At 72.2% G+C, this 57671-nt stretch carries 43 protein-coding genes (2 of these 43 cut by a window edge); 23 read left to right on the forward strand and 20 right to left on the reverse strand.

The features are described 5' to 3' along the window. On the forward strand, nt 1–524 hold the 3' portion of the coding sequence (locus tag FXO23_RS02685) for a dihydropteroate synthase (RefSeq protein ID WP_158880373.1). 187 nt of this gene lie to the left of the window's left edge; the window shows 524 of its 711 coding nt (coding positions 188–711); its start codon lies off the left edge, out of view; the stop codon is at nt 522–524. Between the two features lie 20 nt (nt 525–544). Then, a complete protein-coding gene (gene folP, locus FXO23_RS02690) occupies nt 545–1402 on the forward strand; it encodes a dihydropteroate synthase (protein ID WP_218951890.1) in 858 nt (285 codons plus the stop codon). On the opposite strand, the gene FXO23_RS02695 is transcribed toward folP, so the two are convergent. From FXO23_RS02695 to FXO23_RS02725, 7 genes are all read right to left on the reverse strand, one after another. Further along, on the reverse strand, nt 1403–5323 hold the full coding sequence (locus FXO23_RS02695) for an nSTAND1 domain-containing NTPase (protein ID WP_158880378.1): 3921 nt from the start codon (nt 5321–5323) through the stop codon (nt 1403–1405). Between the two features lie 237 nt (nt 5324–5560). Next, the gene (gene melC2 / locus FXO23_RS02700; protein WP_158880380.1) at nt 5561–6382 is read right to left on the reverse strand and encodes a tyrosinase MelC2; all 822 of its coding nucleotides are present in this window, start codon (nt 6380–6382) and stop codon (nt 5561–5563) included. Between the two features lie 44 nt (nt 6383–6426). Next, a complete protein-coding gene (locus FXO23_RS02705; RefSeq protein ID WP_158880382.1) occupies nt 6427–6762 on the reverse strand; it encodes a tyrosinase family oxidase copper chaperone in 336 nt (111 codons plus the stop codon). Nucleotides 6763–7021: 259 nt separating this feature from the next. After that, a complete protein-coding gene (locus FXO23_RS02710) occupies nt 7022–7540 on the reverse strand; it encodes a lytic polysaccharide monooxygenase auxiliary activity family 9 protein (RefSeq protein ID WP_158880384.1) in 519 nt (172 codons plus the stop codon). A 257-nt stretch (nt 7541–7797) separates the two neighbouring features. Beyond that, nucleotides 7798–11619, reverse strand: a complete 3822-nt coding sequence (locus FXO23_RS02715; protein ID WP_246256845.1) for an nSTAND1 domain-containing NTPase — start codon at nt 11617–11619, stop codon at nt 7798–7800. Nucleotides 11620–11830: 211 nt separating this feature from the next. Then, nucleotides 11831–12994, reverse strand: coding sequence for an epoxide hydrolase family protein (locus FXO23_RS02720; RefSeq protein WP_158880386.1), 1164 nt, complete (start codon nt 12992–12994; stop codon nt 11831–11833). Nucleotides 12995–13056: 62 nt separating this feature from the next. After that, nucleotides 13057–13677 carry an L-threonylcarbamoyladenylate synthase gene (locus FXO23_RS02725; RefSeq protein ID WP_158880388.1) on the reverse strand — a complete coding sequence of 207 codons (621 nt, stop codon included), beginning with the start codon at nt 13675–13677 and terminating at the stop codon, nt 13057–13059. A 118-nt stretch (nt 13678–13795) separates the two neighbouring features. Between FXO23_RS02725 and FXO23_RS02730 the strand changes: the two genes are divergently transcribed. The 6 genes from FXO23_RS02730 (at nt 13796) to FXO23_RS02755 (ending at nt 18270) form a co-directional block, all read left to right on the forward strand. After that, nucleotides 13796–14587, forward strand: coding sequence for an MBL fold metallo-hydrolase (locus tag FXO23_RS02730; protein WP_246256847.1), 792 nt, complete (start codon nt 13796–13798; stop codon nt 14585–14587). Nucleotides 14588–14660: 73 nt separating this feature from the next. Next, entirely contained in the window at nt 14661–15254 is a 594-nt protein-coding gene (locus FXO23_RS02735) for a DedA family protein (protein ID WP_158880390.1), read from the forward strand. Between the two features lie 38 nt (nt 15255–15292). Further along, nucleotides 15293–17356 carry a phage holin family protein gene (locus tag FXO23_RS02740; RefSeq protein WP_158880874.1) on the forward strand — a complete coding sequence of 688 codons (2064 nt, stop codon included), beginning with the start codon at nt 15293–15295 and terminating at the stop codon, nt 17354–17356. Beyond that, a complete protein-coding gene (locus FXO23_RS50695) occupies nt 17357–17644 on the forward strand; it encodes a hypothetical protein (protein ID WP_179956664.1) in 288 nt (95 codons plus the stop codon). Between the two features lie 36 nt (nt 17645–17680). Further along, the gene (locus FXO23_RS02750; RefSeq protein ID WP_158880392.1) at nt 17681–18049 is read left to right on the forward strand and encodes a hypothetical protein; all 369 of its coding nucleotides are present in this window, start codon (nt 17681–17683) and stop codon (nt 18047–18049) included. Beyond that, nucleotides 18049–18270, forward strand: coding sequence for a hypothetical protein (locus tag FXO23_RS02755; RefSeq protein WP_158880394.1), 222 nt, complete (start codon nt 18049–18051; stop codon nt 18268–18270). Before FXO23_RS02750 ends, FXO23_RS02755 begins: the two co-directional genes overlap by 1 nt. Before the next feature lie 164 nt (nt 18271–18434). On the opposite strand, the gene FXO23_RS02760 is transcribed toward FXO23_RS02755, so the two are convergent. Together FXO23_RS02760 and FXO23_RS02765 are read right to left on the reverse strand one after the other, a co-directional pair. Continuing rightward, nucleotides 18435–18662 (reverse strand): putative acetyltransferase, encoded by a 228-nt coding sequence (locus FXO23_RS02760; protein ID WP_425484833.1) that lies wholly within the window; start codon nt 18660–18662, stop codon nt 18435–18437. Nucleotides 18663–18687: 25 nt separating this feature from the next. Further along, nucleotides 18688–21930 (reverse strand): GH92 family glycosyl hydrolase, encoded by a 3243-nt coding sequence (locus tag FXO23_RS02765; protein WP_158880396.1) that lies wholly within the window; start codon nt 21928–21930, stop codon nt 18688–18690. A gap of 254 nt (nt 21931–22184) precedes the next feature. On the opposite strand from FXO23_RS02765, the gene FXO23_RS02770 reads away from it, so the two are divergent. The 4 genes from FXO23_RS02770 (at nt 22185) to FXO23_RS02785 (ending at nt 27404) form a co-directional block, all read left to right on the forward strand. Further along, nucleotides 22185–25052 (forward strand): AfsR/SARP family transcriptional regulator, encoded by a 2868-nt coding sequence (locus FXO23_RS02770; protein ID WP_158880398.1) that lies wholly within the window; start codon nt 22185–22187, stop codon nt 25050–25052. 71 nt (nt 25053–25123) lie between these two features. Further along, nucleotides 25124–26011, forward strand: a complete 888-nt coding sequence (locus FXO23_RS02775) for an alpha/beta fold hydrolase (protein ID WP_179956665.1) — start codon at nt 25124–25126, stop codon at nt 26009–26011. A gap of 143 nt (nt 26012–26154) precedes the next feature. Then, nucleotides 26155–26706 (forward strand): sigma-70 family RNA polymerase sigma factor, encoded by a 552-nt coding sequence (locus FXO23_RS02780; RefSeq protein ID WP_158880402.1) that lies wholly within the window; start codon nt 26155–26157, stop codon nt 26704–26706. Next, nucleotides 26703–27404, forward strand: a complete 702-nt coding sequence (locus FXO23_RS02785) for an anti-sigma factor family protein (protein ID WP_158880404.1) — start codon at nt 26703–26705, stop codon at nt 27402–27404. The genes FXO23_RS02780 and FXO23_RS02785 overlap by 4 nt, the downstream gene beginning before the upstream one ends. A 45-nt stretch (nt 27405–27449) precedes the next feature. Here the strand turns inward: FXO23_RS02785 and FXO23_RS02790 are convergent, their stop codons facing one another. Next, a complete protein-coding gene (locus FXO23_RS02790; RefSeq protein WP_158880406.1) occupies nt 27450–28451 on the reverse strand; it encodes a GlxA family transcriptional regulator in 1002 nt (333 codons plus the stop codon). Nucleotides 28452–28559: 108 nt separating this feature from the next. Here FXO23_RS02790 and FXO23_RS02795 point away from each other — a divergent pair, with 108 nt between their 5' ends. Both FXO23_RS02795 and FXO23_RS02800 read left to right on the forward strand, forming a co-directional pair. Next, entirely contained in the window at nt 28560–29336 is a 777-nt protein-coding gene (locus tag FXO23_RS02795) for an NAD(P)H-dependent oxidoreductase (RefSeq protein WP_158880408.1), read from the forward strand. Nucleotides 29337–29413: 77 nt separating this feature from the next. After that, nucleotides 29414–30250 carry a maleylpyruvate isomerase N-terminal domain-containing protein gene (locus FXO23_RS02800; protein WP_158880410.1) on the forward strand — a complete coding sequence of 279 codons (837 nt, stop codon included), beginning with the start codon at nt 29414–29416 and terminating at the stop codon, nt 30248–30250. 40 nt (nt 30251–30290) lie between these two features. Here FXO23_RS02800 and FXO23_RS02805 read toward each other — a convergent pair whose 3' ends face one another. After that, nucleotides 30291–32030: a hypothetical protein gene (locus FXO23_RS02805; RefSeq protein WP_158880412.1), complete on the reverse strand. Its 1740-nt coding sequence runs from the start codon at nt 32028–32030 to the stop codon at nt 30291–30293. Nucleotides 32031–32144: 114 nt separating this feature from the next. After that, nucleotides 32145–32717, reverse strand: a complete 573-nt coding sequence (locus tag FXO23_RS02810; protein ID WP_246256849.1) for a TetR/AcrR family transcriptional regulator — start codon at nt 32715–32717, stop codon at nt 32145–32147. A 142-nt stretch (nt 32718–32859) separates the two neighbouring features. On the opposite strand from FXO23_RS02810, the gene FXO23_RS02815 reads away from it, so the two are divergent. After that, on the forward strand, nt 32860–33243 hold the full coding sequence (locus tag FXO23_RS02815) for a DUF6640 family protein (RefSeq protein ID WP_158880414.1): 384 nt from the start codon (nt 32860–32862) through the stop codon (nt 33241–33243). 88 nt (nt 33244–33331) lie between these two features. On the opposite strand, the gene FXO23_RS02820 is transcribed toward FXO23_RS02815, so the two are convergent. Together FXO23_RS02820 and FXO23_RS02825 are read right to left on the reverse strand one after the other, a co-directional pair. Beyond that, entirely contained in the window at nt 33332–34510 is a 1179-nt protein-coding gene (locus tag FXO23_RS02820; RefSeq protein WP_158880416.1) for an SGNH/GDSL hydrolase family protein, read from the reverse strand. A gap of 50 nt (nt 34511–34560) precedes the next feature. After that, entirely contained in the window at nt 34561–37665 is a 3105-nt protein-coding gene (locus tag FXO23_RS02825) for an AfsR/SARP family transcriptional regulator (protein ID WP_158880418.1), read from the reverse strand. 205 nt (nt 37666–37870) lie between these two features. Here FXO23_RS02825 and FXO23_RS02830 point away from each other — a divergent pair, with 205 nt between their 5' ends. Genes FXO23_RS02830 through FXO23_RS02840 form a run of 3 tightly spaced genes read left to right on the forward strand, consistent with a single transcriptional unit; the run spans nt 37871 to nt 41305 of the window. Next, entirely contained in the window at nt 37871–38077 is a 207-nt protein-coding gene (locus FXO23_RS02830) for a heavy-metal-associated domain-containing protein (RefSeq protein ID WP_158880420.1), read from the forward strand. Nucleotides 38078–38079: 2 nt separating this feature from the next. Continuing rightward, a complete protein-coding gene (locus FXO23_RS02835; RefSeq protein WP_158880422.1) occupies nt 38080–39024 on the forward strand; it encodes a hypothetical protein in 945 nt (314 codons plus the stop codon). A 19-nt stretch (nt 39025–39043) separates the two neighbouring features. Next, nucleotides 39044–41305 carry a heavy metal translocating P-type ATPase gene (locus tag FXO23_RS02840; RefSeq protein WP_158880424.1) on the forward strand — a complete coding sequence of 754 codons (2262 nt, stop codon included), beginning with the start codon at nt 39044–39046 and terminating at the stop codon, nt 41303–41305. 69 nt (nt 41306–41374) lie between these two features. Here FXO23_RS02840 and FXO23_RS02845 read toward each other — a convergent pair whose 3' ends face one another. Continuing rightward, on the reverse strand, nt 41375–42214 hold the full coding sequence (locus FXO23_RS02845; RefSeq protein WP_158880426.1) for an NAD(P)H-binding protein: 840 nt from the start codon (nt 42212–42214) through the stop codon (nt 41375–41377). A gap of 99 nt (nt 42215–42313) precedes the next feature. Here FXO23_RS02845 and FXO23_RS02850 point away from each other — a divergent pair, with 99 nt between their 5' ends. From FXO23_RS02850 to FXO23_RS02865, 4 genes are all read left to right on the forward strand, one after another. Continuing rightward, the gene (locus FXO23_RS02850; protein ID WP_158880428.1) at nt 42314–43087 is read left to right on the forward strand and encodes a TetR/AcrR family transcriptional regulator C-terminal domain-containing protein; all 774 of its coding nucleotides are present in this window, start codon (nt 42314–42316) and stop codon (nt 43085–43087) included. Between the two features lie 95 nt (nt 43088–43182). Further along, nucleotides 43183–45210, forward strand: a complete 2028-nt coding sequence (locus FXO23_RS02855; RefSeq protein ID WP_158880430.1) for a hydantoinase/oxoprolinase family protein — start codon at nt 43183–43185, stop codon at nt 45208–45210. A gap of 38 nt (nt 45211–45248) precedes the next feature. After that, a complete protein-coding gene (locus FXO23_RS02860) occupies nt 45249–46886 on the forward strand; it encodes a hydantoinase B/oxoprolinase family protein (RefSeq protein WP_158880432.1) in 1638 nt (545 codons plus the stop codon). Continuing rightward, complete coding sequence (locus FXO23_RS02865; protein WP_158880434.1) at nt 46883–47212, forward strand: hypothetical protein; 330 nt, start codon at nt 46883–46885, stop codon at nt 47210–47212. The genes FXO23_RS02860 and FXO23_RS02865 overlap by 4 nt, the downstream gene beginning before the upstream one ends. Before the next feature lie 275 nt (nt 47213–47487). On the opposite strand, the gene FXO23_RS02870 is transcribed toward FXO23_RS02865, so the two are convergent. From FXO23_RS02870 to FXO23_RS02885, 4 genes are read right to left on the reverse strand one after another with little or no spacing between them, the layout of a single operon-like run. Further along, nucleotides 47488–48843 carry a PucR family transcriptional regulator gene (locus FXO23_RS02870; RefSeq protein WP_158880436.1) on the reverse strand — a complete coding sequence of 452 codons (1356 nt, stop codon included), beginning with the start codon at nt 48841–48843 and terminating at the stop codon, nt 47488–47490. Further along, entirely contained in the window at nt 48840–49841 is a 1002-nt protein-coding gene (locus FXO23_RS02875) for a DUF917 domain-containing protein (RefSeq protein WP_158880438.1), read from the reverse strand. The genes FXO23_RS02870 and FXO23_RS02875 overlap by 4 nt, the downstream gene beginning before the upstream one ends. Next, nucleotides 49838–51025: a hydantoinase/oxoprolinase N-terminal domain-containing protein gene (locus tag FXO23_RS02880; protein ID WP_158880440.1), complete on the reverse strand. Its 1188-nt coding sequence runs from the start codon at nt 51023–51025 to the stop codon at nt 49838–49840. Before FXO23_RS02880 ends, FXO23_RS02875 begins: the two co-directional genes overlap by 4 nt. A 35-nt stretch (nt 51026–51060) precedes the next feature. Continuing rightward, on the reverse strand, nt 51061–52380 hold the full coding sequence (locus FXO23_RS02885) for an MFS transporter (RefSeq protein ID WP_246256851.1): 1320 nt from the start codon (nt 52378–52380) through the stop codon (nt 51061–51063). Between the two features lie 380 nt (nt 52381–52760). On the opposite strand from FXO23_RS02885, the gene FXO23_RS02890 reads away from it, so the two are divergent. Further along, the gene (locus FXO23_RS02890; RefSeq protein ID WP_158880442.1) at nt 52761–57149 is read left to right on the forward strand and encodes a S8 family serine peptidase; all 4389 of its coding nucleotides are present in this window, start codon (nt 52761–52763) and stop codon (nt 57147–57149) included. A gap of 47 nt (nt 57150–57196) precedes the next feature. On the opposite strand, the gene FXO23_RS02895 is transcribed toward FXO23_RS02890, so the two are convergent. Further along, a protein-coding gene (locus FXO23_RS02895; RefSeq protein ID WP_179956666.1) for a M14 family zinc carboxypeptidase crosses the window boundary here: on the reverse strand, nt 57197–57671 show its final stretch. Its footprint extends 539 nt past the window's final position; only the last 475 of its 1014 coding nucleotides appear in the window; the start codon falls outside the window, past its right edge; it ends in the stop codon at nt 57197–57199.

The raw sequence follows: 57671 nt of genomic DNA on the forward strand, positions 1-57671 counted from the left end.
TCGATCGGGTCGTCCCCGCCGTCGAATGGGTCCGCGAAACCCATCCCGGCCTGGTCATCGGCGTGACCACCGCCCGGCCCGAAGTGGCCGGGCGCGCCTGCCGGGCCGGAGCCCACCTGCTCTCCGACCGTCCGGACGCGGCACTGCTCGAAGTCGCGGCCGAATTCGGCACCGGCTACGTCTGCGCGCCCGGCGAACCGGCGGAACGGGCGGCGGCCCGGGGAGTCCCGCGTGCGGGGATCCTCGTGGCCCCGGCGTTCGACCCCGGCCCCGAGCTGTTGGGCCAGGTGCGCGCGCTCGCCGACAGCGACTGGCCGGTGCTCGGCACGCTCTCCGGCGAGGCGTCGGACGCCGGCGTCGACGACCGCCTGGCCGGCACCCTCGCGGTCGCCGCGCTCGCCGCGCGGGCGGGCGCGGCGGCGTTCCGCACCCATCGGGTGCGCGAGGTCCGGCACGTCCTGGAAATGGTCGCCAGCATCGCGGGGGACCGGCCTCCGTCCCGCGCGGAACGCTGGTTGGCATGATGATCCGCATGACTCCGCGTATGCCGCAACTGGTGTTCCGCGGTCGCCGCATGCGCACGGATCGGGCCCTGGTGATGGCGATCATCAACCGCACGCCCGATTCCTTCTACGACAAGGGCGCGACCTTCGGCGACGACGCGGCCAAGGCGGCGGTCGACCGGGCCGTGGCCGAAGGCGCGGACATCGTGGACATCGGCGGGGTGAAGGCGGGCGAGGGCCGCGAGGTCGGCGTCGAGGAGGAGATCGACCGGGTGGTGCCGTTCGTCGTGGAGGTCCGGCGGCAGTACCCCGAACTCGTCATCAGCGTGGACACCTGGCGGCACGAGGTCGGCCGCGCGGCGTGCGCGGCGGGCGCCGATCTGCTCAACGACACCTGGGCGGGGGCCGATCCCGCGCTCGTCGGCGTCGCCGCGGAATTCGGGGCCGGGTACGTGTGCTCCCACACCGGCGGGCTGCCGCCGCGGACCGATCCCTACCCGCGCGGTGCGGGGGCCTTCTGGCCCGACTACGCCGACGTGGTGGAGTCGGTGATCAAGGAGGCCGGGCGGGCCGCGGAGAAGGCGGTGCTCAAGGGCGTTCCCCGGGAAAGCGTGCTCATCGATCCGACCTTTGACTTCGGCAAGAACACCCTGCACGGCCTCGAGCTGCTGCGGAACCTGGACCGCCTGGTCGCGACCGGCTGGCCGGTGCTGGTGGCGTTGTCGAACAAGGACCTGATCGGCGAGACGCTCGGCGTCGAGGTGCGGGACCGCCTCGCGGGCACGGTGGCCGCGACCAGTGTGGCCGCGCACGCCGGGGCGGCGGTGTTCCGCGCGCACAACATCGAGGCGACCCGGCAGGCGCTGGAGACGGTCGCGCGGTTCCGGGCGACGGCCTGATCAGTCGCAGGGTGGCCGGTAGGCGAGCTGGGGAAGGTGCTGTCCCCAGCGCTCGCGGGTGAGGATTCCGCGCGTGGCGGCGCAGATCCGCCGGATGGCGGCGCGCTCGTCGAGGTTCCACAGGCGCACGGTTCCGTCCTGCCCGGCGGACGCCAGGAACCGCCCGTCGGGATTGAACACGGTGATCGAATCGGAATCGGCGTGCGCGGTGAGCGGGCGGCCGAGTGGTTTCGGATCCGCCGGATCGGTGAGATCCCACAGCCGGATCGTCGTGTCGTCGCTGCCGCTGGCGACGGTCCGGCCGTCCGGGCCGAACGCCACGGAACTCACCCCGGTGGTGTGGCCGGGGAGGGGCCGGCCGAGTGGTTTCGGATCGGCGGGGTCGGCCAGGTCCCAGAACCGGATCGTCTTGTCGTCGCTGCCCGTGACGAGCGTCCGGCCGTCCGGGCTGAACGCCGCCGAGCGAACGGGCGCGGTGTGCTCGGCGCGCGGGTTGCCGAGCGGTGCCGGGTGCGCCGGATCGCTGACGTTCCACAGCTGGAACGTCTGATCGGCGCCGTTGGCGGTCACCAGGATCCGCCCGTCCGGGCTGAACACCGTCGAGTTCGGGTAGGAGGGGTGGCCGCTCAGCGGCGGGCCGACGGCCACCGGGTGGGCCGGATCGGTGACGTTCCACAGGCGCACCGACTGGTCGTCTTCGCCGGTGACGAGCAGCCGGCCGTCCGGGCTGAAGACCACCGGGCTGCCGTACCGGGTGCGCAGGGCCAGCGCCGGGCCGAGTGCGCGCGGCCGCGCCGGATCGGCCACATCCCACAGCACCACGGCGTCGTCCCCGCTGGTGGCGGCGAGGGTCCGGCCGTCGGGGGCGAACGCCGCGGAGTTGACGTAACCGGGGCGTCCGGGCAAAGGCGGGCCGAGCGGGACGGGATCGTCCGGGGTGGTGACGTTCCACAGCCGGACGCGGTCGTCCCGGGCCGCGGTCACCAGCGCCCGGCCGTCGGGGCTGAACCGCGCGGACGTCACGGCGGCGGAATGACCGAGCAGGAGCGCCGATGGGAGCGACCAGAGCCGCACCGTGCCGTCGTCGCTGCCGGCGGCGAGGGAGCGGCCGTCGGGGCTGAACATCACGCTGAACACCGAGCCGGTGGCCGCGGCGAGCGGCGGGCCGAGCGCGGTGGCCTTGGCCGGATCGGCCAGGTTCCACAGCCGGACCGTGTTGTCGCCCGCGGAGGCGAGCATGCGGCCGTCCGGGCTGAAGGCCACCTGCCAGACGTCCCCGGTGTGCCCGATGAGCGGCGCGCCCAGCGGGGTGGCCGCGGCCGGATCGCGCACGTCCCAGAGCCGCACGGTCTTGTCGTCGCTCGCCGAGGCCAGGGTGCGCCCGTCCGGGCTGAACGCCACCGAGTGCACGGTGTTGGCGTGCCCGGTCCGGGGCCCGCCCAGCGGCGCCGGGTGCGCGGGGTCGGTGATGTTCCAGAGCCGGACGGTCTGATCGTTCCCGCCGGAGGCCAGCGTGCGGCCGTCCGGGCTGAACGCGACCGTGCGCACACGTTCGCCGTGACCGGTCAGCGGTGGCCCCAGCGGCGCCGGGTTCGCCGGGTCGCTGAAGTTCCAGAGCCGGACGGTCCTGTCGTCGTTCGCGGTGGCCAGGAGGTGACCGCCGGGGCTGGCGGTGGCCGTGTAGATGGTGCCGTTCTCGCTGGTGAGCGGTGTCCGGAGGGGCGCCGGGTGTGCGGGGTCGGTGATGTTCCAGAGCCGGATGGTGTGATCGTCGCCCGCAGTGATCAGGGTGCGGCCGTCCGGGCTGAACACCGCGGAGGAGACCCAGCCGGTGTGCCCGGTCAGCGGTGGGCCGAGCGGTCGCGGGTGCGCGCGGTCGCGCACGTCCCAGAGCCGGACGGTGTGGTCGTTTCCCGCGCTGGCGAGCAGGTTCCCGTCGGGGCTGAAGGACGTCCAGTACACCGAGCCGGTGTGCCCGGACAGCGGGGTCGCGAGCGGCGCCTGCTGGGTGGACAGCAGCCGGGCGGACACCTCCCGGTCATCCGGGCGCAGGCGGTGCGCCACCAGGTTGAGCTGCGCGGACAGCGAGGGATCGGACTCCTCCAACCGGTCCGCTTCGCTCACCACCTGCCGGAACCGGGCGTCGTCCCGCTGCCGGAAGGCGACCACCGCGGCCGAGGCGGCGATCAGCGCGAAGGCCACCACGAGGGCGACGGCCGCGCGGCGGGCCCAGCCGGTGCGGCGGCGCTGGCGCCGCGACGCGGCGAGGAACTCGCGTGCCACCCCGGTCACCCCGGCCGTGTCCGCCCACTGCTGGGCCGACTCGAGCCGGGCGCCCCGGTACAGCAGGGAAGCGTCGCGGCCGTGCCGGCGCCACGCCGCCGCGTCCTCCTCCAGCCGTTGGCGCACCAGGATTCCGGCCCGGTCCCGGTCGATCCAGTCCCGCAGCCGCGGCCAGGCCTGCAGCAGGGCTTCGTGGGTGATCTCGACCGACTCCGCGTCCAGGGTCACCAGCCGCGCCGCGGTGAGCACCTCCAGCGCCTCCTCGGTGGCCATCGGGAGATCCGCGTGGTCCACCAGTTCCCGCCGGGTCGACCTCCTGCGGGTGTCGCGCATGTCCTCGCCGATCCGCACCAGCCGCAGCAGCATCGAACGAGCCACGGCCTGCCCGGCCGGGTTCAGTTCGGCCCAGGCGCGTTCGGCGGTGGCCGCGACCGCGCCCTGGATCCCGCCCGCCGCCCGGTAACCGGCGATGGTCAGCCGCCCGGCCTGCCGCCGCTGCCAGGTCGCGAGCAACGCGTGCGAGAGCAGCGGCAGCGACCCCGCGTCGTGGACGTCCTCGGCGGCGCCGGTCCGGCCCAGTCCCAGATCGCGCAGGATCAGGTCCACCAGGCCGGTTTCCAGGTGCAGGCCGACCGATTTCGCCGGGCCCGTCACCGCTTCCCGCAGTTCGGCGGTCGTCATCGGCCCGAGCACGAACTGCCGATCCTGCAGCGCCCTGGTGAGTTCCGGGTGATCGAGGCACTGGCCGTAGAAGTCCGCGCGCAGCCCGAGCAACACGGTCGCCGGAATGGGTTCGCCGGGGGCCGCGGGGGTGGCGGCCGCGTGCAGCGTCTGGATGAAGGTCCGCCGCTGCTCCTCGTCCGCGCAGAGCGTGAAGATCTCCTCGAACTGGTCCACCACGAGCACCGGACGGGTTTCGCCCAGCGCCGCCCGGATGTTCGCCGCGAATCCGGGATCCGTCCGGGCCCCGGTCATCGGTTCCGCGAGTTCGTGCAGCCGGCCAGCGAGTTCGCGCACCGGTTCGTCGCGCGGGGTCATCGTGATCACCGGCGTTCCCCGGGAGCGCAGCGCGGGGACCACACCGGCTTCGAGCAACGAGGACTTCCCCGCACCGGAGGCGCCGACCAGGACCACGATGCCGCCGGTTTCGGCCGCGTCGGACAGTTGCGCCAGGAGGTCGGCGGTGCTGCGGTCCCGGCCGAAGAACCGGGCGGCGTCCTCCGGCCGGAACGCCGCGAGCCCGCGATAGGGGCACACCGCCGCGGCGTCCTCGGCCGGGGTTTCGGCGGCCGGGGCGGTCGGACTGGTCAGCGCGTGTTCCCACAGTTCGCGCCACCGGTCCAGGTCGTACAGTTCCGGGACGACCGGGTGGGGCCGCAGCTGGCGCGCCTGTTCGATGAGCACCCACAGCACGGCGGCGAGCGCGGTGAACCGCGCCGGAACATTCCGCCCCCGCCGCCAGTCGCTCACCCGCTGGGCGGTCACCCGGACCGGCTGTCCCCGCTCGTCCACCCGGCGGGCGCGAGCGACCGATTCGGTCACCCGCTTCAGCGGCGGAGCCCCCGCTTCGGCGTAGAGCAACGCGAACCGTTCCGCGAAAACCCCACGCGGGCCCAGTTCAGGCCCCGAATCGCCCACTCGCGCACCTCCACCGGAATTCCGCAGTGACGCACCCGCAACGGTCACAGGTTGCCATGCGGCACCGACGGTCCCGCGGTGTGGTACGACCGTGCCTGTCGTGCGACGAGTGGGGTTTTCCCAGTGTGTGGCTTTTCGCCGTGCTCGTGGGTGCCCGGATGCCGAGCCGACCTACCGAAATGGGGAACTCGGTAGTCCGAAACGGAGGACTCGCGCCGGTGCTCGGCGCGCTGAGCACTATGCGTAGGTGTAATACCTGGTGTGGTCGAGCAGATCGGCCGGGGTCACCGTGTTCCACGGGCGCATCGGCTCGTTGAGCGCCACCACGTCCCGGGTGCTCCGGGCCGGGGCGTAACCGGACGCGGGATGCCTGGCCTGCCAGTCCGCCCACAGCTTGTCGATGAAGCAGTGGTGCAGCCAGAAGACCGGATCGTTCGGCGAGGCGCCACCGCCCATGTCACCGCCGATCCACCGGTGCACCTGGTTGTGCAGCCCCGGACCGACCCAGCCCTCCAGGGTGTTCCGGAAACCGCCGGCGGACGCCGAGTTCCACGGCGTCTGGTCGTACACCTCGATCGCCAGCGCGCGATCCACCTGCGCCCTGGTCGGCAGCTGCTCCCCGGACCGGCCGCCGAACCGGCGTTTGAGGAACGGCTGGCTGCTGGTCCGCGCCGTCAGCGGCCACCGGTCCTCCCCGGCGAAGGGGCCGGTCAGCACCCGCAGATCCTGGCTCCGGCCGTCGCCGCCGAGGAAATCCGCCGCGAACAGCGACGACGTGGTGGTCCGGTCCGCCGTCCAGTCCCAGTACGGCAGCGAGACCGACGGGTCGATCGCCTGCAGTTCCCGTTCGAATTCCAGGAGAAACTGCCGGTGCCAGGGCAGAAAGGACGGCGCCCGATGGCCGACCCGGGACGCGTTGTCGGCGTCGCTGGTGACGAACCGCAGATGGGTGGTGACGAACGGGTCGTACCGGCCGTTGCGTTTCATCGCCAGCATCGCCTGGACGAAATTCTGCTTTTCGGCCGCGGTCAGGTTCGCCTGGTTCTTGCGCACTCCCATGAAAAGAATCCCCTGCTCTCGATTTCGGCAAAAGAAATGACGAATCAGGCGTGGTGATGACCGACCAGCTCAAGCTCGGCGCCGCCGAGCGAGTCGACCGCCGCGCGGGCGGTGTCGATCAGCGTGGGGAATTTCTCGTGGTGGTCGATGACGCTGCAGTAGGAGTCGTCGGCGTTCCGCATGACGTGCAACGGCATGCCGTCGATGTAGACGTTGCCGGCGGCCGTGACGTGGATGCTCCGCCCCCGGTAGGTCTCGTCCAGCCCGCCCGAGGCGCCGGAAAGCCCGGCGCCGGTCAGTACGCCCGCAGTGGCGAGCCCGGCCATGGCGGTACCGGTGGCGAATCTCTTGAGAAATCTTCTTCGGTCCATGTTATTCATTCGTTCGGAGTATTCCTGTCTGCTGGGGCGGCATCGTGGGCCGCCCGGAACTTGTGGCCAGATCGGTGGCCGAAAGGGATTAGAGCAGACCGGGATCTCCACTGACAACCCCGCGAATAGCGTTACATTTCTCGATTGATTCACAGGGTGACAAAGCCCACGCGAATTCAACGGTTTTTAATGCGAGATGGATCTTTTTGAACAGATAGCGGTGGGCCCGCACTCCGGGCGGAGTGCGGGCCCACCGGACCGCGGGTCGCTAGCTGACCTGCAGATCGACGCAGGCGTAGAAGGCGTTCGCCGTGTCGGCGATGTTCCAGATCGCGAGCACCTTCTGCCGGCCGGTCGCGTTGCCCAGGTTGACCTGGTGCGAAACGTTGGCCGGTGGCTGGGCGTTGCCGCCGTCGAACACGGCGATCCGCTGGCCGCCGAGGAAGTACTCGTAGTTGCTGGTGCGGTGCCGGGCGGTGAACGTCCAGTTGAAGGTCACCGTGCGGCCGACGGCCGTGGGCTTCCACGGCTTGCTGTCATCGCTCAGTTCCGCGAAAGCCGCGTTGTTGCCGTGGCAGTTGCGCAGCCCCTTGGGGCCTTCGACGCTCTGCGGCTCGTACTTGATCGCGCCGCAGGGCACGGTTCCCTTCGCGCACTGGGCCTGGCGGCTCGGCGGCGAATTGACGTACCCGTGCGCGCTGGCGGTCGCGGACGGCAGCGCCACCAGGACGACGGGGGAGATCGCGGCGCCGACCGCGGCGGCGATGACCTTGCGTTTCACGTTCATGACAGCTCCTTTTCGGGAGAACTGCGGTTCCCCGGGGCGACGGTCGGGACCGGCGAGCAGGGAGCGGCCGGTCCTTCAGGGGCAGGGACCCACAACAGAGCAGGGAACACCGGGCCGGAGGAACGCAGGGTGTCCTCCGGTCTAGACCACATCGGCTGCCAATGTGGTCTAGACCATACTTCGCGCCCTGGATTCGGTCAAGAGTTAACGAACCACCTGGTATGTCCGGATCGGGTGCGCGTTCCCCGGCCAGGTTGTCAGGAGCACGGCGATTCGTAGGGGAGGCCGGGGAAGTAGCGACCCCATTCGTCCTGGGTGATCCGGGAAGACGTACCGGCGCAGATCCGGGCCGCGGTCCGCTCGACGTCGGTTTCCCAGATCCGGACGGTGTTGTCCGCGCTTCCGGTGACGAGGGTGCGGCCGTCCGGGCCGAAGGCCACCGCGTGGACCCGGTCGGTGTGCCCGGTCAGCACGGCGGATTCGCTCGGCGCGGCGGGGTCGGTGAAATCCCACAGGCGCACGGTGTTGTCGTTGGCGGCGGTGGCCAACCGGCGGCCGTCCGGGCTGAAGGCGAGGGCGCGCACGGCATCGGTGTGCCCGGTGAGCGCGCCGGATTCCCGGGGAGCGCGCGGGTCCGCGATGTTCCACAGGCGCGTGGTGCGGTCCGGGCTCGCGGTCACCAGCCACCGCCCGTCCGGGCTGATGGCCGCGGCCGTGACGGCCTGGGCGTGGCCGGTCAGGACGGCGAGTTGCGCCGGGTGGAAGGGATCCGAGATGTCCCAGAGCCGGATCGTGCGGTCCCAGCTCGTGGTCACGAGCAGGCGGCCGTCCGGACCGAAGAGCAGTACGTGGACGTCATCGGTGTGCCCGGTCAACCTGACCAGCGCGCGGGGATCGCGGGGATTGGCGAAATCCAGCAGGCGCACGGTGGCGTTGTCGCTCGCGGTGGCCAGGACGCGCCCGTCGGGGCTCAGCGCGACCGCGTCGATCTCGTCCTCGTTGCGGGCGAACGTCACCGGGGCGCCGGGATTGGCCGGATCGCCGAGGTCCCACACGCGCATGGTGTGGTCCCAGCTGCCGGTGACGAGCCAGCGCCCGTCCGGGCTGATCGTCCCGCCGCACACGGGGTTCGTGTGGCCGGTCAGCCTCGCCTTCTCCCGCGGGCCGGCCGGGTCGCCGACGTCGACCAGGCGCGCGGTGTTGTCCCGGCTGCCGGTGATCACCGTGCGCCCGTCCTGGCCGAAGCCCACCCGGCACACGCCGGCGGCGTGGCTGGTGAGAATCGGCCCGGGCAGGTCCCAGAGCCGCACGGTGCGGTCGTCGCTCGCGGTGGCCAGGGTGCGCCCGTCGTGGTTGAACCCCACGGCCGCCACCCGGTCGTGACCGCTCAACGTGACCACCGGGTGCGGCTGGCGCGGATCGGTGACCTCCCACAGCCGTACCGTGCGGTCCTCGCTCGCGGTGGCGAGCGTGCGCCCGTCCCGGCTGAAAGCCACCGCGCGCAGGACGTCCGTGTGGCCGGACAGGGTCGCCAGTTCGGTGGGGTTGCGGGGATCGGCGACCTCCCACAGCCGGGCGGTGCGGTCGTTGGCCACGACGGCGAGGACGTTTCCCGCCGGATTGAAGGCGAGGGTGTCGATATGGCTGGTCGCCGGGACCGCCGACGCCGCCGAAGACAGCGTGCTGGCACGCAGTTCGGCGCCGGCGAGATCCCAGAACCGCACGACGTCGTTCCGCGAACCGGTCACCAGCACCCGCCCGTCCGGGCTGAACGCCACGTTCCGGACCTCCTCGGCCCGGCCGCCGATCTCGGCCGGTTCGCCGGGGGCCCGGCGATCGGTGACGTTCCACAGCCGCACCGCGCGATCGGTGCCCGCGGTGGCGAGGAGCCGCCCGTCGGGACTGAACGCGACCGTCATGGCCTCCTGCTCGTGCGCCTTGATCGTGGCGAGTTCGCTCGGGTGGCGGGGATCGGCGAGGTCCCACAGCCGGACCGTGCCGTCCCAGCTCGCCGTCGCGAGGACCTGCCCGTCCGGGGTGAACGCGACCGCGACCACGTTGGCCGTGTGCGGGGTGAGCACGGCCAGTTCGACGGGGTGGTGCGCGTCGCGCGCGTCCCAGAGCCGGGCGGTGTTGTCCCAGGCCGCCGTCGCCAGCAGTTGCCCGTCCGGCCGGAACACCGCCGCGTTGACGTTGTTCGTGTGGTTCGTCAGCTGCGTGGCATACGGGGTGGCGAACGTGCTGAGCAGGCTGCTGCGGGCTTCGACGGTCGGCTCGAGCCGGTAGGCGGCGAGGCTCAGTTGCGCGGCCGTCGCCGGTCTGGTCGTCCGCAGGGTTGTCGCCTGGCCGGCGACCTTCTGGGACAGGGCCTGGTTCCGCTCCGCGGTCGCCGTGAGCTCCGCGCGCACCGCGTAGAACGTGGCGCACAGGGCGAGCACCAGCAGGACGGCCAGCAGCGCGACGAGTTGCCGCAGCCGGCGGGTGCGGCGCCGGGCCGCGGCGCGCTCGGCCGCCTCCGCCGCCGAACTCGCCTCGAGGAACTCGCGCTCCCGTTTGGACAGTGCGTCGCCGTGGCCGCTCGCCCAGTCCTGAGCCAGGGCCAGATGGGTGCCGCGGTAGAGCGAACCGGGGTCGCGGTCGACCGCTTCCCACGCGTCGGTGGCCTCGGTGAGCCGCCGGTGGACGCGCAGCCCGTCGCGATCTTCGGTCAGCCATTCGCGCAGCCGGGGCCAGCCGCGGATGAGCGCCTCGTGGGCGACGTCGATCCCGCGGTCGTCGAGCGTGATGAGCCGGGCATCGGCCAGCCGGGTGAGGACGGTCGCGGTGTCCTCGTCGTCCCGGTCGAGTTCGCCGCGCGCCAGATGGCGTTTGGTGTCCTCGGTGCCCTCCCCGAGCGCGGTGAGCCGCAGGAAGATCTGCTTGGTGAGTGCCTGTTGCGGCGCGCTCAGCGTGCCGTAGACCTGCTCGGAGGTCTGGGTGACCGCCCGTTCGATGCCACCGGCGGATTCGTAACCGGCCAGGGTGAGCGTGTTGCCGCGGCTGCGCCGCCAGGTTTCCAGCAGCGCGTGGGACAGCAGCGGCAGCATGCCGGGCTGGCCGGTCGCGTCGGCGATGAGCCGGGACACCAGCGCGGTTTCCACCCGGTACCCGGCGTCGATCGCGGGCTGGGTGATCGCCCGGCGCAGTTCCTCGGTCGTCATCGGGCCCACCAGGACCTGGCCGTCCTCGAGCAGGGCGAGGAGATCGGGATGCCTCGCGAACCGCCCGCAGAAGTCGATGCGGGCGCCCAGGACGATCCGGCTGTGGCCGCCGGGATCGGTCGCCGCGTTCACCAGGGCGGCGAGGAATCGTTCCCGCTCCGCCGGATCCTGGCACAGCGTGAAGGTCTCTTCGAACTGGTCGACGATCAGCACGAACTCGGTGTCCGGCCGGTCGCCGGTCAGTGCCTGGCGCATCGCCAAGCCGAGATCGCGGGGATCCCGCTCGAAATCGGTGAGCAGGCCGCCCGCGGTGACCCCGAGCAGGGTGCCGAGGTGGACGGCGCATTCCTGGAGCGGATGGGCGCCCGGGGTGATCAGGAGCGGCACCCGGTCCTCGGCGGCCCGCAGGACGGGCAGCAGGCCCGCGCGCAGGAGCGAGGACTTCCCCGAGCCGGACGCGCCGACCACGGCCAGGAAATGCTGCCGGCCCAGGCGAGTGGTGATCTTCTCGACCAGCCGCTCGCGCCCGTGGAACCGCGCGGCGTCGTCCGGCCCGAACGGCCGGAGGCCCGCGTACGGCGAACCGGTGGCCGGGTGCTCGGGTTCCGGCGGCGCCAGTGCCGCCGAGACCTCGTGCCAGCGTTCCCGCCACGCCTCCTCGTCGCCGCCGCAGGCGCGGACGTAGGCGAGGGTGACCGCGAGCGACGGCAGCCGCCGGCCGCTCGCCGCGTCGGACAGGGTGCCCGCCGAGTAGTGCGCGAGCCGGCTCAGTTCCCGGTAGGCCGGGCTGCCCGCCTTCTCCCGCAACAGCCGGAGATCCCCCGCGAACCGCAGCAGTTCGTCGTCCCCGCCGCTCAGCGGACGTTCCGGACGAGGCAAACCCCTCACCTCCGCGCGCATTGTTCAGAGCTTGTTGTTCGGCGTCCACGATGTGACACCGAATAACTCTTTTGCACTAGGAAGAAGGCCGGAATCGACCCGCGTCCGGAGGTGACCGGCGATGGAGGGGCGGTCGCGGAGGAGCGCCGCGCAGTGCGGCACGGCCTAGCAGGTCGCTGGTCCTGGAACCCTGACCATTGTCGAGGTCAGGTCAGCGCACGAGCCGGAAGAACGAGCGGACCTCGTCGACGAACAGCCCGGGTTGTTCGAAGGCGCCGAAATGGCCGCCGCGGTCGAGTTCGTGCCACTGCCGGATGTCGGTGAACCGCTTCGCCGCCCAGCGCCGGGACGGGCGGGGGATCTCCTTCGGGAAGATCGCGGCGCCGGTGGGCACCGCGATGGTGTCCACTATGGACTCGGTGAACCAGCCGGACACCTGCGCGAAGCTCTCCCAGTACAGGCGGGCGGCGGACGCGCCGGTGCCGGTCAGCCAGTAGAGCGTCACGTTGTCGAGCAGTTCGTCGCGGGTGAACGCGTGCTCGGGATGGCCGGCGCAGTCGGCCCAGGCCTGGAACTTCTCCACGATCCACGCGCACAGCGCGACCGGCGAGTCCACCAGCCCGTACCCGATGGTCTGCGGCCGCGTCGACATCTGGGCGGCGTAGCCGGAACCGTCCTTCCGGGCGCGCTCCAGATCGGCGAGCGCGGCCCGCTCCGGCCCGGTCAGCTCGTCGAAGGTCGCGGGATCGGGCGGCGCGAGCGGGGGATTGAGATGGATTCCGGCGAGCGGGCCGGGATTCTGCCGCGCCAGGCTCGCGGTGATGCTGGTGCCCCAGTCACCGCCCTGCGCGCCGTAGCGCCGGTAACCCAGCCGGTCCATCAGCTCGGCCCAGGCCCGGGCGATCCGGTCCACGTCCCAGCCCGGCCGCCCCGGTTTGCCGCTGAAGCCGTAACCCGGCAGGGACGGGACGACCACGTGGAAGGCGTCGGCCGCGTCACCGCCGTGCGCGACCGGGTCGGTCAGCGGCCCGAGCGCCTTCTCGAACTCGAGGATCGAACCGGGCCAGCCGTGCGTGAGGACCAGCGGCAGGGCGCCGGGATGCGGTGACTCCAGGTGCAGGAAGTGGATCCGCAGCCCGTCGAGTTCGGTGCGGAACTGGGGGAGGGCGTTCAAACGCGCCTCGGTGGCTCGCCAGTCGTAGCCGTTCGCCCAGTAGGCGCACAGTTCCCGCAGGTAGGCCGCGGGAACTCCCTGGGACCAGTCGGCCACGGTCTCGGCTTCGGGCCACCGGGTGCGCTCGAGGCGTCCGGCCAGGTCGCGGAGGTCTTCCTCGGGTACCTCGATCCGGAACGGCACCACCTCGTTACCAGTCATGGCTTTGAACGGTAACGGTGTGCACGCATACCGGTCAACCGTTACGGCGGTAACGGGTGGGTTTACTCGAAGCGGGCGGGGTCGCCCGCGCCGTAGCGGACGATCTCGGGTTCGTCCTGCGAGAAGTCGATGACCGTGGTCGGCTCGGTGCCGCATTCCCCGGAGTCGATCACCGCGTCCAGCACGTGATCGAGCAGGTCCTTGATCTCCCAGCCCTGGGTCATCGGCTCCTCCTGGCCGGGCAGCAGGAGCGTGCTGGACAGCAGCGGCTCGCCGAGTTCGGCGAGCAGGGATTGCGCGACGACGTGATCCGGGATCCGCACCCCGACGGTCTTCTTCTTCGCGTGCAGCAGCCGGCGCGGCACTTCCTTGGTCGCCGGGAGGATGAACGTGTAGCTGCCCGGCGTCGACGCCTTGATCGCGCGGAAGACCGTGTTGCTGATGTGGACGAACTGGCCCAGCTGGGCGAAGTCCTGGCACACCAGGGTGAAGTGGTGCCGGTCGTCGAGGTGCCGGATCGACCGGATCCGGTCCAGGCCGTCCCGGTTGCCCAGCCGGCATCCCAGGGCGAAGCACGAGTCGGTCGGGTACGCGATCAGGCCGTCCCCGCGGACGATGTCGACCACCTGGCCGATCGAGCGCCGCTGCGGGTTGTCCGGATGCACGTCGAAGTACTTCGCCACGGGAGTGAGCTTAGGGATCAAGCCGTTCCGGGTCGCGGCAGCCCCGGCGGTGTTCTCCTCGTCTCTTCCCGGCGCTTCCCACGGGCGTCCAGGCGCCGGACCGGTGATACTCGGACGCGTGCGCGACCTGGCCATGGCATTTCTCGGACATTCGACGGTCCGCCTGGAAGTCGCCGGACGGGTCGTGCTCACCGATCCGGTGCTGACCTCCCGGGTCGGCGCCCTGACCAGGGTGGTGCCGCCGCCGGACCCGGCGACCTGGCGGGACGCCGATCTGGTGCTCATCTCGCACCTGCACGGCGACCACCTGCACCTGCCCTCGCTCCGGCTGCTCGGCGTGGACGTTCCGGTGGTGGTCCCGCGCGGCGCGGGGGCGTGGCTGCGCCGCCGCGGCTTCACCCGGGTCACCGAACTCGGCATCGGCGAGACGTTCACCGAGGACGCGCTGGCGGTCACCGCCGTCCGGGCCGCGCATTCCGGGCATCGCTGGGGACCCCGGCTCACGCACGGCCCGCGGGCCCCGGCGATCGGGCACCTGATCCAGGCGCCCGGCGTCCGGGTGTACTCCGCGGGGGACACCGATCTGTTCGACGAGATGGCCGGTATCGCCGACGTGGACGTCGCCCTGCTCCCGGTGTGGGGCTGGGGGCCGAACCTCGGGCCCGGCCACCTCGATCCGGTCCGCGCCGCGCGTGCGGTCGGCCTGGTGCGGCCGGGGATCGCGGTCCCGGTGCACTGGGGCACGCTCGCGGTCGCCGGGCTCGCGCGCACCCCGCGGATGCGCCGGTTGCTGGCCGAACCGCCGCGGGAGTTCGCCGCCGCGGTCGCCGCGGCCGGGCACGAGACCGCGGTGGTGGTCGCGCCGCCGGGAACCGAGGTGCCGCTGGGGGCCGCGGAGGGAAGGGCATGAGCGAGCTTGCGAGCGAATCATTCAACACCGCGCATCTGGCGAATGCCACGCGGAGCGTCAGCGGAGCGGGCGCATGAGCAGTTGGACGGATCCCGCGTCGATCGGCTACCCGGCGCTGTTCGGCGGCGTCCTGCTCGGCTCGATCATCCCGGTCGTGCCCACCGGCGCGGTGGTCGGCGCGGCGGCCGCGGTCGCGATGACCACGCCGCACCTCTCGCTCCCGATCGTCATTCTGCTCTCCACCGTCGGCGCCTACCTCGGTGACGTGATCACCTTCGGCCTCGCCCGGTTCGGCAGCGACGCCGCGGTCCGCTGGATCGCGCGCCGCCAGCAGGCCGATCGGCTGGCCAAGGTGCGCGACCAGTTCGTCCGGCGCGGCTGGCAGCTCGTGGTGATCGGCCGCCTGGTCCCGGCGGGCCGGATCCCGGTGCTGCTCGCGGCCGGGGCGCTCGCCTACCCGTGGCGCAAACTGCTGGGCACCGCGTTCGGCGCCTGCCTGCTGTGGGCGCTGGCCTACGCCCTGCTCGGCATCGTCAGCGGGGGCATCTTCGATTCACCGCTGGTGGCCACCCTGCTGGCGACCGCCCTCGTGCTGCTGGTGACCGTGGTGTCCAGCCTGGTGAACAGGCGCCGGAAGGCGAAGATCTCCGCGGCGGACCGATCGTGACCAGCCCGCACCGTGGCCGGTTGCTGCGCGGCGGGCGGATGGCCGCCCGGATCGTGCTGATCTGGGCCGCGGTCACCGGCGCCCTGCTCGGGCTGGACGCCCTGCTGCCCGGGTTCGCGATGCACCACTGGTGGCAGCCCACGGTCTGCGCGCTGCTGCTCGGCACGCTCACCGCCGGGCTGTGGCCGCTGGTGCTGCGGATCGCCCTGCCGGTCGTGCTGTTCTCGCTCGGCCTGGGGAGTTTCCTGCTGATCAGCGCGGGCACCCTGGCGATCTTCAAGGCCGTGCCCGGGGTGGAGATCGCCGATTTCCGGACCGCGGTCGCGGTGACGGTCGGCATGTCCGCGGTCGGCGCGCTGATGAGCAGCCTGCTGGCCATCGACCGCGAGGAGATCTTCTTCCGCCGGGTCGCCCGCCGGAGCGCGGCGGGCGCGGGCTCCGGCGACGAACCGCCCGGGGTGATCTTCCTGCAGGTGGACGGCCTGGCGCACGACGTCGTCCAGCGCGCGGTGCGGGACGGCGACATGCCCACGCTCGCGGCGTGGCTCGCCGAGGACAGCCACGCGCTGACCCCGTGGCACACCGACTGGAGTTCGCAGACCGGGGCCAGCGTCTGCGGCATCCTGCACGGGTCCAATCACGACATTCTCGGTTTCCGCTGGTACGAAAAGGATCGCGACCACGTGATGGCCTGCGCGCATCCCCGGGACGCCGCCGAGATCGAGCGGCGGCACTCGAATGGGCGCGGCCTGCTCGCGGGGGACGGGGCGAGCCGGGGCAACCTGTTCACCGGCGACGCGCCGCACGTCAGCCTCACCATGAGCGCGGTTTCGGTGCTGGTGCCCAAGGGGCTGCGCCGCCGTCGCCGGGATCGGGTGGGCGCCGGGTACTTCGCCTACTTCGCCAGCCCGGTGAACCTGGTCCGCACGGTGGCCGCCGCGCTGGCCGACGTCGTCCGGGAACTGCTGGCGGCGGCCCGCCAGCGCCGGGCGAACGTGCGGCCCCGGGTCCGCCGCGGCGGCCTGTACCCGCTGGCCCGCCCGGGCACCACGGTGATCGCGCGGGACGTCGTCGTCTGGGCGATCATCGAGGACATGCTGGCCGGGCGGCCGGTGGTGTACGCCGACTTCCTCGGCTACGACGAGGTGGCGCACCACTCCGGGATCGAACGGTTCGACACGCTCGCCGTGCTGCGCGACATCGACCGGCAGATCCACCGGCTCCACCGGGCGTCCCGGCTCGGCCCGCGCCGCTACCACCTCGTGGTGCTCTCCGACCACGGCCAGACCCAGGGCTGGGCCTTCGCCGACCGGTTCGGCGAGCGGATCGAGGAGGTCGTCGGCCGGTTGTGCGGGGACGGGCACGGCGAACCGTGCCGCGGTCATGACGCGCGGCGGCCCGCGGAGGGCTGGCAGATGGGCGCCGCGCTGGCCGAGGCGACCTCCGGCGGCGGCCTGATCGCGCGGCGCCTGCGGGCCCGGGTGGAGCGGGCGGGGACCGCGGAGGACCGGACCCGCACGGAAAGCGGGGCGCCGGGAACCGTGGCCCGCGCGGCGCCCGGGGTCGTCGTGGTGGTCTCCGGCCACCTGGCCATGGTGTCGTTCACCGAGCACGCGGGCCGCGTTCCGCTGGAGACCATCGAACGCGAGTTCCCGCGGCTGCTGCCCGCGCTCGTGGACCACGACGGCGTCGGGTTCATGCTGGTGCGCAGCGAGCAGTTCGGCCCGGTGGTGCTCGGGCGCGACGGGCTGCGGAGGCTGGCCACCGGCGTGGTGATCGGCGAGGATCCGCTCGTTCCGTACGGCGAGCACGCCGCCGATCTCGTCCGGCGGGTGGACGAGTTCCCGCACTGCGCCGACATCATGATCAACAGCCGGTACGACCCGGAGACGCAGAACGCGTCGCCGTTCGAGCCGCACGTCGGTTCGCACGGCGGGCTCGGCGGCCCGCAGAACCGGGGATTTCTCCTGTACCCCAAGGAGTTGCCGCCACCGGGCGCGGTGGTCGGCGCGGAGGCGCTGCACCGCGTGTTCCGCGACTGGCTCAGCCACCTCGGCCACCCGGTCCCCGGCGAGGCGGACACTCCCGCCGCGGTGAACTGAATGCCCGGGTTGCCGTTCCCCGATCCGCCGCTCGCGGACGGGACCGTCGCCCTGCGGCCCTGGCGCGGATCCGATGTGCCCCAGCGGTTCGCCGGTTTCGCCGACCCTGTGTGCCTGCGCTTCTCCTGGCCGCTCGTGGAGCCCTTCACCGAAGCGGCGGCCGCTCTGGAAGCGGAGGTGCGAGCCGGAAGCCGACCGCCGCCCGGGCGTGGTCGAAGCGCCGTGCCACGTGTCCGCGACACCGTGGTGTTCGGCCTGTTGCCCGGCGAACTGCGCCTGGAGCGGTAGCGCGGAATTCCAGGCCGTTGCCACTAGGGTCCGGCCATGCGGATACGACGAATCGCCGGGATCGCCGGAGCCGGGGTGCTCGTCGCCGGGATCGCCGCCTGGTGGGTGACCGCGGGCGAAGACGCCTTCTTCACCCCGCACGAGGATGCCGACCTGGAGAACTCGGCGCTGCCGGTCATCGACGAGTACCTGCACGCCTCGCCGTTCGGACCGGGCACCGCGGGCAGCGGCACGCTGTCGCGGTCGTTCCCGCAACTGGGGCCGCGCTGGTTCTGCACCGAGCGGATCGTGGAGAGCCGCCTGGACGGCGACGAGTTGCGGGTCGGGCTGGACACCGCCTGCGAGGAGTTCGCGCGGCGGGGTGACGCGCTGGTCCAAGGCACCGGAACCCGGGCCCGGTGGTGATGACGTTGACCGGCGGGCGGGAGCACTGGGCGGTGCGCGCCGCCGAGCGGGCGCCCGACGGCGCCGCGTTCGCTCCCTGGGTGGAGCGCAACTTCACGGCCGCGGGCGCCACCCAGGTCACCGGCCAGCAGGGGAGCTGGGAACATCTGGCCCAGCCCTCGGCCGAGGCCCGCCGCGCGCTCGGCCTGCCGCCCGAAGCGCCGCTGGAAGAACCCGCCTGAACGGCTGCGCACACGCACGCTCGCTCTCGCCGGCGCGAGTCCCCCGTTTCGGACGTGCGAGTTCTCCGTTTCGGTAGGTCGGTTCCACTCCCGGGCCGCACCCGTTCAGGAAGGCCCGCGCCCCCGTTCGCGAACCGGCGACCCCTGGCGGTTCCCGGCGACCTTCACCACATGGCGCGGCGGGCGGGCCGTTCGGGGACCGGTTTGGCGGCGACGACGTCGGCGAACGCGACCGTCACCAGGCCGCGCCGGGTCTCCACCTGGCAGCCGGAGTCGTCCCGGGAACGCAGATACCCCAGCGCGTCGGTGAACCCGCCCTCGATCCGGTACCGCACGACCACCCGCCGGTTCAGCGGAAGCTCGGTCAGTCGCCGCACGGGATCCGTGGTCACCCGATCATGATAGGCGGCGCCCCGGTCAGCCCAGGGCGACGGCGAAGACGTGCAGCGAGCCGCCCTGCACCTGGGCGGGAAGGGTGATGCCGCGCACCCGCTTGCCGGGATCCAGCGCGATCGGCACCGTGGCGAACACGTTCGTCCTGATCTGCTGCGGCTGCCCGCCGGTCGAGTTGCGGTACGGCGTGGACACCGCGATCCGGTTGCCGAACGACGGCTGGTCGCTGCCGCCGCCGAGGGTCCAGTCGGAGAAGCCGATATCCGCGCGGGTGGTGCTGCCGTCGGTGTAGGTGATGGTCAGCGTGCCCGAGGCCTTGCCGTTCGCCGCGGCGCCGAGCAGGGCGAGCTTCCCCGCGCCCGCGGCGGCGCCCGGGAGGGCGACGGTCTGCCCCTGCGCGACGACGTTGTCCGGTTCACCGACCGGGAAGTTCGGCCAGGTGTAGGAAAGCCCGTCGACGGTCACCGTGCCGCCCGGTTTCGCGCCCGCCGCGGCGAGCGCGTCCGCCGAGTAGCTCCAGCCGACGCCGTCGAAGTTCGCCGCCGCCGGTTTGGCGTCGGGGGAGATGCCGGTGTTGTTGACCACCGACAGCCAGCTGCCCGGTTCGGCGACCAGGACGGTGAGCACCGCCTGGATCGCCTGCTGTCCCGGCGAGGTGAACGTCACCGGGATCCGGTGCGAGCCCTCGGCCGTGCCCGGCGGCACCGCCACCGCGACCTCGGCCCGCGCCTTGCCCCCGGACGGCACGGCCAGCTCGCCCGACGCCGGGGTCAGCGTGATCCCGTCCACTCCGGCCGCGTTCCACCGCCAGGCGCGGGCGGTACCGGACAGGTCCTGCACCCCGACCGACGCCTTGCCGCTGCCGCCCGCCGGGATCACCACCCGTGCCGGATCGGTGAAGGACAGGCTCGGTTTCTCGCCTTCCCGGAAGGACGGCGGCGCGTCGGCGGGCGCGCTGCCCCACGCGGGGTCCGGGGTGGCCGACAGGGTGTAGTCCAGCGTGCCGCCGGTCGACACCAGCGATTCCGGCAGCCACGGTTTGCCGTACGCCTTGCCGTTGATCTTCAGCCCGGTGACGTACGGGGCGTTCGGCGCGGCGCCCCGGCCGTTGATCGTGATGGTCTTCCCGGCGCCGGTGGTGACCACGGCCTTGGTGAACAGCGGGGAGTTGAGCACCAGTTCCGCGCGGCCCGGGATCTCCGGGTACATCCCGAGCGCCGCCCAGACGTACCAGGACGACATCTGGCCGAGGTCGTCGTTGCCGACCAGGCCCTCCGGCCGCGGGTTGTACAGCTCGTTCATCGCCCGCCGGGCGATCGCCTGCGTCTTGTGCGGCGCGCCCGCGAAGGCGTACAGCCACGGGGTGTTGGCGTTCGGTTCGTTGCCGAGGAACGCATACGGTTTCTTGGTGCCCGCGTTCAGCTCGGTGAAGAAAGTGTCCAAACGCGACACCACTGCCCGGTCGCCGCCGAACGCGGTGATCAGGCCCGCCACGTTGTAGGGCACCATCCAGTCGTACTGCGCACCGTTGCCCTCGACCCAGCCCGACGAACTCGCCGGATCGTACGGTTCGGCGAACGCGCCGTCCGCGCGGCGGGGTTGCAGGTGGACCGTGCCCGGGTTGTACAGGTTCTGCCAGTACTGGGCCCGGGTCATGAACGTCTGGTGGGTCGCGCTGTCGCCGAGGCGGCGCGCGAGCTGGGCGATGGCGAAATCGGCGCTGGTGTACTCCAGCGTGTCCGCGCCCGCGCCCGGCACGTACCCGAGTTTCTGGTAGTCCTCCAGGCCCGGTCGTTCGGTGTAGCCCTGGGTCGGCTGGGTGGCGCCGCGCAGCATCAGCAGCAACGCCTTGTTCGCGTCGAAGTCGTGGGCGCCGAACGCGTACGCGGTGGACACGATGATGTGGTACGGATCGCCGTTCATCACGCCGGTGTAGTCGTTCGCCACGGTCCAGCGGTCCCAGGAGCCGCCCTGCTCGGCGTAGGCGATCATCGACCGCACCATGTCCGAGGTCTCCTTCGGCGCGAGCATCGCCAGCAGTTGCGCCTCGGAGCGATAGATGTCCCAGCCGGAGAAGTTCGTGTACATCGCGTGCCCGCGCTCGGCGGTGTGCACCCGCCCGTCGAAACCGATGTACTTGCCGTTGGAATCGGAGAACACGTTCGGCTGGATCAGCGAGTGGTAGAGCGCGGTGTAGAAGGTGGTGCGGTCGGCGTCGCTGCCACCGGTGACCGCGATCTGGTTCAACCGGTCGTTCCACGCCTTGCGGGTGGCCTTGGCCACGTCGTCGAAGGAGCGTTTGCCGTGCTCCGCGGCGAGGTTCGCCTTCGCGCCGTCTGTGGACACAAAGGACAGTCCTACTTGGACGTTCACTTCGGCGCCGGTGAGGTTGTCGAAGGTGACGAACCCGCCGCTGCCCGGCCCGCTGACCGTGGTGTCCGCCGGGGCGATCGACTCCGAATGCGCCCGCGCCGCTCGGTCACCGTTCGGCCGGGCTACTTTCGCTTGCGCCCCACCGGTTTCGAAGGTGCGGCCCGGGGTGACCGTGCCGTTGCGCCAGGTGCCGACCGAGGCGAACGGGGTGTCGAACTTCGCGTGGAAGTACACCCGGTAGCTGGAGTCGGTGCCGCAGAACCGGCCGCTGGTGGCCCAGCCGCTGATGGTGTCCTCGCCGATGGTCACCTGCGCGTCGTCGGTGCCCATGACCGAACCGGAGGTGTTGACCAGCAACGTCGACGGCACCCCGGCCGGGTAGCTGAACCGGCCGGAGCCGGTGCGCTGGGTCGCGGTCAGGTCGACCCCGATCCCGCTGCCCAGCTTGACCGTGTAGCGGCCCGCGGTGGCCTGTTCGTCGGCATGCGAGAACTTCGAGGTGTACCGGCCCGGATCGGTGGCGGGCGAGGTGGTGACCTCACCGGCGAACGGGATGAACGGGATGTCCTGGTAGGTCGAGCAGCCCGCCCCGGACAGGTGCGTGAGGCTGAACCCCTTCAACGCGGTGTCGTCGTAGAAGTAGCCGCCGTGCTGGGCCTTCACCGTGTCCGGGCTCCACTGGACCATGCCGAACGGCGCCACCGCGCCGGGGAAGGTGTTGCCCGCCCCGCCGCCGGTGCCGTGGTCCTGGCCGCCCGGCCGGGTGCCGACGAACGGGTTGACCCACCGCGCGAGATCCGCCGCCGCGGGCGCGGCCCCCGCGTTCGGGGCGGGCAGCACGGCCACGCCTGCCGCCGCCAGAACCACCGCCGTGACCAGTTTCGACAACCTCATCGCCACTCCTGATCTCCGGGCGGCTGACAACCTTGTCGTAACCGCCGCCGCTGGCCACCTTGGGCAAGGACCGGTGAGGTCGTCAAGGGGATGGTGGGAGCCTGTCCTGTTCCAGACACCCCGGCTCGCCCGGACGTCGTAATCCGATGCGACAACGTTGTCTTGCCCGGGCCGGGTCGAGCCGACGACGACCTGCCGCGGGTGACCAGTAGTGTCCGTTGTGGACCCAGCAGTCGCGGAGAATGAGAGCGCCCGTGCCGGATGCAGCGAACCCGCCCTTCCCGCTGAGCTTCCGGGTGCTCGGCGAGGTGCGGGCCGAGCGCGACGGCCGGGAGCTGCCGCTCGGTCCGCCGCAGCGGCGCGCGGTGCTCGCCGCCCTGCTGCTGCGCGGTGGCCGATCCGCGAGCGCGGGGGAACTGGTCGACGCGGTGTGGGGTGAGCGGCCGCCGCCGCGTGCCCTCGGCGCGTTGCGCACCCACGCCTTCCAGCTGCGCGCGGTGCTGGAGCCCGGCCGGTCGGCGCGGAGCCCGGGGGAGTTGCTGGTCTCGGTCGGCGACGGCTACGCCCTGCGGGTGCCCGGCGCGGCGGTCGACGCCCGCCGGTTCGAGGACCTGCTCGCCGCCGCGTCCGCGGACCCCGCCGGCGCGGCGGAAACGCTCCGGGCCGCGCTGGACCTGTGGACGGGAACCGCGCTGGCCGGGATCCCCGGTCCGTTCGCCGAGCGGGAACGCGACCGGCTCGCCGAGCTGCGGAGCACCGCGCGGGAAGAGCTGTTCGCGTGCGAGCTGGAGCTGGGCCGGACCGTGGACGTGGTCGCCGGGCTGCGCGCGTTCGTCGCCGAACATCCCTTGCGGGAACGGGCGTGGGCGTTGCTCATGCTCGCGCTGCACCGCGCCGGGCGGCAGGCCGAGGCCCTCGACGCCTACGCCGAGGCGCGCCGCGTCCTGGTCGCGGAACTGGGCATCGAACCCGGTCCGGAGCTGGCGGCGCGGCACGCCCAGGTGCTCGCCGGGGAACCCGCGGCGCCGGTGCGCGGACCGGTGCCCGCGCAGCTTCCCGCGGACCCCGCCGATTTCACCGGCCGCGCGCGGCTCACCGCCGAACTCGGTGCCGTGCTCGGCTCGGCCCACGACGCCGTGCGGGTGGGCGTGCTCACCGGCTTGGGCGGAGCCGGGAAGACGGCACTCGCGCTGCACGCCGCGCACGCCGCCCGGCCCGGTTTCCCGGACGGCCAGCTCTACGCCGACCTGCGCGGCGCCGAGGCGGAGCCGGTGGACGCGGGGGCCGTGCTCACCGGATTCCTGCACGCGCTGGGCGTCGGCGACGGCGCGGTGCCGGACGGCGTGGCGGAACGGGCCGCCCGGTACCGGTCCCGGCTCGCGGGGCGGCGGATGCTGGTGGTGCTGGACAACGCGGCCGATTCCGCGCAGGTCCGGCCCCTGCTGCCGGGCGCCCCGGGATGTGCCGTGCTGGTGACCACGCGATCGCGCACACTCACCGTGCCCGGCGCGCGGTATTTCGAGGTGCCGGAGTTCGACGCGGACGAGGGGCTGGCGCTCCTGGCGGCGATCCTCGGCGCGGACCGGGTCGCCGCCGAACCGGACGCCGCCCGCGACCTGGTGACCGCGTGCGGCGGGCTGCCGCTCGCGATCCGGATCGTCGCCGGGCGGCTGGTCACGCGACCGTCCCGGCCGCTGTCCGCACTGGCCGCCCGGCTGCGGGACGAGCGGCAGCGGTTCGACGAGCTGCGGCACGGCGAACTGGCCGTCGAACCGGTGTTCCGGGTCGGCTCGGCGGCGCTGGAACCCGAAGCGGCGCGGGCGTTCCGGCTGCTCGCCGTGCCGGACCTGCCGCCCGTCACCGCGGCGACCGCGGCCGTGGTGCTCGACCGCGCGGAGGACGTCGCCGAAGGGCTGGCCGAGCGGCTCGTCGACGCCGGACTGGTCGAGCCGGTCGGCCCCGACCGCTACCGGTACCACGATCTGGTCGCCGCCTTCGCCCGCCGGGAGAGCGCCCGCGCGGACACCGCGGCCGAGCGGGAGGCGGCCGTGCGCCGGGTGGCCGACCACGTGCTGGCCACCGTGCTCACCGCGGCCGCGCACCTCGCACCGGGCAGTGCCCTGGTCCGGCACCTCGACCGGCCGTCCGCCCCGGGCGTGCCGCTCGCGGACGCCGCCGAAGCCCGCGCCTGGCTGGACGCCGAGCACCGCCTGCTGCTCGCCGCGGTGACCCGGGTGATGGACGTGGCCCCGGCCACCGCGGCGGACGTGCTGTGGGCGTGGTCACCGCTGATCGTGGGCACGGCCGGGCACCGGGAACTGGAACCACCGGCCGAGCGCGCGCTGGAGCTGCTGCGCGGGGACGACCGGCGGGCCGCGCGGATGCTGCGGCTGCTCGCGGCGCCGCACTACGGCAGCGATTCGTTCGCCCGGGCGGAGAAGTTGCTGCGGGAAAGCCTGCGGCGGGCCGGGGACGGGTACACCGCGGCCGTGGCCGCCCGCGACCTCGGGGTGGTGCTGCTCGCGGGCGGTGATCCGGCGGGCGCGTTACCGCCGCTGCTGCGGGCCCGCGAGCTGTTCACCGAACTCGGCGGCGACGCCGACCGGATCCTGCTGCACTCGCACGTCGCCCGCGCGCGGGCCGAGCTGGACCGCGCCGCCGAGGCGGAGGCGACGGTGTCCGACGCGCTGGAGCAGGCGCGGGAACTGGGGCAGGACGGCACCCTCGCACACGTGCTGTACCAGGCCGGATGCGTCGCGCTGCGGTCCGGTCACCCGGGCCTGGCCCAGCGGCGCCTGCGGTACGCGCTGGCGCGCTACAGCCATGCCGACGACCTGCGCTGGCAGGGCCTGGTGCTCGCGCGGCTCGCGCACTGCGCACTGGCCGAAGACCGCGCCGACGAGGCGGTCGCCACCGCGGACCGGGCGCTCGCGATCGAACGCGAACTCGGCGACGGCTACTGCCGCGGCCTGGCGCTGACCGCCCGCGGCCGGGCGCGGTGGCGGCTCGGCGACGCGCCCGCCGCGCGCGCCGATCTGCACGCCGCCCTGGACGTGCTCCGGCGCCGCGGCGCGGCCGAGGCCGCCGGGGTGGCCGCGTTCCTCGACGAAATCCGGCGTTGATCCGGCACTGATCCGCCGCCCGCATGCTGCGGGGCGACCGGCCGACCGGCGGCCGGACGAAAGGACACACAGTGCAACCGAAGATCACCGGATTCGACTACGACCACGTCACCGTCGCCGACGGCGTGCGGCTCAACGTCGCCGTCGGCGGATCGGGCAGCCCGATCGTGCTGCTGCACGGATTCCCGCAGACGCACCTGATGTGGCGGCACGTCGCCGCCGACCTCGCGACCGGGCACACCGTGATCTGCCCGGACCTGCGGGGCTACGGCGACAGCGGCAAACCGGCCGACCCGGACGGCCGCGCCTACGCCAAGCGCACCATGGCCGCCGACGTCGTCGCGCTGGCCCGCGCGCTCGGGCACGACCGGTTCGCGCTCGCCGGGCACGACCGGGGCGCGCTGGTCGCGTTCCGCGCCGGGCTGGACCATCCCGCGGCGATCACCCACCTCGCCTGCCTGGACGTGCTGCCCACGCTGGACATGTGGGACGTCCTGCGGGGCCGGGCCGCGGCCGTCGGCTTCCACCTCTACCTGATGGCCCAGCCGCCCGGTCTGGCCGAGGACCTGATCGCCGCCGCGCCGGACCGGTTCTTCGGCCACTTCCTCGACATCTGGGCCAAGGACCCCGGTGCGGTGCCCGCCGAGATCCGGGCCGCCTACCTGAAGGCCTCCCGCGAGGCGGTGCCCTCGATCGTCGCGGACTACCGCGCGTCCGCGTTCGCCGACGTCGAGGACGACGAACGGGACCGGGCGGCGGGTACGCGCCTGCGGATGCCGGTCACCGTGCTGCAGCAGGACTGGGGCGCGGTACTGCCCTACGACCCGGTCGCCCGGTGGAGCGCGTGGGCGCCGGACCTCCAGCACCAGACCGTGGACCGCGGTCACTTCATGGCCGAGGAAGCCCCCGGCGAGGTCGCCCGGGCCCTGCGGGACCTGCTGACCCGGTCGTCCACTTAGGACTACTGGGCCGCGCGCCCGGCCGCCGCGACGCGGATCCTGAACTGCCGACCAGGTGCCGCGAAAAAAGTTCGAACCGCCTCGGGCCGGGCCCCGTATCAGCTACGGACCGCCGCATACGCCTGGAGGAACAGGGAGTCGGCATGGCGAAGCTGTTCGCCCGGAAAAGAACGACGTCGAGGGACGAGGCGCTCGTCCGCTCGTTGTACTCCGAACACGGGAGGGCGCTGCTGGCCTACGCGACCCGGCTCACCGGTGACCGGGCGGCCGCGGAGGACGTCGTGCAGGAGGTCCTGGTCCGCGCGTGGCGGAACGCGGATTCCCTGGTGGCCGCGGAAGGATCCGTGCGGGCGTGGCTGTTCACGGTCACCCGCAACCTGGTGATCGACCGGGCCCGGGCGAGGGCCGCGCGCCCGGCGGAGGTCGCCGAAACCACCGCGAGCACCCCGGTCTCGTCCGACCACGCCCAGCGGGTCGTCGATTCGATGAGCGTGCTGGGCGCGCTGGAGAAGCTCTCCGAGGACCACCGCACGGTGCTGGTGGAGGTCTACTTCCGGGATCGCAGCGTCACCGAGGCCGCGCGGGCGCTCGGCATTCCGCCGGGCACCGTCAAATCCCGCGCGCATTACGCGTTGCGGGCCCTGCGGACGGCCCTGTCCGGTCGCCGCCCGGTTCCGGAAGGAGCACCGGCGTGAACGGGCACGGGACGCCGCTGGTGGGGGCCTACGCGCTGGGCCTGCTGGACGACATCGAAACGCGCGAGACCGAACGGCATCTCGCCGGTTGCGCGACCTGCCGCGCCGAGCTGGCGGCCTTGGAGGAGGTGCGGGGAATGGCCGGCCGGATTCCCGCGGAAGCCCTGCTGCACGGTCCACCGGACGACGGTGACCTGCTGCTGCGGCGGACGCTGCGCCAGGTCCGGTCCGAGTCGGCCGTCCGGCACGGCCGGCGGCGGCTGCTCGCCGGGGTGGCCGCCGCGGTCGTCGCCGCGGCAGCCCTCGGCACGGGTGTCCTCATCGGACAGTCACCCGCCGGGCCGCCGAGCGCCGCGCCACCCCCGGCGCCCGTGGCGGAACCACCGGCCGCCGGGACCCGGGTGCTTTCCGGGACCGAACCGCGCACCGGGGCGCGGCTGTCCGTCGCCGTGGTCCCCGCGGCCGGATGGGTCCGGGTGAACGCGTCGGTGACCGGGATTCCGGCCGGGGAGCGATGCCGCCTGGTGGTGGTGTCGAAGGACGGCGCCCGGGAGCCCGCCGCGGGCTGGCTGGTTTCCCCGAAGGGAGCCGCCGAGGGCATCAACCTCGACGGCGCCGCGCTCGTCGCCCCGGCGGACGTCGCCGCGGTCGAGGTCGAGAACGTCGCCGGAACCCGTTTCGTGTCCGTGAGCGGGTGAGCGGAACGCGCAGGTGACCGGGCTACGGGTCCACCGCCTGCTCGGTCAGGTCGAAGGGACGATCTCCCGCAGGCGGAAGGTGCCCCGGTAGGCGCTCGGCGACACCCCGAGCGCGGCCTGCAGGTGCTGCCGCAGCGAGGCCGCGGTGCCGAAGCCCGAATCCGCCGCGACCCGGTCGACCGGCAGGTCCGTCTCCTCCAGCAACTGGCGGGCGCGTTCGACGCGTTGCCGGGTCAGCCACTGCAGCGGGGAAACGCCGACCTCTTCCCGGAACCGCCGGGTGAAGGTGCGCACGCTCATCGCCTCCCGGGCCGCCAGCTGCCGCAGGGTGATCGGCTGGTCGAGGTGGCCGAGCGCCCACGCGCGCGCCGCGCCGGTCGAGGACGATCGCGGTTCGGGCACCGGCCGCTGGATGAACTGCGCCTGGCCGCCGTCGCGGTGCGGGGCCACCACGGTTCCCCGGGCGACCTCGTTGGCGACCGCCGAACCGTGGTCGCACCGGATCATGTGCAGGCACAGATCGATCCCGGAGGCGACCCCGGCCGAGGTCAGCACGTCACCGCTGTCGGTGTAGAGGACGTCCGGATCGAGTTCGACGTTGGGGAACAGTTCGCGGAAGTGGTCGGCCGAACGCCAGTGCGTGGTCGCGCGGCGGCCCTCGAGCAGCCCCGCGGCGGCCAGGACGAAGGCGCCGCTGCAGATGGAGGCGATCCGGGTGCCGGGCCGGATGCGGGCGAGGGCGTCGGCGAGCGGGGCCGGGAGCCGGGGCTCGCTCCACGGCTCGTAGTCCTCGTCGGAGGAGGGGAGCACCACGGTGTCGGCCTCGTCCAGGGCGTCCGGCCCGTGCTCGACGCGCAGGCTGAAATCGGCGTCCGTGCGGATCTCGCCGGGGTCGAGCGTGCAGGTCACCACCTCGTACAGCGGTTCGCCGGTGGCCGAGAAGGTCTGCCGGAACAACCGGTGCACGATCCCGACCTCGATGGCCAGCAGACCGGGGCGGACGAGGACGGCGATGCGGTGCCGTCCGGGATGGCGGAACACGGTCATGGCCCGATTCTTTCACATGTTGTCCATCGGGCCACTCGTCCGGGTGGCCGCGGGCTCGCATGATCGTCCAGGTACCCCGGAAGACCGAGACCGAGGAGGTGGGCACGCATGCGCGTGCTGTGGGTTTTCGCGCATCCCGAACAACGCTCGCTGAACGCGTCGCTGCGCGACGAGGGATTGCACGCGTTGCGGGAGTTCGGCCATGAGCACCGGCAGTCCGATCTGTACGCGATGGGCTGGAACCCGGTGGTGGACGCCGGTGACTTCGGGCACGATCCCGCCGAGCGGCTGATCGTCGGCGCGCGGTCCGGCCGCGCGTACGAATCGGGCGCGCTGAGCGAGGACATCCGCGGCGAACTGGAGAAACTGGCCTGGGCGGACGCGGTGGTGTTCCAGTTCCCGCTGTGGTGGGCCGGTATGCCCGCGATGCTCAAGGGCTGGTTCGACCGCGTTTTCGTCAAGGGATTCGCTTACGGCGTAACCGATCCGAACGAGCCTCGCCGGACCTTGCGGTACGGGGACGGGAAACTCGCGGGCAAGCGGGCGATGGTCCTGCTGACGGCGGGCGCCCCCGAACCCACGCTCGGCCCGCGCGGCGTGAACGGCGAGCTGAACGAACTGCTGTTCCCCTTGCTGCACGGGACGTTGTGGTACGCCGGGATGTCCGTGCTGCCGCCGATGGCGGTGTACGCCACGGACCGGCTCAGCGCCGACGAATACGAATGCGCGGCCAAGGAACTGCGGGAACGCCTGCGCGCGCTGCCGGAGGCCGAGCCGATCCCGTTCCGCTACCAGAACCGGGGCGACTACGACGACGATCTCGTGCTGCGCCCCGAACTCGCGCCGGGGCAGGACGGCCTGCGCGTGCACCGGCTGGCCGGGTGAACGGCGCAACGCGGAACAAGAAAACGCGGAGAACCCCGCGCTAGGCTCGTTCGACCGGGCTTGCGAAGGGGGAGACCGTGAACCAGCGCTGGCAGGCGACCCGTACCGCCCTCGCGGAAACCACCGAACGGTTCGCCGAACTGGTCTCCGCCACGCCCGATCCCCGGATCAGGGCGACCCGGGACTGGACCGTCGCCGACACCGCCGCCCACGTGACGGCGATCGCCGGGATGTACACGATCCTGGTGCGCCCCGGCGACGGTCCACTCCCGGAACCGGAGGTGATGGAATCGTTCCTCGGCACCAGCGTGGACACCGTCGCCGGGTTCAACGTCGTGACGATGAACCATTTCACCGAGCGGGACCTGGCGGCGCTGACCGAACGCCTGCGCGCGGACGTGGCCGAGGTCCTGCGCGTCACCGCCGATCTCGATCCGGACGAACCGCTGCGCTGGCTCGGCGATTCCCGGGTGCCGCGGTGCGGCATGCTCGCCCACCTGCTGAACGAACTGCAGATCCACGGCCGCGACATCGCCCGCGGCCGCAAGGTGCCCTGGACCATCCCTTCCGCCGAAGCCGCCCTGTTCTTCGACGAGTTCACCGTCGGCCTGCTGAGCCACCAGGTCGGCAACCTCCTGGTCCCCGATCCGCGCGCCCTGCCCCGGCGCATCGCGGTCGAATTCCGCTCGCCGCACACCCGGCCGGTGGTCATCGTGCTCCAGCGGGACAAGGTCTGGGTGGAGGAACCGGGCGGCGAGGTCGACGTCCGCCTGCGCTTCGACCCGGCCGCCCTGAACCTGATGCTCTTCCACCGCATCACCCGGGCGCGCGCGGTGCTCACCGGCAAACTGTTCGTCCACGGGCCCCGCCCCTGGCTGATCTTCCCGTTCCTCCGCACGGTCCGGATGCCGTGAGGTCGTGAGTGGTGGGGCCGGTTCCAACCGGTCTGAACACTCACGACACCCGGCTGATCGCGGTCTGGCCCGGGCGCAGGGTCGCCCCGCAGGACCGCAGCGGGAATTCGGCCAGTTTCCGGTCGATCTCCGGCACGGCGATGTTCGCGTAGTCGCGCAACGCCCGCAGCTGCTCCGGAGTGGCCACCGCGTCCTTGCGCACCCAGTCCCCGGCCGGGAAACCCTGTTCCGAGTAGCCGTGAACCGGGTAGTAGTCGCGGTCGATCCGCGGGTCCGAGGAGATCCGGTTGCCCGGGCCCCACGGGCCGCGGGAGTTGATGAACACGGGTTTGACGTCGTCGAAGACGTAGTCGCGCAGCCCGGCGAGATCGTCGTGCTTGATGAAGTCGGCGATCTTCGGTTCGGCGAGCCCGGCCATGTCGACGATGTCCAGGCGGCTGGTCAGCGCGGTGCCGCCGAGATCGGGCGTCAGCAAGGAAACCCGCCCCGCACCGAGGAGGTCGGCGTAGGTGTTGAACACGCTCCCGTACCGGTCGGCGACCCAGCACATCGGCAGGGTCGGTTCGCGGCGGAACCCGTCGGCGGCCGCGTCGAACACCACGCCGGACGGGACCACCGCGGCGATCAGCGCGGCGGGCACCAGGATCCGGGCCCGCAACCGGGTGTGCCGCAGCACCTCGGCCGTCGCGAGGGTGCCGATCAGCGTGGCCAGCGCCCAGACCGGGGTGGCGAACCGGAACTGCGCCATCCAGTCGGGCATCATCACCGAATACGCGACCAGGCCGAGCCCGAGCGGGACGAGCAGGGCGACCAGGCCGCGCCACCACGAAGACCTCGACAGTGCCATGCCGACGATCACCACGAGCACCAGCACCGCGAGCGCGCCCGCGTACTGCACCAGCTGACCGGTGCGGGCCAGGTCCTCGACCTTCGGCATGGCCTGCGCCTTGGCCACCGACGGATTCGACAGCAGGCGCCCGAATTCCAGGTACCGCCAGGCGAGGTAGCCGCCGAACGGCACCGCGAACGCGATCCCGGACAGCAGCGCGTGCCGGACGCTCGGCGGCAGCGTCGCCCGGCGCAGGTGGATCAGCAGCACGACCGGGTACGCGGCCGCGTAGATCGCGCCGTCGGGCCGGGTCAGCGCGGCGAACGCGGCCAGCGCACCGGCGAGCAGGGCCACGCGGCCGGTGAGCAGCCGGTTGTCCAGCGCGGCGCGGAAAAGCAACACGGCCAGCGTCACCACGGCCAGGGCGAAAAGGGCATTCTCCAGACCGGAGAAGCACCAGATGACGAAGGACGGAATCGACGCGAGTACCAGCCCGGTCACCAGCGTCACCAGCCACGGGCGCCGGGTGACGCGGGCCGCCGCGAGGTGGCAGGCGGTCAGCAGCCCGCCGCAGCACAGCAGCGCCAGCGCCTTGGGGAACAGCACGTAGTCCGGAATTCCGAACAAGGCTCCGCGGTCGAACAGGCCGAGCAGCCGTCCCGCGGCGAGCAAGGCGGTCCAGGTGGGATTGGAGAAACCTTCGACCGGTGGTTCACCCGCCGCGACGACCGGGCCGAGCCCCTCGGCGAAACTACGCGCGTAGGCGAACGTGATGGCGGCGTCGTCCACGATCCAGTTTCCGTACCGGGACGCCTGCCAGCCGATCGCGACCATTCCGGCGAGCACGGCGAAGGCGGGCAGGAACCGGCGGGGAACGGGCCGCCGCCGGATCGCGGTTTGCCGCGGTATTTCCGGTGCGACGGCGGGCTTCGCCAGCGTTTCGGTTGTCATGGCGAAGGGAAGTTATCCGGGAATTGTGTCGGCGCTGTGACGGGTGATCGGCGTTCTGCGAAAAACGTCCCCGGAAATGTAACGGCCGATTTATTCGGCCGGTCCGGCGTGCGTTCAGCGAGGACGCAGGCCGTCCAGTGCGAGGTCGAGCAACCGCCGCCAGTCCCCGCTGCCGGTGCGGATGGCCGCGGACAGGCAGCCGGTGAGCAGGTAGACGTCCGCGACCGTGCAGTCCGGCCGGAGCGCACCGGCCGCCCGCGCCCGGTCGACGATCTCCCCGACGACGCCCTCGAGCCGTTCCCGCGTCTCGCCGCGCGGTTCGCTGCCGGTCGAACCGCGGGCGGCCTCGATCGACGCGGACAGGCCCCGGTCGTGGTCGAGCACCTCGCCCACATGCCGCAGATACCGGGGCAGCGCGCGGGCGGGATCGGGATCGGTGAGGCACTCGGCGCGCGCGAACTCCAGGATCTCCGCGAACCGGTGCTCGGCGGCGGCTTCGACCAGATCGCTGCGGGTGGGGAAGTGCCGGTAGACCGTGCCGACCCCGACCCCGGCCGCGCGGGCGACCTCGGGCAGTTGCACCGCGTCGCCGCGTTCGGTGAACAACGCGCGCGCGGCCTCCAGCACGCGGGCGCGGTTGCGTTCGGCGTCGGCCCGGGGTTTGCGTCCCGGCGGTGTCCTTGACAACGGCTGCGCTCCTCTGCGTATGCTCGATCCGGAATCGGAATCCGTTTCCGGATTATCTCATCTGGGAGGAGAAACGTCCATGGCGAAGGCAAAGGCAAAGGCAAAGGCGAACTCGAGACAAGTGGGAGCGGGGCGGATCCTGTTGAGCCTCACGTCGCTCAACTCGGCGGTCGGCTCGTTCCTGGTGGACTGGAACGAGACCCACGTGCACAACCCGAACTGGCCACCGCACGCGAAGTTCCACAACGCGCAGTCGATGAGCATGGGCGTCGCGCTCGGCGCGTGCGGGTTGCGTTCCCTGTGGGGGCGCGGCTATTCGGAGACCCGCCTGCGCGCGGCGACCGGGTTCGCCTCGATCTACTGGATCGCCCAGCTCGCGGCGATCCGGTTTCCCGGTACGGCCCTGCTCGATCCGCCGACCGACAAGAAGGGGCCGCAGCTCAAGATCGCGAGTGCGATCCTCGGTCTCAACGCGCTCGGCTACGCCCTCGAGCGCCGCCGCCTCCGGACGGCCGCGACCGCTTAGTCGAAGTACGCTCGGCCTGCCGAAATGGGGAACTCGGTGTTCCGGAACGGGGGACTCGCCGGTCCGGAACGGGGGACTCGCGCTCCACTCAGGTGCCGCCGGCGAACGGGCCGCCGTCGCCGAAGGCGAGTTCCGCGAAGCGTTCCCCGATGCGGCGGTGCGCGGCGGTGTCCGGGTGGAGCGCGTCGGGCAGTGGCAGTTCGGCGAAGTCCGGTTCCCCGTAGAGCAATCGGCCGTCGAGGTAGTGCAGGTTCGGGTCGTCGGCCGCCCGCTGCGCGGTGATGCGGGCGAGTTCGTCGCGGATGACGTTGAGCGTCAGCCGCCCGTTCGCGCGGTCCGCCGGATCGCCGGTGGCCCGGAACCGCACGGTCCCGCCGTCGAAATCCATGGCGCCCGGGCCGGGGGTGTCCTCGTGGATGGGGCACAGGAGCGGGGAGACGACCAGCAGCGGTGTGCTGGGGTGCCCCTCGCGGATGGTGTCGAGGAAACCGTGGACGGCCGGGGAGAACCCGCGCAGGCGCATCAGATCGGCGTTGACCAGATTGATGCCGAGCTTGAGGCTGATCAGGTCCGCGGCGGTGTCCCGGATGGTGCGCGCGGTGAACGGATCGAGCAGCGCGTTGCCGCGCAGGCCCAGGTTGACCAGTTCCACGCCGCTCCGGGCGGAAGCCACGGCCGGCCAGGTCGCGGTCGGGCGGTCGGCGTTGGAGCCGTGGCTGATCGAACTGCCGTGGTGCAGCCACACCCGGCGGCCGCGGTCCGGCAAGGCCTCGACCGGGGCGTCGGTGCGCAGGGCGATCAGCTCGGCGATTTCCGTGTGCGGCAGCCAGATCTCGACGTCCTTCACCGCCGCGGGCAACTCGGGGAACCGGGCGGTGCCGGGTTGGCCGGGCTGGGTGACCGCGGACTGGGTGGCCAGGTCGATGGTGTGGACGGTGCCGCCGGGCACGCTGGCCGTACCCGCCGGGTGGCCGTCGACGAGCAGTTCGTACACGCCGTCCGGCGGGGCCGGCAGGCCCCGGTAGGCGGTCCTGGTGGGCAGCACGTCCAGTTCGACGGCGGTGGCCCGGGTGCGGAAAGCCAGCCGCACGCCGGAGGGCTGGGCCTCGACCGCGGTCAGGTACTCATCGCGGAACTGCTTCCGGGCCCAGGCGGGGAGCCGGTGCGGCAGCACGCCGTGCGCGGTGCGCTCCAGGTCGAGGGCGCCGCGCAGCAGGGGTTCGATGGGGGTGGTGAGCCAGGTCTTCGCCCCGGTGACTGGTCGCATGGACGCGAAGCTAACCGAACCTAGGATGATTAGGCAAATGCTTAATAAGCCTAGCTAGCGGGAAGGGCCTCGAGTCTTCGGCGGATCTCCTCGACCCGGGGGACACCGAGTTCGGTGTACAGCGCGAGGGCGTGCCGCCAGTGGTCGCGCGCCTGCTCGGGCTGGCCGAGTGCCTGGCGGGCGCGGCCGAGACCGTCTAGGGCGCGGGCTTGTTCGCTGCGGTTGCGCGTGTCCTGCGCGAGCGAGCGGGCCTGGTCGTGCCACGCGATCGCCTCGCGCGGGTCCTGCGCCGCGGCCTCGCCCAGGCTGTTGAGCACCTCCGATTCCAGGAGGCGGTCGCCGGTGTCCCGGGCGATGTCCAGCGCTTGGCGCAGCCGGGGCTGCGCGTCGCCGGGGCGGTCGAGCCGGACGTAGGTGTTGGCGAGGTTGGTGATCGCGTAGCACTCCAGGGTGCGGTCGCCGGTGTCGCGCGCGATCGCGGCCGCGGTTTCCAGATGTGCCAGCGCCTCGTCGTAGCGGCCGATCTGGCAGTGCACGATCCCGAGGCTGTCCAGCACATAGCCTTCGAGCGTGCGGTTGCGGATCTCGCGCGCGATGCCGAGGGTGCGTTCGAGGTGGGTCCGGGCGTCGGTGTGGCGGTCCTGGCGGATGCAGATGTTGGCCAGGTTGTTCAGGGTGAAGCCCTCGAGGGTGCGGTCGCCGGTGTCCCGGGCGAGCGCGGACGCCTCCTGGTAGTGCGCGCAGGCCTTGTCGTATTCGCCGACGTGCTGCCAGCCGAGGCCGAGGTTGTTGAGCGCGTACCCGGCCACCGCGCGGTTGCCGATCTCCCGCGCCACGGCGAGCGCCTTCTCCCCGTGCCGGAGCGCGTCCTGGTGCCGCCCCAACTGGCGGCAGACGATGGCGAGGTTGATCAGCGCGTAGCCCTCGAGCGCGTGGTCGCCGGTCTCGGCGGCCACGGCCTGGGCCCCCTCGACGTGCGGCAGCGCCTCCCGGTACCGGTCGAGTTGCCGGTAGACGATCCCGAGGTTGTGCAGCGCATGCCCTTCCAGCGTGCGGTCGCCGGCGTCCCGGGCCGCGTTGAGAGCGTAGGTGTGCAGGGTGAGGGCGTCGTCGTAGTGGCCGCGCAGATCGAGGTAACGCCACAACGTGGTGGACAGGTGTCCGGTGTGGACGGGCCAGTCCCGCCGCGCGGCGTGGGCTGCGGCGAGCAGGTTGGCGCGCTCGGTCTCCAGCCACGCCAGGGCCTGGTCGTAACCGGTGAACGCGGGCACCGGCGTGTCCGGGGCGGGGATCCGCGGGCGCCGGTCCCGTTCGTAGGGGGCGATGACGTCCATGGCCGCCGAGGCCGTGTACCGGTAGTGGTCGAACACGCGGGTCAGCGCGGCGTGCCGGTCCTCGGCGGTGTCGGTGCTCTCGGCGAGTTCGGTGGCGTAGGCGCGCAACAGGTCGTGCGGCTGGTAGCGCCCGACTCCGGGCTGCTCGAGCAGGTGGACGTCGACCAGGTCCTCGAGGGCGCGCTCGGCCTCGGCGAGCGGGAGACCGGTGGCCGCCGCGGCGAGGTAGGCGTCGAAATCGGTGCCCGGATACAGGCCCAGCAGCCGGAACAGCCGCTGCCGGGCGGGATCGAGGTGCCGGTAGGACAGGTCGAACGCGGCGGCGACGCTCCGGTCGCCGACCGCGAACTCCCGCAGCCGCCGCTGCGCCTGGCGGAGCCGGTCGGCGAGGTGGGCCACGGTCCAGGCCGGGCGGGCGCGCAACCGGGCGGCGGCGATGCGCAGTGCCAGCGGCAGGCGCCCGCACAGCCGCGCCACCTCCGCGGTCGCGGCCGGTTCGGCCGCCGCGCGGTCGTCCCCGGCGGCGCGGGCGAACAGCGCGATCGCCTCGGCTTCCGGGAGCAGGCCCAACGAGACGGTCCGGACGGATTCGAGATCGGACAGCCGGTGGCGGCTGGTGATGAGCACCAGGCAGCCGGGGTTGCCCGGGAGCAGCGGCCGGACCTGGGCGGCGGTGGCGGCGTTGTCCAGGATCACCAGGGTCCGGCGGTTCGCGAGCTCGGCCCGCCACAGCCCGGCGCGTTCCTGCAGCCCGCTGGGGATCCGGTCGGCGGGCACGTGCAGCATGCGCAGCAGGGTGTCCAGCGCGGCCGCGGGATCGGTCGGTTCGTGGCCCGCGGTGTGCGCGTGCAGATCGAGGAACAACTGAGCGTCGGGGTATTCGTCGCGCAGCCGGTGCGCGGTGCGCAGCGCGAGCGCGGTCTTGCCGACCCCGGCCATCCCGTCGATCGCGTGGACGGCCACCGCCTGATCGTCCACAGTAGACGGTTCGAGCAGGTGCTCCAGTTCGGTGTCGCGGCCGGTGAAGTCGTCGACGTCCCGGGGCAGCGAGTGCGGGCCCGGGGCCGCCGCCGGTCGCGGGGCGTCGAGGTCGGCCGCGCCGGTCAGGATCTGCTGGTGCAGCCGCCGCAGCGGCGGGCTGGGATCGGCGCCGAGTTCCTCGGCGAGCCGCTGGCGGGTGCGCTGGTAGTACTCGAGGGCCTCGGCCTGGCGCCCGCCCCGGTACAGCGCCAGCATGAACTGGCCGGCGAGCCGCTCGTCCAGCGGATGCGCGGCGGCGTGCGCGGACAGGCCCTCGAGCAGCCTGGCGTGCCGACCCGAACGCAGTTGCACGTCACCGCGGTCCAGTTCGGCGGCCAGGCGCTCCTTGGCCAGGAGATCGCGGACCTGGTTCAGCCATGGGGTGTCCAGGTGCGCGAAGGCGTCACCCCGCCACAGCCGCAACGCCTCGTCGTACAGTTCGAGCGCGCGGTCGTCGTCGGCCGAGCGGGCCCGCGCCACCAGGTCGCGGAACCGGTACAGGTCGACCGTCCGCGGGTCGGCGGTGAGCACATACCCCGCCTGGGTACGGATGATCGACACCTCCGGCGCCGGTTCCAGCACCTGCCGGAGCCGGGACAGATACCCATAGAGGGTATTGCGGGCGCGGTGCGGGAGCCGCCCGCCCCATACCCGGTCGGCCAGCTGGTCCAGGGAAACCGCGGTGTTGAGCTCGGCCAGCAGCGCCGCCAGCACGCACCTGCGCCGCGCCGGGCCGATGTCCACGGCCGTCCCGTCGATGCGGACTTCGATGTCGCCGAGCACATCGAACTCCACCGCCATGTCGCCCCCTGGGTGGTACCCCGTCCTGTGCCCGGCGTAACGGCTCCCACCAGCCGATACAAGAGCCGCGCAAGATTTGCACACGATCGTACGGTGCCCGCTCCGGCACCCCGCGCCCGCTCGGTCCGGGGCCCCGATCACCTTGACAGATACCCTGCGGGGGTATTGTATGAAGGGAAGATCACCGGGAGCTAAGGAGGCGCAGATGACGACCAGCACCTTCGAGGTACAGGGCATGACCTGTGCGCACTGCGTCGGCGCGGTCAAGGAGGAGGTCGCCCGGGTGGACGGCGTCACCGAAGTCGGGGTCGACCTGCCCGCGGGGCAGGTGACGGTGACCAGCGCGGGCCCGGTGGACCCGGGTGCCGTCCGCGCCGCGGTCGAAGAGGCCGGCTACCAGGTGGTGGGCTGACCGTGCACACGGCCGCCAAACTGGGCGCCTTCGCATTGGTGGCGGCCGGGGTGTTCGCGAGTGCCTACGGGGTCGGCCGGGTGGTCGGCCCCGTGGACACCGCCACCTCCGCCGCTCCGGCGAGCGAGCACTCGGGCGACGGCCACGCGGCCGAGGCGCCGCCCGCGCAACCGGGTGGCCTGCTGGTCGCCGATCAGGGCCTGACGTTCAAGGTGCTCACCGCGGATCTCGCGGCCGGGGCGCCGGGGGACTTCGCGTTCCAGATCCTGGGCCCGGACGGCAAACCGGTCACCGCCTACCGGCCGACGCACGACAAGCTGATGCACCTGATCGTCGCCCGGCGCGATCTGTCCGGTTTCCGGCACGTGCACCCGGAACTCGGCCCGGACGGCACCTGGCGGGTGCCGCTGAGCTTCGCCGAGGCGGGGGAGTACCGGGCCTTCGCGGACTTCCTGCCCGAGACCACGGGTCAGGCCATCACCCTGGGCGCCGACGTTTCGGTGGCCGGGGACTACCGGCCGAAACCGCTGCCGGAAGCATCGGCCACCGCGAACGTCGACGGGTACGCGGTCACGCTCAACGGCGGCCTCACCGCGGGGAAGACGAGCAAGCTCATGCTGACCGTGAGCCGGAACGGCGTCCCGGTCACCGATCTGCAGCCGTATCTGGGGGCCTACGGTCATCTGGTGGCTTTGCGGCAGGGCGATCTCGCCTACTTGCACGTCCATCCCGAGGGGGCGCCCGGGGACGGGAAGACCGCGCCGGGGCCGCGGATCGTGTTCTACGCCGAGGTTCCCTCCGCCGGGGATTACCGGCTGTACCTGGATTTCCAGCACAACGGGGTGGTCCGGACCGCCGAGTTCACCGTGCACGCGGTCCCGCCCGTCCGGACAGCCGCGCCGCCACCGCCGGCGGCGCCCGCGGACGGCCACGGCCACAGTCATTGAGAGAGCACGAGGAGAGCCGATGACTTCGATCACCGAGAAACCGGCCGGGACCGGTCAGGTCGAGCTGGTGATCGGCGGGATGACCTGCGCTTCCTGCGCCAACCGGGTCGAGAAGCGCCTCAACAAGCTCGACGGCGTCGAGGCGACCGTGAACTACGCGACCGAGAAGGCGAAGGTCCGCTTCCCGGACACCGTCTCCCCGGAGGACCTGGTCGCGGCCGTGGAACAGGCCGGGTACACCGCGGCCCTGCCCGAGCCGGAACCGGAGGCCGAGGAAGCCGCCGGGCCCGCCGACGAACTGCGCGGGCCGCGCACCCGGTTGCTGGTGTCCGCGGCGCTGTCCGTGCCGGTGATCGCGCTGGCGATGATCCCCGTGCTGCAGTTCGACTACTGGCAATGGGCTTCGCTGACGCTGGCCGCGCCGGTGGTGGTGTGGGGCGCGCTGCCGTTCCACCGGGCCGCGTGGGCCAACCTGCGGCACGGCTCGGCCACCATGGACACGCTGGTGTCGATGGGCACGCTGGCCGCGTTCGCGTGGTCGCTTTACGCGTTGTTCTTCGGCACCGCGGGCACGCCGGGGATGGTCCACCCGTTCCGGCTGACCGTCGAGCGGATGGCCGGGGACGGCAACATCTACCTCGAGGTGGCCGCCGGGGTCACCACGTTCATCCTGGCCGGGCGGTTCTTCGAGGCGCGGTCGAAGCGCCGCGCGGGCGCGGCCCTGCGCGGGCTGCTCGAACTCGGCGCCAAGGACGTGGCGGTGCTGCGCGACGGCCGCGAGACCCGGATCCCGATCGGGCAGCTCGCCCCCGGTGCCGCGTTCGTGGTGCGGCCCGGCGAGAAGATCGCGACCGACGGCGTGGTCGAGGAGGGTTCCTCGGCGGTCGACGCGAGCATGCTCACCGGCGAATCGGTGCCGGTCGAGGTGGCCGCGGGCGACGCCGTGGTCGGCGCGACGCTGAACGTCGGCGGGCGGCTCGTCGTGCGGGCCACCCGGGTCGGCGCGGACACCCAGCTCGCGCAGATGGCCCGGCTCGTCGAGGAGGCGCAGACCGGCAAGGCGGAGGTCCAGCGGCTCGCCGACCGGATCTCCGGGGTGTTCGTGCCGATCGTGCTGTGCCTGGCGCTGGCCACCCTCGGCTTCTGGCTGGGGACCGGTGGCGCGGTCGCGGCGGCGTTCACGGCCGCGGTGGCGGTGCTGATCATCGCCTGCCCGTGCGCGCTCGGCCTGGCGACGCCGACGGCGTTGCTGGTCGGCACCGGTCGCGGCGCCCAGCTCGGCATCCTGATCAAGGGACCGGAGGTGCTGGAGTCCACCCGCCGGGTCGACACCGTGGTGCTGGACAAGACCGGGACGGTGACCACCGGGCGGATGTCCCTTGTGGACAGTGCGGTGGCGGACGGCGTCGACGCGGACGAACTGCTGCGGCTCGCGGGTGCGCTCGAGGACGCCTCGGAACACCCGATCGCACGGGCGATCGCCGCCGGGGCGCGGGAAAAGGTCGGCGAACTCCCCGCGGTCGAGGAGTTCGCCAACATCGAAGGGCTCGGCGTGCGCGGTGTCGTCGACGGGCGCGCGGTGCTGGTGGGGCGGCCGAAGTTGCTGGCCGACTGGTCGCAGGAAATCCCCGCCGCCCTGGAACCCGCGGTGGCCGACGCCGCCGCGGCGGGCCGGACCGCGGTCGCGGTGAGCTGGGACGGCGAGGTGCGCGGGGTACTCGTGGTCGCCGACGTGGTCAAGCCGACCAGCGCCCAGGCGGTCCGGCAACTGACCGAACTCGGCCTGGAACCGGTGCTGCTGACCGGGGACGGCGAGGCGGTCGCCCGGTCGGTCGCGGCCGAGGTGGGCATCTCGGAGGTCGTCGCCGAGGTGCTGCCGAAGGACAAGGTCGACGTGGTCAAACGCCTGCAGGGCGAGGGCCGGGTGGTGGCCATGGTCGGCGACGGGATCAACGACGCGGCCGCGCTCGCCCGGGCGGATCTCGGGCTGGCCATGGGCACCGGCACCGATGTGGCGATCGAGGCGAGCGACGTGACCCTGGTCCGCGGCGACCTCCGGGTGGCCGCCGACGCGATCCGCCTGTCCCGCCGGACCCTGCGCACGATCAAGGGCAACCTGTTCTGGGCGTTCGCCTACAACGTGGCCGCCCTGCCGCTGGCCGCGGCGGGCCTGCTGAACCCGATGATCGCGGGCGCCGCGATGGCGGTCAGCTCGGTGTTCGTGGTGACCAACAGCCTCCGCCTGCGCGGCTTCAAACCCCTCACCGGCAACGGGTCGTGAGTGTTTGGACCGGTTCCAACCGGCCCAAACACTCACGACACCCCCAGAAACGGCGCCCCTAAGCACTCATCACCGGAACCGGTCGGCGTTGCGTTCGGCCCATTGGGCGTAGGGCAGGGCGGCGCGGCCGGTGAGGCGTTCCACGGTGTCCTCCACTTCCTGCGGGTGTTCGGTCGCCTGAGCCCAGCCGTCGAGCAGCCACTCGATGACGTCGGCGGGCACCCCGTTCGCGCCCCAGGCTTCGTGGAACTGCTCCCGGGTCAGCTCCTCGAAGCGGATGTCCCGCCCGATCGCCCGCCCGATGGCCCGGACCTGCTCGAGCTGGCTGATCGCTTCGGGTCCGCTCATCGGGTACTTCTCCCCGGTGTGCTTGTCGTCGAGCAGCGCCACGGCGGCCACCGCCGCGATGTCGCCCAGATCGATCGGCGTCTGCGCCGCGTGCGGGTACGGCGCGCGGACGACGCCCTCCGTGCGAATCGACTCCGCCCAGTCGAGGGTGTTGTTCATGAACGCGCCGGGCCGCAGGTGGGTCCAGTCGAATCCGGCTTCCTCGACCGTTTTCTCGACCAGGTAGTAGTGCCACTGGCTCGGGTCCTGCGCCGCCTCCTCGTCGGCGAGCAGACCGGACAGCGTCACCACCCGCCGGACCCCCGCCTGCTTGGCCAGATCGGCGAACTCGCCCACCTTCGCCGGGAGCGGGGCGAGGTAGACCGTGTCCACTCCCGCCAGCGCGGCCGGGAGCGACGACGGGCGGCCGAGGTAACCGGTGACCACCTCGACCTCCGCGGGCAGCGCCGCCTTCTCCGGGTTGTTGGTCAATGCCCGGACGTTCCGCGCTCCCGCCCGCACCAGTTCGTCGACCACCAGCCGGCCCACGCTGCCGGTCGCCCCGGTCACCAGGATCGTCATCGCGCCCCCCAGTTCTCGTACGCCTTACGGAAAAGTTTAGCGTACGTCATACGGGAATGTAGGATCCGGGTCGTCGGTGATCGCGGACCAGGGAGAGACATGGCGCTTGAGCACAGCGGCGGCAGCGACCCCGACCGGATCCTCGCCCTGCTCTGGCGGCACGAACGCAAAACCGGGGACGCGAAGCGCCCGCTCGGCCGCAAACCGATCCTGACCGTGGACGCCGTGGTCGCCGCCGCGACCGCACTGGCCGACGCCGAGGGCCTGCCCGCCATGTCGATGAGCCGGGTCGCCAAATCGCTCGGCGTGGGCACCATGACGCTCTACACCTACATCGAGTCCAAGGCCGAACTGATCGATCTGATGGTCGACGCGGCACTCGGCGAACGCGACTTCCCCGCCCCCGGCGAGCCCCGCCCGCGCGGCTGGCGAGCGCAGGTCGAACTGTTCGCGGAGCGCACGCGCGCGGTGTACCGCCGTCACCCGTGGCTGCGCCAGGTCTCCACCATCCGCCCCCCGCTCGGCCCCGGCCTGCTGGCCGGTTCCGAGTACCTGATCTCCGCGCTGTCCGGAACCGGCCTGGCGCCCCGGAAGTCCAGCGCGGCCGCCAACGCGATCAACGCCTTCGTCGGCGCGATGGTCAGCTACGAGGTGGAGAGCGAACAGGTCGAACGCGCCAGCGGGAAGTCGCACGACGCCTGGTGGGCGGAGCGTTCGGTGTTCTGGGACGAGTACTTCGACCAGGCGCGGTACCCGTCGATCGTCGACGTCTGGAGCCGCGGCGGCTACGACTACGAGGACGTGGTCGTCGACGTGTACGAATTCGGCTTCCGCCGCCTGCTCGACGGCATCCAGGCCATGATCGACGACTGAAATGACACGTGATGTGCGAAGTGCCCCCTTGATGCGCGGACGCCGTGCGCTCTGCACAGAAACGCGCACCCTGCCGCGAGGTACCTTTCGCGATTATGACGAGTCGGGTCGCGATGGACGTCGGGGGCACTTTCACCGACGTCGTCCGTTACGACGAGGAGACCGGGGAGCTCGTCGCCGCCAAGGCGCCGACCACGCCCGGTGACCTCGCCGAGGGCGTGTTCGCCGCGCTGGACCGCGTGCTCGACGACGCCGGCGAGATCTCCTTCTTCGTGCACGGCACCACGCAGGGACTCAACGCGCTGCTGGAACGCAAGGGCTCCCGCGTTCTGCTGCTCGCCTCCCGCGGCGCCCGGGACGTCTACCACATCGCCCGCGGCAACCGGGATCGCCTGTTCGACCTGAAATACCGCAAACCCGAGCCGCTCGTGCCCCGGTCGGACGTCGCCGAGGTGGGCGGCCGCCTGGACTGGCGCGGGACGGAAACCGAGCAACTCGACGAGGCCGCGGTGCGCGCCGCCGCCCGCCGGGTGCGGGCCGAAGGTTTCGACGCGGTCGCGGTGTGCCTGCTGTTCAGCTACCTCAACCCGGCGCACGAACTGCGCACCGGGCAGATCCTGGCCGAGGAACTCGGCGAGGACGTCATGATCGTGCTCTCGCACCGGGTCGCGCGGGAATGGCGCGAATACGAGCGCACCTGCTCGACCGTGCTGGAGGCGTACACCGGGCCGGTCGTGCGCCGCCACCTCGCGCGGATCGAGGACCGCTTCGCCGAACGCGGGCTGCGGGTCCCGGTGCACGTGATGCAGTCCTCCGGCGGGCTGGTCAACGCGTCCTTCGCGCGGGAACACCCGCTGCAGACGCTGCTGTCCGGCCCGGTCGGCGGCACCATGGGCGGGGTGGCCGCGGCGCGGCTGCTCGGCCGCCCCAACGCGATCTGCATCGACATGGGCGGCACCTCGTTCGACGTGTCGCTGGTGATCGACGGCAAACCGGACGTGGCGGTCGAGGCGAAGATCGAGGGCTTCCCGATCCTGCTGCCGATCGTCAACCTGCACACCATCGGCGCGGGCGGCGGTTCGCTGGCCTACACCGAGGCCGAGGCGTTGCGGGTGGGGCCGGAATCGGCCGGGGCCGTGCCCGGGCCCGCGTGCTACGGCCGCGGCGGCACCCAGGCCACGGTGACCGACGCCAACCTCGTGCTGGGCCGGGTGGATCCGGACGGATTCGCCGGGGGCTCGCTCGATCTGGACACCGAGGCCGCGCACCGCGCGGTCGCCGGGCTGGCCGGGCAGCTGTCGATGGCCCCGGCCGAGCTCGCCGAGGGCATCTGCCGGGTCGCCAACGCCAAGATGGCGCAGGCGATCCGCACGCTGACCGTCGAGCACGGCATCGAGCCCCGGGAGTTCGCGCTCATCGCCTTCGGCGGCGCGGGCCCCATGCACGCGGCGGCCATCGCCGCCGAACTGGACATCGGTGAGGTCGCAGTGCCTCGATTTCCCGGCGCGTTCAGCGCGTGGGGAATGCTCGAGGCCGACGTGCGGCGCGACCTCACCGATCCTTTCTTCCGCACGCAGGACGAGTTCGACGGCGAGGCCATGTCCGAAGCGCTCGACGCGCTGGAGATCCAGGTCATCGGCGCGCTGACCGAGCAGGGGATCCCGGCGAGCCGCCGCCGCGTGACCCATGCGGTCGACATGCGTTATTCCGGGCAGGACTACACCCTCACCGTCGACCTGCTCAACGCGCACGAACCGGAGGCACCGGCTTTCTTGTCCGATATCGCGAAACGGTTCGCCGAAGCGCATGAGCGCCGGTACGGCCATTCCAGCCCGGAGACCCCGGTCGAGTTCGTGACGCTGCGGACCACCGGGCTCGGCACCATGCCCAAACGGTCCGCCCGGCACACCCCGCGGCCCGGCGCCGACCCGGTCGTGCGGCCGGTCGTGTTCGACGGCCGCACCTACCAGACCCCGGTGCTGTGGCGGGATTCCCTGGACGCGGAGGTGCCCGGCCCGGCGATCATCGTCGAGGACACCGCCACCACGGTCGTCCCGCCCGGCTCCCGGTGCACGGTGGACGCCCACGGCTTCCTGCTGATCAAGGCGGGTGACGCCGCGTGAGTCACCCTGAGCCAGAAGTCGCGGAAGGTCACAGCCGCGTGATCGACCCGGTCACCACGGAGATCATCCGGTGCGCCCTGGTGCAGGCCGCCGAGGACATGAACACCACGCTGATCCGGTCGGCGTACACCTCGGTCATCTACGAGGCCAAGGACTGCGCGGTCGCCCTGCTCGACCACGAACACAACGTGCTCGGCCAGTCGTCCGGGCTGCCGATCTTCCTCGGCAACCTCGAGGAGTGCACCCGCGCCACCGAACGCATCCACGGGCGGGACGTGTGGCAGCCCGGGGACATCTGGGTGCTCAACGACTCCTACATCGGCGGCACGCACCTCAACGACGTCACCGTGTACGCGCCGATCTTCGTGGGCGGCGCCCTCGCCGGGTTCGCCGCCTCGCGGGCGCACTGGCTCGACGTGGGCGGCAAGGATCCCGGCGGATCGATGGACTCGACCACGATCTACCAGGAGGGCCTGCGGCTCGGACCGGTCAAGGTGTACGAGGGCGGCAAGCCCTGCCTGCCGATGCACGAGGTGATCGCCCGCAACGTCCGCTTCCCCGATCTGACGCTCGGCGACCTGCGGGCCCAGGTGGCCTGCGCCCGCACCGGGCAGCGCCGGCTCGCCGAGATCATCGAGCGGTGGGGGATCGGCGCCGTGCTCGCCGCGCGGGACGAGATCTTCGACCAGACCGAGCGGCTGGAACGCGCGCAGATCGCGGCCATCCCGGACGGCACCTACGAGGCGGCCGGGATGCTCGACAACGACGGCATCGACCTGGAACGCGCGTTGCCGATCATCGTCCGGATCGAGGTCCGCGGCGAGGAGATGACCATCGACCTGACCGACTGCGCCGACCAGGCGACCGGTCCGGTCAACTGCGGCGCGGCGCAGGCCATCGCGGCGTGCCGGGTGGGCTACAAGCTGCTGCTGTCCGGTTCGGTCCCGCTCAACGGCGGATCGTTCCGGCCCCTTTCCGTGCTGGTGCGCGAAGGTTCGATGCTCGGCGCGGTGGAACCGGCCGCCTGCCAGTACTACTACTCGCAGCTCGGCCTGGTGATCGATCTCGTGGTGAAGGCACTCGCCGAGGCCATGCCGGACCGGGTCGCGGCCGCCAGCTACGGCGACTCGATGATCGTGCAGATCACCGGCGAGGATCCGCGTTCGGGCAAGCTGTTCGTCTCCCAGGAGGCGACCGTCGGCGGCTGGGGCGCCTGGCTCGGCGGCGACGGCGAATCGTGCCTGATCAACAGCGTCAACGGCGCCCTGCGGGATATGCCCATCGAGGTGCTGGAGACGCTGTTTCCGTTGCAGGTCAACGAATACGCGGTCCGTCCGGATTCCGGCGGCGCCGGCCGCTGGCGCGGCGGGAACGGGGTGATCCGCGAATACCGGATCCTGGCGGACAGTTTTCTTTCCCTGTGGTTCGAGCGTTCGGTGACGCCGGCCTGGGGTTTGTTCGGCGGCACGGCCGGCGCGGGTCCGAAGGTCGTGCTGAACCCGGGGCGTCCCGGGGAATGCGAGTTGTTGAAGGTCAACGCGCTGCCCGTCACCCGAGGTGACGTGCTGCGCTGCGAAAGCGGCGGCGGGGGCGGTTTCGGCGACCCCGCCGAACGCGACGGGGAAGCCACGCGCGACGATCTGCGCGAGGGCATGATCACGGGGAGCCGGGTATGAACGCATACCGGATCGAGGAAGGGCTGCGCGCCCTGACGGCACGGGGATTCCGTTTTCAGCACATTCGTGACGACGACGGTCACATCTCGGCGGTGATCGGGTCGTACGGCTGGCGGGATTGCTACGACCGGATTCAGATCCACGGGGAGAACGACGCGGTGGCCGCGCGAGCGACGACCGATTCCCTGCCCGGCGAGGATGTGCTCTGGAGTTTCGAGGGCGATGTGCTGTCGGCGATCCAGGCGTTGCTGGAACTGCCGAGACCGGACGAACCCGGGGCCCCGCAGCTGGCCCGCCGCGGCAGCACCGCCCTCTGGCTGCCCTGAACCCCGGCCCGACGCGAGTTGCACACTCCCGCAAGCGAACTACACGTTCAGGCACGCGAACTACACGTTCGGACACGCGAGTTGCCCATTCGCGCACACGAGTCCGATATCTGAGACATACGCGCGCCCGGCCCGCGGCACCCACCCGAACGGGGATTTCGGTGGCGTGAGTGTGTATTTCGCGTGCCCGAGTGTGCAATTCGCTTCCCCGAGCGTGCAACTCGCGTGCCCGAGTGGGTAACTCGCGTGCCCGAGTGGGTAACTCGTGTGCTCGGTCAGGTTTCGTCGCGTAGCACCCGGCAGGCGATTTGCAGGGCCAGCCGTTGGGAGGGTTCGTCCACATCGAACCCGAGCGTGCGAATCCGATCCAGCCGCGCGGTCACCGTGTTCCGGTGCACGCCCAGGCGGTTCGCGGCTTCGGTCGGGGAGCCGCCGGTGTCCAGCACCGCGTCGAGCGTGCTCACCAGGCCCGCTTCGATCAGCGGCGCGAGCACCGTGCGGGCCGGGCCCGCCAGGCTTTCCGCGGGCAGCGCGGCCAGCAGCTGCGCCGGGCCGATCCGGTCGGCGCGGACCACGGTTCCCGCGCCCGCTCCGGCGGCGACCTGCGCGGCGGCCCGGGCCGATTCGATCGCCTCGCCCAGGCTCCGGGACTGTTCGGCCACCCCGCCCGCGCACGCGAGGTACGGCAGCTGGTGCCCCAGCGCGGTGGTCAGTTTCCGCGCGGTGTCACCGACTTCGTCCTCCCGCCAGCCGACCCAGCCGTCGCGGAACGGGATGAGCGGGCCGATCCGCCAGCCGCCGCGGGCCGGTTCGCCCGGGCCCAGCCGGTGCACGGCATACGCGGTCAGCCCGCCGCCGAGCGGCCAGCCCAGCGCGACCGCCTCCGCCCGGACCCGCTCGTCGTCCGGATCGGCGAGGAACCGGTCCAGCAGCACGGCCATCCCGGCCTCGTCGCGTTCGCTCGCCAGCCGGCGGGTCGCCGCCCAGCCGGTCAGCCCGGGCACCGCGAGCTCCAGCAGGCTGCGCACCAGATCCTCGGGCCGTTTGCGCCCGGTGGCCACCAGCACCGCGAGCCCGGGGATTTCCACCTGGGCAAGGGGTTTCCCGTCGGTGCGCCGCCCGGCGAGCACCCGGCCGGTCTCGTCCAGCAGCGCCACCGAGACCCCGGGCAGGGCCCCGTTGAGCACGCCGAGCACGCCGCGTGCGGACGGTCCGGCCGCCGCCAGGCGCTGGGCGACGTCGGCCACCCGTTCCGAACGGGCCGCGTCGGGGCGCGCCACCGCCGAGGCGATCCGCACGGCGGCGATCAGCGAGTCCTCCTCGACCACCACGAGCGGCACGCCGAGCCGGTCGGCGAGCGTCCCGGTGGATTCGGCGGTGACCGCCGAGGCCGGGGCCACCACGCACGCGGCCGCGTGTTCCCACGCCAGCCGCAGCGCCATCTCGACGGTCCACCCGCCCTGCGCGGCGGCGCCGGTCAGCACCACCGCGGTGCCCGGTTTGACCGAGTCGAGGACCTCGAGCCGATCGGCGATCCGCACGTCCAGCACCGGATCCTCGGCGGCGCCGATCACGTCGGCGTCGGACAGCTGCCCGCCGTGGACGAGTTCGGCGACGGTGATCGCGGTCATCGCGCGATTCCGAACGCTTCGAGGCCGCCGATCCGGTGGCCTTCCTCGGTGTGCCAGGCGGGCGCCGCGGGCAGCACCACCACGATCACCTCCATGCCGGCGGTAGCGGCGTCGATGTCGACCACCATGCCGTCGTCCACCGACAGCAGGCAGATCAGGTCCGGCACGCTCGCCGCGACGGCCCCGTCGGTGAGCGCGAGCACCACCTCGTTGTGCGCTTCCAGGCGCACCAGGCGTTCCAGGCCGCCCAGTTCGTGGATGACCACGCTGGCCGGGCGGGACGGCAGCCGCGGATGGCGCCGGGCCGAATGCTCGACGACCGCGATCCGGCCGCGGCACAGGGTACGCACCTCGCGTTGCGGGGGCGCGGGATCGAGCATCGCACTGAGCGTGCCGGGCACCAGCGTGGCGGCGAGCTCCTCGGTGGACATCGGGTAGCAGGCGGCCACCGCCCACCCGCCCTGCGCGAGCACCAGCGGCCGCACCAGATCCTCCACCCGGTGCGGGGCGGTGTCCACCAGGGCCACGTCCCCGAGCGAACTGGCCACCGCGAGCGGCGCCGGGGCGACCCCGCCGATCGCGAACGTGGTCTGCTCCAGCAACGGGAACACCCGCCCGGTGCCGTCCCCGTCGGCCAGCGGGACCCCGCACTGGGCCGCGGTGATCACCGCCAGCAGCGGGTTCTCCGCCGCGGCGTTGAGCGCGGCGACCGCGCCGATCGGTTTGCCCAGCCGGTTTTCCAGCGCCCGGACCGCGCGCAGCGGTTCGTCGCCGCGCGGCGGCTGCTCGCCGAGCGCCATGGTCGAGCCGACCACGGTGATCGCGCAGCACAGCCGGTCCGGGGGCAGGTCACCCGGCGGCCGCAAGGTCACCGGACCGCGTTCGTCGAGCACCGCGCGCGCGAAGTCGAGCATCGCGGCGAACGCGGAATCCCCGGCGCCGGGCGCGAATTCCAGCGCCCGGGAGGCCAGCCGGTCGAGCCCGTCCTGGTCGATCATGCGCGCCGCCCCTCGGCCTGGACGAACACCCGGTACACGCCGTCGGGCAGGTAGGAGATCGGGTTGCAGGCGGAGGTGACCACCCGCGCGGTGGCCGGATCGGCGCCCGCGCTGATCACCTTGGCCAGCGCCTCGCCCCGGGTGTCGTCGAGTTCCTGCCGCAGTTCCGCGTCGCCGATGGCGAGCACGATGCGTTCGACCTCCGCGGCGGGTTCGGCGGTCGCCGCGCCGATCGCCCCGGCCAGCGGCGCGTACGGCACCTGCCGCCAGCCCGGCAACGCGGGTGGCGCGTCCCCGACGGCGAGCGCGTTCGAATCGGGTTCCGGGGTGCCCAGGGCGCCGGGCGGGATCCGGCGCAGGACCGGCAGCGTGATGCTGAGCATCGCGCCGTCCGGGCCCGGGGCGTCCCGCACCTTGGGGCGTCCGGCGGCCACCTGGCCGATCCGCACCTCCTCGGCGCCGACGTCGGCGACCACCGCGTCGGACACCCCGGCCAGGCGCGCGGCGCCGCACAGCGTGGTGCCCGCGCGGGACGCGAACGCCACCAGCGGGAACCGCCGGAAGTAGTCCTCGGACACCAGCCCTTCGACGTTCCGGGCGAAGAACAGCCGGGTGTCGACCGCGCCGCGCAGCGTGTCCACGAGCAGATCGGCGGCCGGGCGCAGCGCCGCGTTGAGCGCCGCGCTGTTCTCCCGCTCCCGCAGCCCGACCCGGCCGAACTCGTAGGACAGCGTGACCTGGGCGCCCGGCACCTCGTTGGTGATGATCTCCGCCGCGGCCAGTTCGTGCTCCGGCCGCACCGGCGACCCCATGGCGGTCACCGCGAACGACGTCACGCCCGCGCGGTGCGCGAACTCGCGTACCGCGCGCGCGTCCAACTCGGCGAGCGGCTGGCCGGTCAGGGTGTGCCCGCCGGACACCACCTCCCGCACGTCGGCGCGCGGGGCCAGCGATTCGTGGCACGGCGGGCCGATGCGCAGCACGGCGGTCGGCGCCGGATCGGCCGTGCACAGATCGGTGGTCACGACGGCGGCCTCGAGTTCGGCGACCGGGAGGTTCCGCAGCGCGCCCTGGATCGCCGGGGCGACCCGCCCCCGGTCCGCGGCGGCCTCGGCGACGAGTTCGGCGTCGGCCATGACCGCGAGCTTGATGCCCGCTCGCCCGATGTCGATTCCGAGTCGCACATCGGGGGATTCTGCACCCTGGGGCAAGCGAGTGGTTACTCCAGGTCTTGTCCCTCGGTTTCCGGCAGCGCGGTGGCCAGCAGCACGGCCACCACCAGGAACGCGTTGATCAGCAGAATCGTGGTCGTGAACCCGGTCGCGCGGGCCAGCAGGAAGCCGACGGCGGACGGGGCCAGGGTGGTCGCCCCGAGCTGCGCCGTTGTCGCCCACGAGTAGCCGGTGCCCCGCAGGGCCGTGGGATAGAACTCCCCGTTCCAGGTGTTCCACACCCCCCAGGCGCCCAGGCTGAAGAACGCCAGCACGAAGTTTCCGATGTAGAGCGCGGTGAGCGAACTGGCCGTGGCGAAGTAGAAGCCGCCGAGCGCGGCCGCGAGCACGTAGGCCAGGAAGACCTTCTTGCGGCCGAACCGGCCGGTCAGATAGGACGCGCTGATATAGCCCGGGATCATCACCAGGGCGCTGATCGCCACGAACCCGAGGCTGGAGGACAGGCTCAATCCCTTGTCCTGCAACAGGGTCGGCAGCCAGGTCTGCAAACCCCAGTACCCCCAGTTGAAGACGAAGTTCACCAGCAGCATCGGGATGGTGATCTTGATCAGCTTCCGGCCGAGCAGGTCGAGCGGCCGCCCGGCCCGTGCGTGCGCGACCGCGAAGGTGACGTCGTCGCCGATCTCGGTGTTGCCCAGGCGCCGCAGCACGGCCCGCGCCTCGGCGTGCCGTCCTTGCTGCGCGAGCCAGTACGGCGATTCCGGCACCCAGAACCGGATGGCCAGCGCCCACAGCCCGGCGACCGCGCTCGCGACCACCACCGCGCGCCAGCCGATGTGCCCGAGGCTCACACTGGCCCCGACCGCGGCCAGCATGCCGATCGGCCAGCCGATGGACAGGTACACCGCCGCCCGGCCCCGCCAGCGGACCGGCAGCATCTCCAGGAAGTACGGGAACGTGATGGTGTAGACCCCGGCCATCGCGAGCCCGGAGGCGATCCGCAGCACCAGCAGCACCCAGTAGTTCGGCGCGAACGCCGAGACGAGTGCGAGCACCCCGTACGCGGCCAGGCTCCAGACGCAGGTGGGCCGCCGCCCGATCCGGTCGGCCACCGGTCCCCACACCAGGCAGCCCGGGATCATGCCGAACGCGACCGCGGACAGCAGGTAGCCGACCTGGGTTTCGTCGACCGAGAACGCGTTGCCGACGTCGGTGGAGATGTAGACGAGCGCGAGCTGTTCCCAGGACTCGATCACGAACGCGATGAACAGCGCGAACGCGATCAGCAGGTGACGCGGGGTGAAGGGCATCCGTTCGAACGCGGCGCCGATCGCCATCCGGGTCCCGACGGGCGGGGTACCGCTCACGCTTCATACCTCCCGAACGAGATTGCCCATTGCCCCGACGGGTGCGACACCCTAGACCCACCGCCGCCGGAACGCCCCGTGCGGGGCGCACGGGGAACATAGCGCGCACCGGGCGCCGCGCACTGCCCACTTGCGAAGGGTTTTCCGGCCGCTCGCACGCGCGGCAGGATACTCAACGCGGATAAGCGGAGCATAAATCGCGCCACACCGTGGAACGGCGGAAATCTCGCGCGAGATTCGCTCGTGGTCGCATTTCTTTCTTCGTCCGGGGTTTGCCCTGGTGGTGACCAAAGTCCCTACCGGCGCGGCGAGTCAACCGGCAATTTCCTTTGCGGAGTATTTACTCCTTTGTGATATTAGCCCGAAAGGAGTGCGGACGAATGATTCGTTTGCGGAAAACCCGCGCCCCGGCGATACGCGCCGTGGCCGGGCTGGCCGTCCTGCTGCTCGCGGCGGGACCCGCGGCGGCCGGGCCGAGGGAACCGGTCCGGCACGTGGCCAAAGTGGACGCTTCCGTGCTCGCGAGATCCGCGCCCGAGGCGCCTGCGACCTTCTTCGTGCTGCTCAAATCCCAGGCCGAGCTGGGCCGCGCTTCGACCTTGGCCGGGCACGCCGAGCGCACCAGATACGTCTACGAGGCGAAAAAGGCCGACGCCGACCGCAGCCAGGCCGGTCTGCGCGCGATGCTCGCCGAGCGGAAGGCCGAAGCGACCCCGTTCTGGATCGTCAACGCCCTCAAGGTCACCGGCGACAAGAAGCTCCTGCTCGACATCGCGAACCGGCCCGAGGTCGAGAAGATCGTGCCGGAGCCGACCTATCGGCTGGTGAAACCGGTGAACCAGCAACCGAAGGAACGCGCGAGCGAGATCGAATGGAACATCGATCGCATCCGGGCGCCGGAGGTGTGGAAGCGGTACGGCATTCGCGGTGAAGGCGTCGTCGTCGGCACCATCGACACCGGCGCGCAGTTCGACCACCCCGCGATCGCCCGCCAGTACCGCGGTGCGGCGGACGGGAAGGTGGACCACGCGTACCACTGGTTCGATCCGTCCAACGTGTGCGGGAACCCGTCCACGGCCCCGTGCGACAACATCGGCCACGGCACCCACGTGCTGGGCACGGTCCTCGGCGACGACGGGAAGGGCAACCAGACCGGCGTGGCGCCCGGTGCGAAATGGGTGGCCGCCAAGGGGTGCGAATCGGACTTCTGCTCGTCCTCGGCGCTGCTGTCGTCCGGGCAGTGGATGCTCGCGCCGACCGATCCGTCCGGGAACAACCCCCGGCCCGAACTCGCGCCGAACATCGTGAACAATTCGTGGACCGGTCCGGCCGCCGGTGACCCGTTCTTCCAGAAGATCGTGGACACCTGGAGCGCCGCCGGAATCCTGCCGGTGTTCGCCGCGGGCAACGACGGACCGTCCTGTCGCAGCACCCGCAGCCCCGGTGACCTGTCCAACGCCTATTCGGTGGGCGCGTTCGACCGGAACAACGCCATCGCCGCGTTCTCCGGCCGCGGGCCCGGCGGTTTCGGCGAGGAGATCAAACCCGACATCAGCGCGCCCGGCGCGCAGATCCGGTCCAGCGTGCCCGGCGGCGGTTACGCCGAATACAACGGCACGTCGATGGCGGCCCCGCACGTGGCCGGAACGGCCGCGCTGATCTGGTCGGCGGCGCCGGTGCTGCGCGGGCAACTCGGCATCAGCCGCGAGCTGGTCGACGGCGCGGCCGCTCCCACCGACGACCAGACGTGCGGCGGGACTTCGGCCGACAACAACGTCTGGGGCCGGGGACGGCTGGACGCGCTCAGCGCGCTGACCCAGGCGCCGCGCGGTCCGGTGGGCGCGCTCGACGGCGCCGTCCGCGAGGGCGCCACCCCGCTCGCCGACGCCACCATCCGGGTCGACGGCCCGCTCACCCGGACCGCGCGGACGAACGAGGAGGGCAAGTACTCGTTGCCGTTCCTGTCCGCCGGGCAGTACACGGTGACGGTCGCGCGCTACGGCTACCTCACCCAGACCGCCCAGGTCGTCATCACCGAGAACGTCACCGCGGTGCGGGACTTCTCGCTCGCGCTCGCGCCGAAGCACGCGATTTCCGGGCGTGTCACCGACGAAGCGGGACAACCGGTGCCGGGGACGACGGTGAGCCTGCCCGGCACTCCGGCGCCACGGGTCACCACGGACGCCCAGGGCGCCTACCGGCTCGCCGACATTCCCGAGGGCCGGTACGACCTGGAAGCCGATCGCGGGCGCTGCCTGCTGCCGCACCGGGTACCGGTCACAGTGGACGGTGACAAGACGGTCGATGTCGGGTTGTACGCCAAGACCGACAACTACGGGCACCGGTGCGCGACGGTTCCACCGTCCTGGCAGGAGGCGAACACGTTGCTGCCGCTGAACGGCGACGACGCGATGACCGAGATCAAGCTGCCGTTCCCGGTCAACCTCTACCAGCAGTCCTACCGGTCGGCCCGGGTGAGCACGAACGGATTCCTCAGCTTCACCGCGACCACCTCGTACAACCTCAACGCCGCACTGCCCGGTCCGGCCGAACCCAATACGCTCATCGCCCCCTTCTGGGACGATCTGGTCGTCGACGCCGAAGCCACCGTGCGCACCGAAACGGTCGGCGCCGCGCCGAACCGGCAGGTCGTCGTGGAATGGCGGAACGTGGCGTTCACCGGCAAACCGGCGAACCTCCGGGTGAGCTTCCAGGTGGTGCTGGCCGAGAACGGCCCGATCACCTTCCAGTACAAGGGAATCGGCGACGATCCGGGGCAGCGGGGCGGCTCCGCGACGGTCGGCGTCGAGGACGAGACCGGCACGCAGGCCGTGCAGTACGGCTACGAGTCGCCGGTGCTCGCCGACGACACCGCGGTGCTGCTCCGGGTGCCGGACACCGGGCTGACCCGGGGCACGGTCACCGACGCCAATGACGGCAAACCGGTCGCGAACGCCGACATCACGGTGAGCCAGGCGGGCGTGCCGGACCAGACCGTGCGTTCCGACGCCGACGGCGTCTACCAGGCCCGCGTCCGCGACGGCGAACTGCGCCTGCGGGTCGAGCGGCAGGATTACGTGACCTACGAATCGCAGATCCAGGCGGCGAGGGCGGACGAGGTCGTGGTGCACGACGTGGTGCTGCGCACCGCCCAGGTGACCGCGCGGCCCGGGACGCTCGAGGTCGTCGTGCCGCAGGGCGAGACCCGCGACCGCACGCTGACGCTGACCAACTCCGGTTCCGCGGAGGCGTCCTGGCAGATGCGCGAGGCCGGGGGCGGCGCGATCCAGCGGCCACCGCAGGCCGCGCGGCCCGGGCGGACCGCCGCGTTCGACGCCAATGCCCGGACCAGCAAGGGATTCGGGCCCGGGAGTTCCGGTCCGGCCCCGGCGTCCGCGCCGGGCCAGGTGCTCCGGTCCTGGCCGACCACCGGGCTGCAGCTCGGCTGGGGAGCCGGTGCCGCGGACGGTGGCGTCTGGGTGTCCGACGCCTCCATCGCACGGGTCAACGCGAAGTTCGCCGAGGACGGCGCCCGCGGACCCGTGTGGCCCGCGTCCTGGGCGGGCGACTGGGCCGCCGATATGGCCCGGGTGCCCGGCAAGGGGTTGGTCTGCCAGGTGAATGTCGGCGGGGACAACGGGATCCACTGCTGGGACCCGAACACCGGCGAGGTGAAGGAACGCATCGCGGGCGCCTTCGGCTGGACCGGCATTTCCCAGCGCGGTCTGGCGTACCGGCCGGACGACGATTCGTTCTACGTCGGCGGCTGGAACGAGGGCACCGTCTACCACGTCCGCGGCCTTTCCCATCCGGACCGGGGAACGGTGATCGGGCAGTGCAAGCCGTCCGATCCGAACATTTCCGGGCTCGCCTGGAACAGCGCGTTCGGCATGCTGTGGGCGGCCACGAACGGTCAGAACGACACCGTTTACGGGCTCAACCCGGACACGTGCCAGACCGTGAAGACGATCGCGCCCCCGGACGCCGTGCCGTATTCCGGGGCCGGGCTGGAAACCGATGTGGCGGGCAACCTGTGGGTCGTTTCGCAGGGCAACCCGTCCACCATGTATCTGCTGGACAGCGGGGTGCCGGACTTCTCCGAGGTGCCCTGGCTCCGGACGACGCCCGAAATCGGCAAGCTGGCGCCGGGCGAATCGGGACGGCTCACCGTCACCGTCGACGCGACGAACCTGCGTCCCGGTGTCTACGGGGCCACCTCGATCGTGCTGAGCAACAGCGGCCGCGGCCCGGTGCTCGCGGTGCCGATCCGGGTGATCGTGCCGGGGTACCAGGCGGGCTTCCAGGCCGGGGCCGGTCCGCACACCGATGCCCTGGGCGACACCTGGGCGGCCGACCGGCCGTTCCTCGCGGGCGGATCCGGGTATCTGGACAACAACCTGTCCAAGGTGGTGCGCGCCCGGGAGCCGATCCGCGGCACCGACGAACCGGAGCTGTACCGGACCCAGCGCGAGGGCGCGTACGAGTACCGGTTCGACAACGTGCCGAACGGGGTCTACGCGGTGGAGCTGAAGTTCGCCGAACTGAAACGGATCATGCCGAACACCCGGTTGTTCGACGTGATCTGCGAGGACCAGCTGTTCCTGCCGGCACTTGACGTCGCCAACACGGCCGGTGTGTTCACCGCGCTGGATCGGACGATCTACGTCAAGGTCACCGACGGGCAGCTGAACGTCCGCCTGATCAGCCGCAAGGGCGAGCCGATCGTCAACTCGATCCGGGTCACCGAGCGGCCGGATCGCGTGGGCTGACCGATCGAGTGGTGGTGGCGATCGCACGGGATCGCCACCACCACTTGTCAATCGACCGTCGCCGAGGTCTGGACCGGTTCGATCGGCTTGCCGCGCGGCGGGATCTTGTCCGCCCAGGCCGGATCGATCTTCCGCAGCGAACCGTCCGCCGCGCTCCGCGCCACCGCGAGCATCGAGCTGAGCGCGGACCGGATCTGCGACTGTTCGTGCGGCGCGCCCATGTCGCTGAGTTCGATCAGCACGCTCCCGCTGCCCCGCAGCCCGTAGCCGTTGCGCGCGATGCCCTCGTAGTCACCGCCGGGGTACTGGGAGATGTTCCCGCCGCTCGCGGTCATCGAGGACTGCGCGACCACCGCGATCTGCTTGGCGAACGCCACGTTCTCCGGTTTCACGCCCGCGTTCGTCGGCCACATCAGCGAACCGGTGATCTCCTTGCCGTCGGCGTCGGCGTACCGGCCCTGCATGTGGTAGTCGATCACGATCTCGGGTTTGACGGCCGCGTAGTGCCGTTGGATGAGCCCG

Source organism: Amycolatopsis anabasis, from assembly GCF_009765355.1.
GTDB classification, from domain to species: domain Bacteria; phylum Actinomycetota; class Actinomycetes; order Mycobacteriales; family Pseudonocardiaceae; genus Amycolatopsis; species Amycolatopsis anabasis.

What these genes read in the sequence shown, in the direction of transcription:
- folP (WP_218951890.1), top strand. Translation starts at nt 545, where the DNA reads ATGCCGCAACTGGTGTTCCGCGGTCGCCGCATGCGCACGGATCGGGCC.
- melC2 (WP_158880380.1), bottom strand. Translation starts at nt 6,382, where the DNA reads ATGGGAGTGCGCAAGAACCAGGCGAACCTGACCGCGGCCGAAAAGCAG.
- FXO23_RS02705 (WP_158880382.1), bottom strand. Translation starts at nt 6,762, where the DNA reads ATGAATAACATGGACCGAAGAAGATTTCTCAAGAGATTCGCCACCGGT.
- FXO23_RS02710 (WP_158880384.1), bottom strand. Translation starts at nt 7,540, where the DNA reads ATGAACGTGAAACGCAAGGTCATCGCCGCCGCGGTCGGCGCCGCGATC.
- FXO23_RS02720 (WP_158880386.1), bottom strand. Translation starts at nt 12,994, where the DNA reads ATGACTGGTAACGAGGTGGTGCCGTTCCGGATCGAGGTACCCGAGGAA.
- FXO23_RS02735 (WP_158880390.1), top strand. Translation starts at nt 14,661, where the DNA reads ATGAGCAGTTGGACGGATCCCGCGTCGATCGGCTACCCGGCGCTGTTC.
- FXO23_RS02740 (WP_158880874.1), top strand. Translation starts at nt 15,293, where the DNA reads ATGGCCGCCCGGATCGTGCTGATCTGGGCCGCGGTCACCGGCGCCCTG.
- FXO23_RS50695 (WP_179956664.1), top strand. Translation starts at nt 17,357, where the DNA reads ATGCCCGGGTTGCCGTTCCCCGATCCGCCGCTCGCGGACGGGACCGTC.
- FXO23_RS02750 (WP_158880392.1), top strand. Translation starts at nt 17,681, where the DNA reads ATGCGGATACGACGAATCGCCGGGATCGCCGGAGCCGGGGTGCTCGTC.
- FXO23_RS02755 (WP_158880394.1), top strand. Translation starts at nt 18,049, where the DNA reads ATGACGTTGACCGGCGGGCGGGAGCACTGGGCGGTGCGCGCCGCCGAG.
- FXO23_RS02765 (WP_158880396.1), bottom strand. Translation starts at nt 21,930, where the DNA reads ATGAGGTTGTCGAAACTGGTCACGGCGGTGGTTCTGGCGGCGGCAGGC.
- FXO23_RS02780 (WP_158880402.1), top strand. Translation starts at nt 26,155, where the DNA reads ATGGCGAAGCTGTTCGCCCGGAAAAGAACGACGTCGAGGGACGAGGCG.
- FXO23_RS02790 (WP_158880406.1), bottom strand. Translation starts at nt 28,451, where the DNA reads ATGACCGTGTTCCGCCATCCCGGACGGCACCGCATCGCCGTCCTCGTC.
- FXO23_RS02795 (WP_158880408.1), top strand. Translation starts at nt 28,560, where the DNA reads ATGCGCGTGCTGTGGGTTTTCGCGCATCCCGAACAACGCTCGCTGAAC.
- FXO23_RS02805 (WP_158880412.1), bottom strand. Translation starts at nt 32,030, where the DNA reads ATGACAACCGAAACGCTGGCGAAGCCCGCCGTCGCACCGGAAATACCG.
- FXO23_RS02820 (WP_158880416.1), bottom strand. Translation starts at nt 34,510, where the DNA reads ATGCGACCAGTCACCGGGGCGAAGACCTGGCTCACCACCCCCATCGAA.
- FXO23_RS02825 (WP_158880418.1), bottom strand. Translation starts at nt 37,665, where the DNA reads ATGGCGGTGGAGTTCGATGTGCTCGGCGACATCGAAGTCCGCATCGAC.
- FXO23_RS02830 (WP_158880420.1), top strand. Translation starts at nt 37,871, where the DNA reads ATGACGACCAGCACCTTCGAGGTACAGGGCATGACCTGTGCGCACTGC.
- FXO23_RS02840 (WP_158880424.1), top strand. Translation starts at nt 39,044, where the DNA reads ATGACTTCGATCACCGAGAAACCGGCCGGGACCGGTCAGGTCGAGCTG.
- FXO23_RS02845 (WP_158880426.1), bottom strand. Translation starts at nt 42,214, where the DNA reads ATGACGATCCTGGTGACCGGGGCGACCGGCAGCGTGGGCCGGCTGGTG.
- FXO23_RS02850 (WP_158880428.1), top strand. Translation starts at nt 42,314, where the DNA reads ATGGCGCTTGAGCACAGCGGCGGCAGCGACCCCGACCGGATCCTCGCC.
- FXO23_RS02855 (WP_158880430.1), top strand. Translation starts at nt 43,183, where the DNA reads ATGACGAGTCGGGTCGCGATGGACGTCGGGGGCACTTTCACCGACGTC.
- FXO23_RS02865 (WP_158880434.1), top strand. Translation starts at nt 46,883, where the DNA reads ATGAACGCATACCGGATCGAGGAAGGGCTGCGCGCCCTGACGGCACGG.
- FXO23_RS02870 (WP_158880436.1), bottom strand. Translation starts at nt 48,843, where the DNA reads ATGACCGCGATCACCGTCGCCGAACTCGTCCACGGCGGGCAGCTGTCC.
- FXO23_RS02875 (WP_158880438.1), bottom strand. Translation starts at nt 49,841, where the DNA reads ATGATCGACCAGGACGGGCTCGACCGGCTGGCCTCCCGGGCGCTGGAA.
- FXO23_RS02890 (WP_158880442.1), top strand. Translation starts at nt 52,761, where the DNA reads ATGATTCGTTTGCGGAAAACCCGCGCCCCGGCGATACGCGCCGTGGCC.